The organism is Rhodococcus sp. WS3 (assembly GCF_003797085.1).
GTDB lineage: Bacteria > Actinomycetota > Actinomycetes > Mycobacteriales > Mycobacteriaceae > Rhodococcus_F > Rhodococcus_F globerula.
This window is the reverse complement of the sequence record NZ_RKMA01000001.1, coordinates 2,356,028-2,412,309: the sequence shown is the minus strand read 5'-3', so window position 1 is coordinate 2,412,309 and position 56,282 is coordinate 2,356,028. Positions and strand designations below refer to the sequence as shown.

Sequence of the window (56,282 nt, the reverse complement as noted above, 5' to 3'; positions counted from 1 at the left end):
CGTTCCAGCTGCCGATGGCCAGCGATCCCATGCCGACGCTGTCCGTGGGTGCAGCGTGCACCATCATGGCGGCGGCGACATCGTCGAACGCGCCGGCATTGAGCATGTCGATCTTGCCGCCGCCGTACTCTTCGGCCGGGGTGCCGAGCAGTTTGACCTGGATACCGAGGTCGTCGGCGAATGGTGCGAGGGCCAGGGCGGCCGTGACGGCCGAGGCGCCGTTGACGTTGTGTCCGCAGGCGTGCCCGATTCCGGGTAGGGCGTCGTATTCTGCGGTGATCGCGACGACGAGGTCACCATGTCCGACGGTGGCGCAGAACGCTGTCGGCAGCCCGTACGCTTCGCGGGTCACGTCGAATCCGGCGCTCTCGACGAGGTCGGCGATCTTGCGTGCGGAGCGGTACTCCTCGTAGGCGAGTTCTGGTTCGGCGTGCAGGCTGTGGCTAAGCCCGATGAGATCGTCCTGTCGTGCGGTGACGACTGCGCGTGCGGCTTCCCGGACATCCAGGTGTGCGGTGTGCATGTGTTTCCTTCGAGATCGGTTGCGGAGCTGCTCAGGACTTGGCGTGAATCGAGTTGCGGCGTAACAACATCCCGATTCCTGCGCCGGCGAGTGATACCACCGCGGCGGTAGTCCAGATCGCTCCATACGCGGAGAACGTCGGGAGTGGGGATCCGGCGATGGTCGCCGCGGCGGTGAACGACAGCGCGCAGGCGGCCCCGAGCGATCCACCGATGTTGATGAAGAGCTCGTTGATGCCCGAACCGACGGCAGCCTGGTCGTGCGGCACCGATTCGACGGCCAGTGAGCGTGTGGACTGTTGGAGCAGACCGGCACCGACGGCCGCGACGATACTGACGAGCAGGAACATGGGGAGGGAGTTGTGGAACGCCAGGTTGCCGAGGTAGCCAACTGCCATGATCAGCGAGCCGAGGACCAAGGTCGCTCGGTCACCGATCCGCTCGGCGAGCGCGGGTGCGAATAATGCGGTGAGCGCGACGGTTGCCATGCCAGGGAGCATCGCGAACGCGATGGTCAGGGGAGCGAGTCCGAGGCCGTACCCGAACTGCTCGCGCGGTGTTCCGAGGAATATGGCGTTGGTGACTTGGAGGCCGAGCTGGCAGAACGAGAAGGTGATCGCGACGAGTGAGACGACGGTGACGTTGCGGTGGCGAAACAACCGCACGTCGATCATCGGTGCGGCGGAACGTAACTCGACCCATATCCACAGGGCGATGACGAGCATGCCGCCCGCCAGGCAACCGATCGTCCGCGTCGACGTCCATTCCCAGCCGGGCATGCCGCCCTGTCCGAGGCCGAGCAGGATGGCGACCAGACCGACCGAGAGCAGCAGGCCGCCGCGCAGGTCGAGGTGACCGCCGGGCCGATGGTCGGATTCGGGTAGGAGCGGCCAGGTGATGATCAGGGCGAGGCTGACGGCGACCGCGGGCACCCACAGTGCTGCGGTCGGGGCGGCCACATAGTGGGCAACAAGACCGCTGGCCACCATGCCCACTCCGACGCCGCCGATCAGGGCCGCGACCATGATTCCGATGCCGCGCCGGCTCTCGGCGGCGCCGCTCCGGTTGCGGAGGATCCCGACAAGGAGGGGGAAGAAGCCGGCGAATGCGCCCTGTAGCACCTGGCCGGCGAGGAGAACGCCGAACGACTGGGCCGTCCCGACGAGAAGCGATCCGGCAAGGACGATCGCGAGGTTCCACCGGAGGATCCGCCGGTGCCCGTACAGGTCGCCCATGCGTGAGAGCACCGGCGTGAATGCCACGCTCGCAAGGAGGTTGGCGATGCTGATCCAGTTCAGGTCGGCGGCGGTCACGTTCAGCGCCTCGGTGAGGCTGCGTAAGACCGGGGAAAGGAAGCCCTGCGTGATCCCGCTGGAGAGTTCCACCAGGACGACGGAGACGAGAATCGCCACACCTGGTGTCGCCCGAACGGGAGAGTCGACCGCCGGAGCGGTGGACGCGTGTGGCTCAGTCATACATGTGCACCTTTGCTATACGGGAATCCGCGGCGGATTCCGCGTATGAATTTCCTCCAGCGGCGATAATCAGGCAACATCTGCACGAGAAGTAGGCTGCATCTGGCAACATCACGGTCTCTGTGGTGGATTCCGGCTCGAGGAGGATCGCAATGGCGGAAACCGACGGGTCGTCGACGGTGTTCGACGCACTGGATCGCGCGATCGTGCAAGTTCTCGCACGTGATCTCCGGGCGTCGTTCGCCGACGTGGGTGCCCGCCTCGGGTGCCACGAGCGCACGGTCGCGCGGCGTCTGGAACGAATGACCGAGACCGGTGCGGTGCGTTTCACTGCCGGCCTGGTGCCTGAGTACCTCGGCGAGGGGTTGTCGGTCGATCTCGCTGTCCGGTGCGCGCCGGGCCGGCTCGACGATGTGGCGGTGGCCCTCGCGGCACTGCCCGAGACACACGCAGTCGAAGTGACGACCGGTAGCCTGCAGATTCATGCGGAGGCCACGGTCGCCGACAACGATGCGCTGCTGGCCCTCATCGACGGCTCCATCGGCAGGATCGGGGGCGTCCTCGACGTGCATTGCGCCGCAATCCTGCAGTTGCTGCTCACTGCCGCGGACTGGGCGCCGTTCGACAGTGAGCCCACATCGATCCGCCGGTCCGTCGCCGAGGGGACGTCGCTTCCGGGGCCGATCGAGGTCGACGATCTGGACCGAGTTCTTGCTGGCCTTCTGCGGCATGACCCTCGGATGCCGATGAGCAGGCTCGCCAAGGAACTCAATATCGGTGAGTCGACCGCCCGCCGGAGGCTGGCGCGTCTGAAAGGCTTGCGCGTCCTGCACTTACGTCTGTTCGTCGACCCGGCGCAATTCGGATTCACCGTCGAGGCGCGCCTCGAGCTCGAGGTCGAGCACCGCCATCTCGACGCCGCGGTTCGTAGGCTCGCAGCGGAGCCGTCCGTCCGACACCTGGTGACGACAACCGGGCGTAGCAATGTTCTCGGTTACTCGCGGCATACCGACGCGCAGGACCTGTATGCCTTCACGGGCCGCGTGTTCGGCGCACTGGACGGTGTCCGGCAGGTGCAGACTGCGCTCGTAGTTCGCGCCTACAAGTCCGCAGGCGTGCTGATGTGAATATCTGAATCGGGGGGCGCACACGCCTGGTCGAGCATTTCGTCCGATGCAGTCAGGCAAGGTTTGCGTGTGGGAACTACTTCTCCTGAGCCGGAATCGCACGCGAGATCAGCTCTGATATTTTTGTCGCCGGCAGCTCACCATCAGGTGCCTGCGTGATGTTTGTCAGAACAACGATGATCGTGCCGTCTGATTCCCGACGCGTCGTTTGGGTTTGGTAGCCGCTGATATGGCCCTGGTGTCCGGTGAGTCCGTTGAGCTTCGCGATGCCCAGTCCGTAGGGCATCGCTCCGCCGGTGACGAAGTCGAGTCGTTCTTCTTGCATTTCGGGATCCAAGAGATCCCCGGCAACGAGAGCGCGGCCCCAGATCGCCATATCGTCGGCAGTGCAAATGGCTTCGCCCGCACCGAATCCCCACGAGGGATTGGAGTTCGTCACATCGATCAAATCCGGTTTCGGTGCCGGCGGGCTCGGGTTGTCCCACTCAGTGCCGTATTGATAGCTGCGGCTATACGGGGCGGGAAGCGTCGAATCCGCCTGGGCGGGCATCGAACAGCCGGTCATCTGCAAAGGGCTGAAGATGCGATCCTGCACGAGGGCGCCAAGTGAGGCACGGCCATGCTGTTCGGCGATAAGACCGAGCATCACGTAGTTGGTGTTCGAATAATCCCAGCCCGCCCCTGGCGCAAACTCGGCCGGTTGACCGACCGTGGTAGCGAGGAGTTCCTCCGGACTCCACGCTCGTGCAGGATTGTTCGCAAGATCATTCAAGAATTGGTCGGGTGTATAGGTGGGGATGCCCGACGTCATGTTGAGTGCTTGCCTGATGGTGGCACCGTTGGTATCAAGCGTCGGAAAGTAGGGTGCCAGTGCATCATCGAGTCCGAGCTTGCCCTCTTGGGCGAGCTGTAGGACCACCGTCGCGGTCAGTGTCTTACTGATACTCCCGATCCGAAAGTGGTTCTCCACCTTCATAGGTTCGTTCGTGTCGATATTTGCAACGCCTGCCGCAACCTTGTAGGTGCCTCGATCGGGACTGGCGACAATGGCAACCAATCCAGGTATCCCCATTTCCTCCATCTGCTCGTTGATGACGGGTAGTACCGCGGACTCGAGCGAGGTTTGTGCAGAATCGAATTCCGTTGATGTCGAATCGGTTTGGCTGGCTTCTCCGCTCGCGCAGGCTGTCAGCGTCACCATCACAATCGCGAGTGTCGTGGCTGTGAGTTTCATGGCATCTCCCTGAAGTTGACGACGTCGTCGTTGAGCGGAAGTTGGTTGGTTCGTTCACCGGCATTCGGCCCGTCACGAAAGCGTCTGTTGCAGTGCATACTCGGAGCATCAGGCAGCGGGCGGAAAGTCGACGATGGTGGAATACAGAGGGAGCTGATTCTTGCGCTCTCCGGCATCGGGACCCTCCGAGACATTGACGAAAATGCCTTCGCCGGTAGAAGAAGCCTCCACGCCTACAGCTCCGACGAACGTGAACCGGTCGATCTCGTATGCGACGTTGTCACCCGACAGCGGTAGCGGCGCTCGGGACACGTGAAAGTGGAGGTGCGGCGCAGTCGTGTTCCCTGAGTTGCCGAGTTTGCCGATTACCTGCCCTCGGGTGACCGTGTCACCGACCTTTACCGACGCGCTGCCCGGGATCATGTGCGCGTAGAAGGCGAAGTTCCCGTCACCGATGTCGATAATGACGTAGTTTCCGGCCAACTGATCAACGGCCACGCCCTCCGGAAGGATCTTGGGCGGAACATCCGGCATGTCCGACACCACGGTCACGACCTTGCCGTCGGTAACTGCCAACAACTCGGCGCCGTATCCGGAGTAATCCTCGTTTCGGGTTCCGTCGCCGACGGCGACTGCGTTGGCCTGATTGGTTTGCATCCAGTCGATGGCATAGCGCTCGGCGCCGTTCATCCTGCCGCCCAACGCCATCACTACACCTCGGTGCGCATTCATTACGCAACAGCTGTTGTCGGCAATCCAACCATCACCGGCAACCGGCGGCCCGATGACGACGGGCGAGGCCCTACTTGTACGAACCGTCCCGCCGATCTGGGTAGTGCTGTCCGGGTACAACGCGCCGTGTGCTTCCGATCCAGGCGTCGCCGCGCCGAGCGTGGCGCTGATGCGGTGTGTCACTTCGGCCGGAACATCGTCGCGGCTGTCGTAGACGTCATCGAGAAGGAGCACTACCGTGCGACCCGCGGCTATGTCGCCGGACGCCGGCGGGAACTGGAGAGTCCGTGCTGCCACCTCCGTTTGCCCTACGGTGGTGACGACCTTGCCGTCAGGCCCGTCTGCGAGGGTCTCGACCCGCGTGATCGTCACCGGACGCGGTGTGACGTTGAGCAGCTGGATCTCGTAGGCCACATGAACTTTCCCGTCGGTGCCGGCGACCGGAATCGGATCCGGTCCGAGAGTGGTGATCACCAACGGCGTCGCCACATCTCGGTCGAGCGAGTATCCCGGCGGAACCCCGCCGCGAGGATCGACGGTCGGTGTCGAAGCTGCCGTCGAGTCGGTGGAGCCGACAGATGAACACGCCGCCAACAGGGCTGCACATGCAACGAGAACTATTGGGGCCCTTCGCATTGTGGTGTCCTTACCTGGGGAAGTTGATGACGTCCGAATTGAGCGGGAGCTGATCGGTTCGCTCTCCCGCATCCGGTCCTTTCACGAGGGAATCTGTGGCCGTCGAGCCCACGAATGTGAAGCGGTCGATCTCGTAGGGCACGTTGTCGCTGGACAAGGGCGCCGGGGCCCGAGAGACATGGAAGTGCAAGTGAACCTCCGTTGTATTGCCCGAGTTGCCCAAGTCTCCGATTACCTGCCCGCGGGACACCTTGTCTCCAACCTTCACCGACGCCGATCCCGGGATCATGTGCGCATAGAAGGCGTAATTGCCGCCGCCAATGTCGATGATCAAGTAGTTGCCAGCGAGTTGATCGAACGTCAGACTTTGGTTGACTTGATGCGGCGGCTCGTCCTTCTTGTCAGACACAACTGACACAACGGTGCCGTCGGCCACCGCCAACAGCGTTGCGTTGTAAGCGAAGTAGTCGTCGTTCTTCGAGCCGTCACCATCGCTGGAACTGAGAACCGGGTTGTTCATATCGATACGCATCCAGTCGACGGCATAACGTTCGGTCCCGTTGATCCGTCCGCCCACCGCCATCATCGCTCCACGGTGCGATGTGATCACGCAACAGCCGTTGGCCGCCACCCAACCGTCACCGGCGAGGGGTGGCCCGATGATCACTGGCGAACGTGCACTTGTCTTGACCGCTCCACCGATCTGAGTCACGGTGTCCGGATATCTCGCATTGAGGCCGGAATCCTGTGTGATGAAGGGGCCATACGAGGTGACCAGCCGATGGGTCACCTCAGTCGGTACGTCCGCGCGAGTGTCGTAGACCCCATCGAGTACCAACACAACAGTGCGCCCGACGGGGATGTCGGTAACCGGCGCCGCTTCGAAATTTGCCAACGGGAAGGTACGGGCCAGCACCTCGTCTTTCGTCAGGCTCGCTACTACCTCGCCGTCCGGTCCACCGGCCAGTGTTTCGATCTCAGTGATGGTCGCGGGCCGCGGCGACAAGTTGAGTACCGAAATTTCATAGGCCACATGAACTTTGCCGTCTGTACCGGTAACCGGAATCGGATCCGGCCCGAGTGCCGTAACGACAAGTGGTGCCATCACATCGCCGTCGAGCGGGTAGCCGGGTGGGATGCCACCGCGGGAATCGACGGTCGATGTCGCCGACGATTCGGTGGAATCGGCAGCTGACGAGCAGGCCGCAAGTAGCGCGGCACATGCAACGAGGACTAGTGAAGCTCTACGCATGGATGGTGTCCTTTTATGAATAGGCAATTCCTCGCCGCCGTAAATCAGTCAGTTTCAGATCCATTCGTCGTCATGAACCCGAGAGCGGAATCAGATATGCCGGGTCGACGTATTGTTCGAGCATATGCACGAATTGCCAGTTTCATCAATGAATTTCGAATCTCGAAATTGCACGGCTGGAGAGCCGCACATGTAGTCGAGGCCACCCAAGCTCGCTCGCACACACGTGACCAGGTAATCAACGTCGTTGCATGGCCTTTCACAAAGAAATGCGTGTTTCCGGACTGGAATATTTCACCCTCCGCTTCACCCTACGTTTCACCCTCGGCTTCAGTGGGGTAGTACGAGAAATTGGCGATCCAGAGAGCAGCAGCTGCTTTCAGCTTCTCCAGCGACACCTAGGCTTGAAGAATTACACTGAGCAAGTTCGTCATTCGCACACAATCGCCTTCCGTTTCCCTCAGAGCTGGACGTTCTATCGCAGCGGGGCTGCCCGACGCCGACCCCGGCGAAATGCGCTGTCAAACAGGCGCTGTCAAGTTGTTTGGGATGCAGCAGTTTTCGGGAATAGCAGGCCATCACCCGGAGCGATCGGTCAAGCAGCGACGTTCAGTTCGGTAGCCTGATTCCATATTTGGAATCGAGCGGCTATCTCGGTGCGGTGGTCGGTGGCGGTCATACGGTGACGGGGCGAGCTGTTCCCAGGGTTGGATTTCGTCAGTCGGCTAGGAACTTCAGGACTTCGGGGACGAAGGTCTCGTGGTACTGGAAGATGCCGCCGTGCCCTGAGTTGGGGTAGATCGTGATTTTGGAGTTGGGCAGGCGCCTGGCCAGGTTCTCTGAGTGCTCGCTGGCGACCATGAGGTCGTTGTCGCCGTTGGCGACGAAGACCGGCGCGGTGATCTTCGAGAGGTCGTCCGGTGCGTGGAGTCCGCCGGTGGTGATGGCTCGGAGCTGCGCGATTCGGGCCTGGTTCGAGATCGGCTTGTCGCGGTCGGTGGTTCGCTCGGCGAGACGGTCGAAGTAGGCGTTGGCGGCCTTCCTGCCCTCAGCGGTGCGGGGAAAGAAGAGGAAGTGGCGGGCGTCCTTGCGGGCCAGCGCCGCCTTGGCGTAAGCGCCGCCGACAATGAACGGCATCTTCCAGATTCCGCCGCCGCCGCGTGGTCCCGTTCCGGCAACGACCATGCGGCGTACGAGGTCTGGTGCCTGCAGGGCGATCATCTGAGCCACGGCTCCGCCCACGGAGAAGCCGAAGAGGTCGACTTTCTCGTGACCGAGCGCCCGGATGAAGGCGATAGCGTCGGCGCCCATCTGCTCGAGGTCGGCTGGCACTTTGGAGTTGGTGCCGCCGACGCCCCTGTTGTCGAAGGCGATGACGCGGTGTTGGGTGGCGATGCCGTCGATGACGCGGGGATCCCAGTCGTCGAGGACTGCGGTGAAATGGTGCAGGAAGACCACTGGTACTTCGGAGTCGGCGCCGAGTTCGCGGTAGACGTAACGTACTCCGTCCACGTTGATGTTGCTGGTCGGCACGTCTTTCCAGGTGGTCATGAGATCTTCTTCCGTGATGTGGTTGTGGTGGAGCTCTGCTGGTGGGGTCCGCGCTGGTCAAGGCGAGCCAGGACGCCGAGCACCGACGAGATCAGGACGACCTGCCCGTGGTGGGCCGGTACCTGTCTTGGCGCCGTTCCTGCGTTCAGTGTGAGAGGAACTCGACGGCGGAGGGGGCGAACTTGTCGTGGAATTGGAATATGCCGCCGTGCCCGGAATCGGGGTAGATGATCAGTTCGCTTCCGGGGATTCGGCGGTGCAGGTCTTCGGAGAGGATTGAGGGCACCATGCGGTCGTGATCCCCGTTGGCGATCAAGGTGGGCGCGCTGATCGCAGTCAGATCTACCGGTGTGGAGCGTCCCCATCGTTTGATGGCTTTGAGTTGGGTTCGGAATGCTTTGACCGAGACGGATGTATCGCGGTCTTCGGTCCGTTCTTCGAGTCGTTTGACGAATGCAGCAGCGGCGCGTTTGCCGGTGGTGTTGCGGTTGAAGAACAGGAATTCCTTCGGGTCGGACCGCGTCAGAGTAGCTCGCAGCAGGTCGTAATAGGTTGTGCCGGCGACTTTGTCGATGTCTTTACCGCCTGCGGGTCCGGTGCCGGTGAGGACGAGTCTGCGCACGAGTTCGGGGTGCTCGAGTACGAGGGCCTGGGCGATCATGCCGCCGAGGGAGAACGCGAAAATATCGATCCTGTCGAATCCGAGGGCCTTGATGAAGGTGACGGCGTCATCGGCCATGGCCTCGATACTGTCGGGAACTTTCCCGGTGGAGGCACCGACGCCACGATTGTCGAAGGCGATGACGTGGTGGTCCTTCGCGATGGCATCAGCGATGCGCGGATCCCAGTTGTCGAGGTTCGCGGCGAGGTGTACGAAGAAGACGACGGGGATTCCGCCCTTCGGTCCGAGTTCGCGATAGGCGTAGGTGACGTCGCCGGCGGTGACGGTTCGGGTGCGCGCCTTCGCGTAGGACGTGATGACGGGGCCGTTGTCGGTACTCATCGCGAGGTTCCGGTTTCGGTGGTGGTTTCGTTGCGTCGGGTGTTACTGATGACAGCTTTGCCTCGGATCCCGCCCTTGCTCAGTGCCTGGAGCGCCTGCGGGGTCTGGTGGAACGGGAAGACCTGTCCGACGACAGGGCGGAGCACTCCGTCGTCGACGAGCCCTGTGATGTGGCGGAGTTGGTCACCGCTGGCGTGCATGAAGAGAAACTCGTAGCTCACACCGAGCTTGCGGGCCCGACGGCGGACGCCAAAGCTGAGGCCGGTGATCGCCAGGCGCAGTAGCGGATTGAGGCCGCTCTCGCGGGCGAAAGCCGGGTCCGGGGGGCCGGAGATCCCGATCGCCTTGCCGCCGCGACGCAGCACGCGCAGCGACTTTTCGAGGTTCTCCCCGCCGAGGCTCTCGAGCACGAGGTCGTAGTCGTGCAAGACCTGCTCGAAGTCCTGACTGCGATAGTCGATGACGACGTCAGCGCCGAGGCCGCGGACGAAGTCCGCGTTGGCGGCGCTTGCTGTGGTCGCCACAGTTGCGCCGAGATGTTTGGCGACTTGGATTGCGATGGATCCGACACCACCGGCGCCGGCGTGGATGAGAACTTTCTGTCCTGGCTGGACGTTGCCGCGCTCGACCAGCGCCTGCCATGCGGTTAACGCGACCAGAGGCAATGAAGCTGCTTCCTCGATGCTGATTGATGCCGGTTTGAGGGCAAGATCGGCCTCTGCGACTGCGATGCGCTCCGCGAACGTCCCGATGCGATCCTTGTCGGGGCGGGCGTAGACCTCGTCGCCGGGTTTGAAGGACCGCACTTTCGCGCCGACCTCAATGACAACACCGGCGAGATCGTTGCCGAGGATCAACGGAAGCGTATATGGGAGTATCTGTTTGAATTCGCCGGCACGAATCTTCTCGTCGAGTTGGTTCAGCCCGGCCGCGTCCACTCGCACGAGTACGTCATGCTGACCGACTACCGGCTCTGGGACGTCGGATTCTTGCAGTGGCCCTTTGTATTTGGTGACGACAAACGCTTTCATGGCGTTGATCCTTCTGCTGTGGGGACAGGTAGCCAGCGAGGCGTCGCGGTCATCTCTGTTCCGCGACGCCTCCGCTGGCTGTTCAGGCGTCGGTGGCCTTGAGCTGGGGGTAGAGCGCTTCGATGGGTGCGCTGAGTCCCGACTTGACCTGAGCGGAGGCTTCGTCGGCAAGGACTTCGTACTCGCCGGCCTCGACTGCGTCGAACACAGTGCGCACAAGATCCGCGGGCTGTGTCTTGGGATCAGTGGAGTTCGCAGCCATGGGGGTGTCGACGTAGCCGACGTGTACCCCGACGACGTGCACACCCGCAGGTGCGAGTTCGAGTCGCAGGGAATTGGTCGCCGACCACAAAGCTGCCTTGGTGGCGCTGTAAATGCCGGCGACGGCGTACCAGCTCAGTAGCGAGTGGATATCGATGATGACCGACTCGTCCTTGGCAGCAAGGACCGGGGCAAAAGCGCGGGCAAGGAAGAGGGGGCCGAGGAAGTTGGTCTCGACGTTGGTGCGGATCTCCTCATCGGTGTGGGTGAGGATGCCTGGGCTGGACGGCGAGGCGCCGGCGTTGTTGATCAGAACGGTCACGTCCGGTGCGGCGGCGACGGCGGCCTGGATGGACGAGGGATCGGTGACGTCGAGGGTGAGGGGGACGATCCGCTCGTCATCCCACGTACGAGGTGTGCGCGCGGTGGCGTAAACCTTCGACGCGCCGCGGGCAAGAGCTTCGCGGACGAAGTGAGTGCCGATGCCGCCGTTCGCTCCGGTGACGAGGACGACGGATCCGTTGAGTGAAGGCATGTCAGGCTCTTTCTGTTGCGAGGATGGTGGTCAGACGCGCGCGAGTGTCGGGTAGTCGGTGTACCCCGTTTCGCCACCGCCGTAGAGCGTGGTCGGGTCCACATCGTTGAGCGGGGCATCGTTGCGCAGGCGTTCGACGACGTCGGGGTTTGCCAGCGCGAACTTTCCCAGTGGCGCGATATCAGCCAGGTCGGCGTCGATGTCGTCGGCGATCTGCTCCCGCGTGCGTCCGTAGCGCACCACGAGTACCGCAGTCGGCCACACATCGCGGAAAGAGCGGAGCAATTCGTCGTCACCGACATGGTGGACGTGAAGATAGGCCAGGTTCAGTGTCGCGAGTTCTCCGACCAAGTGCCGGTATTGGGCGCGGACGCTTTCGACATCGCCTTCGTCGATGCCGCCGAGGGGCATCGACGGCGACAGTCGGATTCCCACCCGGTCGGCTCCGATCTCCTCGGCCACCGCGGCGGCGACCTCGATCACGAAGCGCGACCGGTTTTCCACCGATCCGCCGTACTGATCAGCGCGGTGGTTCGAGTTCGGCGAGAGGAATTGGTGCAGCAAGTAGCCGTTGGCGCCGTGAATTTCCACGCCGTCGGCGCCGGCCGCGATGGCGGAGGCGGCGGCGTGGCGGAAATCGGCGATCGTGGTCTCGATGTCCGAGATACTCAGCTCTCGCGGCACCGGAGTTTTCTGCGGACCTGTTGCGGTGAACATGTCCTGATCGGCAGAGATGGCCGACGGCGCTACCGGCTGGCGGTGGTGTGTTGTGTTGTCGGGGTGCGACATCCGGCCAGCGTGCATCAGCTGGATGAACAACGCCCCGCCTTCGGCATGGACCGCGTCAGCGACATTCGACCAGCCCACGATATGTGCCGGGGTGTAAATCCCCGGCGTGTTCGGGTAACCCTGGCCGTCGTCGGAGGGCTGTGTGCCCTCGGTGATGACCAGTCCGAGCGAGCCGCGCTGGCCGTAGTAGGTCGCTACGAGCGGGCCAGGGGTGCCGTCCGGATTTGCCCGGTTGCGGGTCATCGGCGCCAAGGCGAGTCTGTGCGGAAGTTCGACGCGCCCGAGAGTGAACGGCTGCCAGAGTGAAGGTGAGGTCATGAGTTGGGTGTTCCTTAGGTTGATCGGCCGGTCAGGTAGGTCACCGGCGCGAAGCAGATGTGACTTCTCGTGGGACGATCGAGATGAACACCTGAACCGCATCAATAGTGACTCTACTCAGAACTGAATGTACTCATAATTTATTCCGAAGGATATCCGTCATGTCATCCGTTCCCCAGCCAGCCGGACGGCGCGAGCGAAACAAGCAGCAGAAACTCGACCGCATCACAGCCGCTGCCAGTGAACTCTTCGCCGAGTACGGCGTCGACGAGGTCACCACCCAACAGATCGCCGAGAAAGCCGACGTCGGGACAGGGACGGTGTTCCTGTATGCCAAGACGAAGGGCGAATTGCTCCTACTTGTGCAGAACGCGAACTACAGCGGCGCACTCGAGCGGGGTCGTACAGATGCCGAAAACATCCCCGACGTACTCGAGGCGGTGATGGCGATCGTCCGACCGATCGTGCGATGCAACCGCACCCAGATCGACAACGGGCGCACCTACTTGCGAGAGATGGTCTTCGGTAACCCCGACGAACCGCACCACGCGGAAGCGCTCAACATCGTCGGCCAGACCGAGGAAGCCATCGCAGGCGTGCTGCGCCGAGGCGGACGGGTCGGTGAAGCCGATGCTGTGACGCTGGCGCACGTCGTCTCGGCGATCATGTTTCTTGCGATGGCGGCAACGATCAATATGGCTCGTGGTGTCGATGAGATCGAGGAGGACATCAGGGGCCAGGTGGCCGCTCTCCTGCCGCATTGATCGCAAAGCCGACCCCGCGGAGTCTGTCTTGCTGTCGGTGACGACGCCGTCGGAGGTGTCCGTTGGTCTGGTCGACCTTGTGGCCCAAGGGCGGTGGGACTTGTCAGGGATCGGCCAAGTGTTGTATTGGCGCAGGATCAGACTGCGCCTTCTCGACATTCACTCGATAAGTGGTACTTCCAGTGCGACGAGGACCAATTGCGCGCGGGTCAGTTCGAGAAACGCCGAACTGCTCGGAGTCGGACCGGCGACGTAGAGATCAGCCGCGTCTTTCAGTTCCTCCAGCGATAGCTCGACTTGCTGAATTGCGCTGAGTAAGTTTGTTATTCGCACGACATCGTCTTCCATTGCTTCCTCCTGGATGCGCAGTGGCTCTCGCCCGTCGACCTAGTGGGGGAGAGTGAACGAGTTTCCAGGGGGCGGCTACGTGCCGCCCCCCACGAAACATCGTGTCAATCAAGACTTGTCACGGAACCAGTACAGCTGTGGGCTGTGAATTTCCTTCGGACTTCGCGTCGGGGTGCTCGTCGAGTGCGCGGCCCTCGATATCGAGGTCGGGGATGATCTTGTCGAGCCAGCGCGGGAGCCACCATGCGCTCTTGCCCAGCAGCGCAAGCATCGCGGGCATCAAGATCATACGCACGATGAATGCGTCCGCGAGGACTCCGACGACAAGCCCGAATGCGATCGACGCCGCGACTGCCATGGTGCTGGTGGCAAAACCGGCGAACACGAACACCATGATCGCAGCTGCCGCAATGAGAACCGGTCCGGATGTCTTGAAGCCGGATATCACCGCGTCCTTGGGTGACATCCCGCGGCTGTGCATTTCCTGGATGCGGGAGACCAGGAACACCTGGTAGTCCATGGCCAGCCCGAACAGCACCCCCACGAGGATGATCGGCAGGACGCTGAGCATCGGATCACCTTGCGGTGCAGGGATGATCGCATCCAACCAGCCCCACTGGAACACTGCGACGCTGCCGCCGAAGGCGGCGCCGACCGAGAGCAAGTATCCGAGTGTGGCGATCAACGGTACGAGTAGGGATCGGAACATGATGGTCAGGAGTACGAAGGACAGAAGGACGATCACCACGACGTATTTGATCAACGCTTGGTGCAGTGCGGCGTCCATGTCGATGCCGATTGCGGTCTCACCGGTCACTTCGAGGTGAACACCAGGCGCCATGTCTGCCCGGTCCCGAATGTTGTCGACCAGGTTCTCGGTGCTCTCGTCGATAGGGCCACCCGTCGGCACGAGGCGGAACAAAGCCGCGGTTCCGTCTTCACTGAGCACGCCCGGATCAACACTCTGTACACCGTCGAGGTTGGTGAGTTGCTCTTGCACCGCAGCGGTATTCGTTGCGTTGTCGCCTTCGGCGATCACCATCAGCGGACTTTGGATGCCGCCGAATTCTTCGACGATCAGATCGTAGGCGTGACGCTGCGTAGACGAAGGATCAAGGCCACCGGGAACGTTCTGCGCGGTTTTCATCCCGAGCAGCGGAATGGCCACGATCAGTAGGACACCGATGCCGGCGACGATCGAGAACACCGGACGCCGCACCAGGAATCCGACCCATGCTGCGAAAAATGCGTTACTACTGCGCTTTTCGTCAGCAGCATGTGACGCGACGGCAGGCACAGCTGCGACAACGTGGCGTTCCTTGCGCGGCAGCGCCCGCAGGCCGAGCGTGCGCATCAGCACCGGCAATAAGGTCAGCGACATCAGTACTGCGACAAGAACTCCGAATGCACCACCCATGCCCATGTCGGTGATGAAGCTGATCCCGACCACGCGCAGGCCGGCCAATGCGATGATGACGGTCAGGCCGGCAAACACGACTGCGGTTCCGGCCGTGCCGACTGCCTTGCCGACGGACTTCTCGACGCTGTGACCATCGCGTAGTTCGGCGCGGAATCTTGTGAGGATGAACAGGCTGTAGTCGATGCCTACTGCCAAGCCGAGCATGGTGCCCAAGGTGATGGTGGTCGGTTCGATCGGGCTGATGGTGCCGTAGGCCAGGACCCCGAGGGTGCCGACGGCGACGCCGCTGAGCGCAACGAGCATGTTCGCGCCCGCGGCAAGAAGGGAACCGAAGGTGAGAAACAGAACGACGAATGCCACAAGGACGCCGGCAATTTCGCCGATGCCGCCTACCGAGGTCGCGGGTTCGAAGAGTTGCCCACCGACCTCTGCCACCAGGGTGTTCGGAGCGGTGTCCGCGACTGCCAAAATGGCGTCATATGCGGCATGTTGCTGATCTTCGTCCATCGCAGCGAAAATGACAGTCGAGACGGCGGTCGTCATGTCCGCTGAAACGAATGGGTTCGACGAGTCGAACGGGTCGCTGACTGTGACGACATCCGCGACAGTCGATGCAGAGTCGAGTAGACCGTCGATCTGAGTGCGCACATCGGTATCCGTCACGCTCGCGCCGCCGGTTGTCTGCATCACCAACTGCACAGTGCCCGGAGCTCTTTCGGGCTGGCCGGTGGACGGGAACTTCTGGTTCATCACCTCCATGGCCTGTGAAGCCCGGGTATCGGGAATCGACGCCGACGCGCTCTCCTCCGACGACCCACCCGAGACCAATACGCCCGCCAGCGCAAAAAGCGCGAGTAGCCACGCGAGGACGACAAGAAGTCGGTGGCGGGCGCTGAATCGCCCTATCCACGCTAATACGAGGGGCATGATTCTCCTGACAAGAAAGTGAAAACAGTTCGCACACAACAACTCATGCGAAGAGGACTGTTTCAGTTTCCCTGGGAAGTGGCCCAACGTCGTCGTCCATCGAGACCGAAAAAACTACTGCAAATGAAGTACACCGGCCGGGGCAGGCAGCCCAAACACGCGATCAGGCGATCAACCCAGCCTGATAGGCAAATACAATCAACTGGGCACGATCCCGGGCGCCTACCTTGATCATCGCGCGGCCCGCATGAGTCTTCACGGTGAACGGAGACAGGAACATGTCGGACGCAATCTCGGTGTTGCTCTTGCCTGCAGCTGCGGCGATTACCACCTCGCGCTCACGAGGAGTCAGTGCAGAGAACCGAGCAGCCAGCGCCGCGTCCACTGTGCGCACTGGTTGTTCGGAGACTCGGCTGATTACCGATGCTGCAGCCGAACCCGACAGTGCGCCACCACCACTGGCTACTGCTTCGATACCAGTGGCTAGTTCGGTGGGACTGACGGCTTTGCTCAGGAACCCGTTAGCACCGGCCTGCAGTGCTGTCAGTACGGTCGCATCGTGATCGAAGGTTGTCAGGACGATAATTTTCACGGTCTCTGCCGGCGCGAACTCACGTATGCGTCGTATCGTTTCCACCCCGTCGATGCCAGGCATGCGAATATCCATCAATATGATGTCGATCTGGTCGGTCTTCGCCACCTCGACGGCGCGGTACCCGTCGGCAACGTCCGCGACGACCTCGATGCGGTCGTTCCCGGCGAGGATGGCACGCAGGCCTTGGCGAATCATTTCCTGGTCGTCGACAATCATTATCCGTATCACCGGATCGACCTGCCTTGGGTGGGTATGGTCGCTTTCACTGTGAACATCGTTTCGTCGCCTCCGATATCGAGCACACCACCGGCAGATGTCGCACGCTCACGCATCCCCACCAAACCGTAGCCTTCTCCCAGTCGATTTCTCGATCCGGCACTGCCTCGCCGGTTGGTTACCTCGATGACGATGAAACCGCCTGCAGATCTGATCGTCAGGTCGGCGTCACTGTCTCCATGCCGATGCGCGTTGGTCAGTGCTTCCTGCACGATCCGATAGGTCGCTGCGTCGACGGTTGGATCCAACTTATCTGCAACTGTGTCGATTTCGGCACTGACGTTCAACCCGATCCGGCGATAGGAATCGATCAGTCCGGAAATCTGATCGACGCCCGGAACGGGTTGGGTCTGATCCTCGATGGCGCTCGAATCACCGCGCAGTATATTCAGAATACTTTGAGTCTCGTTCAGAACCGCTGCAACGCCGACGCGGGCCGCGTCGAGGGCTTGCCGAGATCGCTGCGACCCCGGAGGCAGATTCACCTCCGCCACACCAAGATTCATACTCACTACGGCAACTTCATGTCCGACCATGTCGTGGAGATCACGCGCGATTCGCAAACGTTCTTCTGCGACACGCCGATTCGTTTCACTCTCACGCGTGGCAATCGCATCCAGTGCCCGTTCCTCGAGTGCCTTCCAGTAGCGCTCTCGGTTGCGGAGAGCGTTTCCTGCGGCGGCTGCTGCTATCGCGGAAGCGAATCCCGCAACAGCGGCCGAGTCGAGAAGTCCGGCGGAATCGGCGTACACGGAAGCTGCGTAGGCCACGAAGCCTGCGGCCAGGCCGGTGCCCAGCCCGGAGGTCCCACGCAGAGTCAGCGAAAAGACAGTGAAGACCGCAACAGTCCATGGCACCAAGGGATCCCAGAAGATTGCATCGATCACGGACCCTGCCAGTACAACAGTCAGACCAGCCCACGTATAGCGCCGCGATATGGCGACGCCGAGTGCAGTGACTGCGATGGCAACGTACCCACCGAGTGGTGCAGATTCGGCCACCATCCGAAATGCCTCGGTGCATACGGCGAGTATTGAGACCACCAGAGCTATCCGGTCCAGCGCCTCGACCTGCCGGAACCATGGGCGCCGGATGAGGTTTTCGAATTCGAGCAAGGACATAGTCGCTATTCTCCTCCCCGCCCGGAGGGAGGCGTCGCGGAACGCGGCATCGTCGCTCGTCTGTGCTGGGGATTCGCAACGATCCGCCGCCGTGTGTCAGCGGTTGGTACGTCCTAGGTCCACGGGCAGTTGGGTACCGGTGACGTGGCGGGCTTCGTTGGATGCGATCCAGGCAACAGCTGCCGCGATGTCTTCGGACTGGCTCACCTGGTCAGGGAGACTTCCCATGAACAGCAATCCGAGGTCCTGGCGCGTCTCCATCTTTTGATGCAGTTCGGGGACGGTGAGACCTGTGGCGACACCGTGGGGATGGACGGTGTTGACGCGAATTCGATACTTTGCCAGTTCGTTCGCCATCGTCTTCGCGAGACCTGTCACCCCGTGCTTGGCAGCTGCGTAGTCCGCAAGAAACGGAAGGCCCTTCAGTCCGGCGACCGAGCTGGTGAAGACGATCGCGCCGCCGGTCGCCTGTTCGATCAAGATCGGTACCGTCGCTTTGGCGGTGTAGAAGGCGCCGTGCAAGTTGTTGTCGATGGTGGCGTGCCAGTGATCTAGATCGATTTCCCAGGACAGGGATGCGGTGGTCATGCCTGCGTTGGCAACGACTACGTCGAGCCTGCCCAGTTCGCCGACTCCGTGTTCGACTGCGGCTGTGAGGGCATCGAAGTCGGTGATGTCGGTAATGCTTGTGACGATGCGCCGGCCGTGTTGTTCGACCAGCCGCACTGTTTCCGCGAGGTCTTCTGGTGTGGCACCGGCATATTCGGTAGTAGGTAAGTCTGCACAGATGTCGAGGGCGATGATGTCTGCGCCTTCAGCGGCGAAGCGGACTGCTTCGGCGCGGCCTTGGCCGCGGGCGGCTCCGGTGATGAAGACGACTTTGCCTTCGTAGCGCCGGGCATTGGGTGCGTCGGGGATCGGCGCTTCGGGTATCTCGGCGGTCATGGGGCACTCCTCGGGTGGGGTTGTCTGCACGCTGTACCGATGATGCCGCGGTTTTCCGAGGCGCGAATCGTCCAGATGGATCAACTTCGACTACTGCATTTGGAGTAGACGTGAACCCGTTGCGACGCTCCCAGCGAGGTCGGCGATCGAGTTGCCGTACCTCCCTCTTTCGCAACGCTCGTGAGAATGGTGTGCTGGATGAGTCACCTCCCGGTTTTTTGGACCGGAGCGGATCATCCAAGTGTTCAAGGAAGGCGCCATGACCACGATCCATCTTCACCAGACGACCACCGCGACGCCCGAGCAGGTCCTTGCCGGGCTGACCGACTTCGGCCCGGGGCGCGAGGAAATCTTCGGCCGCAGCGCAGACAACTACCTCAAAGTGCACCACGAAGGCCCCCACGATGCCGATGTCACGGAGGGCTCGGGCGGTATCTGGGAACGACTGCACTACGACTGGACTGACCCGCATCGCGTCGTGATGACGACCACCGACTCGAACTTGTGGGGTGGCGCGTCCGGCCACACCTACACTCTGACGCAGCAACCCACGGGTATCACCGATGTAGATGCAGTTGTGGTCCGCGACGGGAAGAACCTCAAGGGAAAGCTCCTGGCATCAGTACTCGGACTCTTCGGCTCTCAAGTGTTGGGTAAGTCGTTCAAGAAGTCCGTCGAGGCTATCGAAGCTCGGGGCGGCGGCGCGAACGGAGACGGTAAGTAGAGGCGCTAGAAGTGTGATCCTAAGGGCCGTATGAAGATTCGCAAGTTCGACGATTACTGCGAAGGTAGTGTTCGCGGCGTAAAACTCAAATCTGTTTCGGGCCACTACACGGATCGGCGATCATTGACGGCATGGAGAACTCGAGCGCCGGCCGGCGCGAAATCGTCCGAGAGTCGTATTCGGCTAGATCCCAGGAGTACACCGATCTCTTCGGCTCGATGGAGTCGACGCACCCATCCGATCGGGCCCTGGTGACCAGCTGGGCCGCCAGCCTGACAGGTCCCGTGCTCGACGCTGGGTGCGGGCCTGGGCAGTGGACGGACTTCTTGGCCCAGTGCGGACTGGCTGTGAGCGGGATTGATCTGGTTCCTCAGTTCGTTGAACGCGCGCGTGCGCAGTTCCCAGATCTTTCCTTCGATATCGGGGGCTTCGAGGCAATGGACGCCGAGGCAGATTCTCTGGGAGGAGTGCTGTCCTGGTACTCACTCATCCACCACAATCCGCAAGATATCGAGGCACCGCTCGCCGAGTTCGCGCGTGTGATTCGGCCGGGTGGTGGGTTGCTGGTTGGTTTCTTCGAAGGCGCAGCCGTAGAGCCTTTCGATCACGCAGCGACGACTGGCTATCGATGGCCGGTGGCCGAACTCAGCCGGGTTCTGGCAACAGCGGGCTTCGAAGTGGTCGAGACCCATACCCGAACGGGGAGCGGTTACCGACCCCACGGCGCAATTTCTGCCAGGCGGCGGAGCGGCGAGAACACGTAGACGCGCGAAATTTGAAGCAAGGGTCCATGATGCCGCGAACGGCATCAGAAGACTGCCCGATCCAGTGGACGCGGAAGAGGATCGAGCGCCCCCGCGCCGCGGAGGCGCTCGTATGCTCTGACGACTGCATCGACATCACCGGCCGCCGCGATCTGTAACAGCACAGCCCCATCCGGTAATGCGGCAATTTCTGCTCTCAGGCCATCGGGGATCGCGCCGGCGCGGGCGGCGGAAAGGTAGCCGACTCGGCCGATCACGGGATCGCCGACGCGAAATCCGGCTTCGTCTTCGAGAGCGTCGAGGATGTTGTCGTCGGTGACGTCTCCGAAATCAGGTTCCCATACAGCGGCGAGCATCCGAAGTAGTTCCGTCTCAGGAACTTCGGCGGTGTCCGGTGTACTGACCGCAAGAACCATCGACTGAAGAATTATTTCCGGTTCGCCACCGGCTAATCCAGATAACTCGAGTCCCCAATCAGGACCGCTACTGGATACGAGCCTCAATCCGATTCCCAGACGATCCGACCAGTCTTCGGCGGCCTGCGCGTTCTCGAGTACCTGTGCCAACTGGTCGACGGTTACGGCGGTGGTAGGTCCGGACGAGTGGATCTGTTGCCACGACCCGTCGACCGACTCGGGCAACAGGAACTCGACTTGCTCCAACGTCTGACGCCACCGGGAGGCCACGGCTTGCACCGATTCCGGACGTCGTCCCCAGAAAACGCGAATAGCCCGTCGTGTCATCGATGCCTCCGGTAAGGATCGTCCATGGGCAGCCATATTCCGTCTTCGTGGATTCCGAGATCAGCGACGTCCCGGGTGAGAGCGTCGACGGCCGCGAGAACTGCAGGACGCGTTTCGTTCTCGCGATAAAGGAGCGACCACGTCCAGACTGCCGTGGGGGCAACCATCGGACGCGCAGTGAGATCGCTTGGCAGCGTGACGGTCTGGCCCTTGGGTGAGTTGACCACGGGGCGGCCAATGGCACGGACGTGATCGAAGAATGCCGGGCCGGTGATACCACCGTCGTTGATGCGCAGGATCTGTGCGCCGGTATCGCGAGCGAATTCTTCGGCGTAGACGTTCCACGAATACCAGGAGGTGGTGTCGTCGTCGATGAGTACGACCACGTCGCGTGCCCGCACCGGTGTGGTGTCCTCTCCGGTGGAGACGGCGTACAGCCGATCCGCACCGAGCAGTCTTGCGCTCAGAGCATGTTGGGCGACATCGGTTTTCCGCACCCAGGCGATCGCCAGGTCGAGGCTGCCATCCGCCACCCGCGTGGCCTGCGCGTGCGATGGCACCACCCAGGCGTCGACGTGTAGTTGCGCGACCCCTGAAGTGCGCGCGATCAGATCCGTGGGGAGCCAATTGACGTAGCCGATCCGGACAGGCTCTGCTCCGGACAGACGCTCCGCGCGGCGTCGCAGATTCTCGGCTCTCTCGAGTAGCGCGCGGACGTCGGGGAGCAGCGCCGAGCCGGCCGGCGTCAGAGCGACGGAACGGCGGTCGCGGACGAATAGCTTGACGCCGAGGTCGCGTTCGAGTGCCATGATCTGCTGCGACAATGACGGCCCGGCTATCAGTAGCCGCGCCGCGGCTCGGCCGAAGTGCAGTTCCTCGGCGACGACCTCGAAATATCTCAGCTGACGCAGTTCCACGGTCCTTGATGCTACGTGCGGTGGGAGGTTGTGCCTATCAGTCAGGAGCAAAGCGGTCGTGGCGGTCCGGCGCGGCCGGGGCACACGATAAGACCATGACCACAGTCCACAACGGTGTCTCCCCGCGAGCGCACGCCGTCCAAGCTGCCGCTGCGCTGGCCGCGAGCATGGGAATCGGTCGATTCGTCTACACACCGATTCTGCCGTTGATGCACACGCAGGCCGGTCTGTCCGCCTCGCTCGGCGCCACCTTGGCCACGGCCAACTACGTCGGGTACCTGATCGGCGCGCTCGCGGGAATCCTCATTCCCGGCGTGGTGCGCTCGGCAGCGGTGATGCGTACGTCGTTGGTGGTCCTCATCGCGACTTTGGCGCTCATGCCCACTACCCACGACGGATCGATCTGGTTCGGCCTGAGGCTCGTCGCAGGCATTGCCAGTGCGCTCGTATTCATGATCGCCGTCAGCGCTTTGCACGCGCACCTTCGGGGGCAGTCCCAATTCCTGGCCGGATGGGGATTCGGCGGAGTTGGGTTGGGTATCGCCCTGTCCGGGGTCCTCGTGTTCGTCGTCCGCTTCGTCGGCACCTGGAGCGCTGCCTGGCTGGCATCTGCTGCCCTCGCAGTGGTGTGTGCGGCCGTAGCCTGGGGGCTGACACCGGAACCGCGTCCGATCATCACACCGGACGCGCCGGGAACTCCCAGTCCCCAATCCTGGTTCACCGCCCTGTTCATCAGTTATTTCCTGGAAGGCATCGGGTACATCATCGCGGGCACGTTCCTTGTTGCCGCAATCGATCTCGCCGCACCTGAATGGGTGGGCAGCGGCGCTTGGATAGTCGTCGGGTTGGCCGCATTTCCCTCGTGCGCCCTGTGGGCCTGGCTCAGCCTGCGTTGGTCGCGGCCGACCCTCCTACTCGCTGCCCTGTTGATTCAGGCGGTCGGCATAGCGCTGCCTGCTCTGATCGGCGGCGTCGGCCCCGCGCTGATCTCCGCTTTTCTGTTCGGCGTGACCTTCCTCGGTATCGGGTCGATCGTGTTGGCCATCGGCGCGCACCTGCAGTTCCCACGCGCCGTGGCGTTGCTGACCGCTGGATACAGCGTCGGTCAGATTCTCGGTCCACTCGTCGTCACTCCGTTGCTGCGAGACGGGTATCGCGACGCTCTGCTACTCGGTGCTGCCATCGTCCTGGCCGCTGCCTGTGCCGCCGCAGCATTGCGGTTCCGATTCCCCCATGATGTCGACGCGGCTCCCCGGAAAGTAACCCCGAATGAGGAGGCAGTTTTTGATGTCAGATGATGAAACGGTCGGAGCGCTATCCGTCGTAGGAGTGGAGATGTTCGAATGAGTGCACTCACAACCGATCTCGATCTCGAGATCCCCGTCATCGCGGCACCTATGGCCGGCGGTGCTTCCACACCGGCGCTCGTAGCTGCTGCTTCTCGGGCAGGCGGGCTCGGCTTCCTCGCCGCCGGGTACAAGACGCCTCAGGCTCTGTCCGACCAGATCGACGCGGTGCGCGCCGAGGGAGTGTCGTTCGGTGTCAACGTCTTTGCGCCCAACCCGGTGCCTGTCGACGTCGATGCCTACCGTGCCTATGCCAGGGCGATCCAGGTCGAGGCGGATCGCTATGACATCACATTGGCTGACGGTGAGCCGGTCGAAGACGACGACTACTTCTCGGACAAGATCGATCTGCTCCTGGCCAGCCCGGTTCCGGTGGTCAGCTTCACCTTCGGCTTTCCCGCACCCGGCGTCATCAAGGCGCTGCGCATTGCCGGTTCACTTGTCGTCCTCACTGTGACTTCGGAGGCAGAGGCACTTCTTGCCGTCGACGCCGGTGTCGATCTGCTTGTCGTGCAATCTTCGGCTGCGGGCGGCCACTCCGGAACGCTCACTCCCCTGCAGGTTCCGGCCGAAACGCCGATCGCCGAACTGATCGCACAAATCCGTCATCGCACCTCTGTTCCGCTATTGGCGGCAGGTGGACTGGCGACCTCAGCGGATGTCGCTGCGGCATTGCACGCCGGAGCAACGGCGGCAGTAGTCGGTACCGTCCTGCTGCGTACCGAGGAGAGCGGTGCTTCAGCTCCCCACAAGGCGGCCCTAGCCGACCCCGCCCGCGGAAACACCGTTTTCACAAGAGTTTTCACGGGTCGCCCCGCCCGGGCGCTTCGGAACGAATTCATCGATCGCTACGACGCGCAAGCGCCCATCGGGTATCCGGCCATCCATCACCTGACCAACCCGATGCGCAAAGCCGCTGTTGCGCAGAGCGATCCCGAGCGCATGCACCTGTGGGCGGGTACTGGTTATCGCCACGCGACGGAGGAATCAGCCGGGGTAGTGCTTTCGCGATTGGCTAACCTGTGACGGCGCGGACACCGGACATCACATTGCCCGAGGTGGTGACATACGACGGGCTGCCCAGTGGTGCACACTCGCTTCGAGTCAAGCGTTCTGATGATGCATTTCAGCGGCTGCAGACATTCCTGGAAGCTTGCACCGAACCAGTGTCGTTGCCGTCGTGGACGTTCGAGATCTACAAGGGTGGGCCATCCGAGCCGACCGCGCAGTTGTCATCGTTCGCTACCGAGCTCTTCGGTGGGCCCCGCTACAAAGCGCAAACCCATACCGAGTGGAACGTTCCACCCGGATCCGTCAACGAAGCGCTCGATGCCCTCGTTGGTTGCGATGCGGTCACAACCCACGGACGTTCTTTGGCGGCGCTGACCTACAGCACCCCCGTGTGCTTGATCGACCCGGACACCCGCGCTCCATACGCCGATATCACTCCGGACGCGTTCGGCCGCTTTGCCGTCGACGGATACGGCCGGCGTCTGGGGGAGTCGGGCATACGCGCAACCCTCGGTAACGCGGCATCCTCACTGTCTCTGTGGCTCAACCTGCCTGCAGACGAACGGTTGTCGTCCGGTGCTCGTCACCTACAAGACCATCTCCCGTTCCGGCTGTCCGCGAAACACTGGCGACTGTGGCGACCCACCCGTAGCGGAGACTCGTACCGTTCCAACAAGATTCCTTCGCCCATCCACCTGCACAATTCGTGACTCTCGCACTTCAAGTCGGTGAAGGCCGAACCGCCGGATACCTCGGGTCCGTGCAGTAGGAGACCCTGCCGGCCAGAGCTTGTCGTCGTTCACCGCCGGATTTTCGAATGTCGATGGCCGCCCATCCCGGAGTGGGATGAGCGGCCGCGATTCGTATTGCGTTGGTATCCAACAGGTTAGGACGCCGAGGTCAGGACCCGAAATTCTCGAGTGATCCGAGAAGTCCGGTCGCAGGTGGCGGAGTCTGGGTGACCTCGATCGTCATATCGGCGAGGACGGCCGGTGTACCGAAGCCGTTGGACGCGGTCACCGAGAAAGTGAACGATCCTGCCGTGGTGGGGGTTCCGGACAGGACGCCGGCCGCGCTGAGTTCGAGTCCGTCGGGCAATGTGCCGTCGGTGACGGTCACCGTGGGGGCGGGTTGTCCGGTCACGGTGAAGGTGTGGGTGTATGGCGTGTTGACGGCGCCCGTGGGAGGTGTCCCGTCGAGGGTGGGTGCTTTGTCGATCGCGATTACGGAGACCAATTGCCGGCTGCTGTCGACGACGTAGGCATGCCCGCCGTCGGGGGTGATCGCAATCCCACGAAGATACGCGCCGACCGGGATCTCTTCGATGACTGCCTTGGTGGCGAGGTCGATCACCGACACCTTGCCGGGGCTGGTGTCGTGGGTGACGTAGGCGCGGCTGCCGTCGGGGGTGATTGCCACGCTGCGAAGCCGCACGCCGACCGTGAACTCTTCGACGACGGTGTTGCTGGCGGTGTCGATCACCGATATATAGCCTGAATTGGTTTCGTGACTGACGTAGGCGCGGCTGCCGTCGGGGGTGATTGCCACCCCGCTGGGCCAACCGTCGATACGTATGGGACCGCCGATGACAGTGCTGGTGGCGGTATCGACCACCCAGACCCCGGCAGGTTCGACGGCGGTTATGTAGGCGCGGGTTCCGTCGGGGGTGAACGCCACCCCGTTGGAATAGGTGGGGATAGCGACTTCGCCGACCTTTGCATTGGTGGCGGTATCGATCACGGATACGTTGCCGGGAATGGTGTCGTGAGTGACGTAAGCGCGGGTTCCGTCGGGGGTGAACGCCATGCCTACCGACCGCGAGCCGACCTCGATGGGGTTGCCGATGACTGCATTGGTGGCGGTGTCGATCACCAACAAAGCGCCGGGATAGGTTTCGTGCGCTACGTAGGCGCGGCTGCCGTCGGGGGAGATCGCCACCCCGCGAGCCTGTGCGGCGACCGGGATGGTGGTGTCGAGGACGGTGTCCGCGGCGGCGATACCGCCGGCATTGCCGAGCGTCATGGCTAGCGCCAGAACCGCAGCGCCGAATGCCGCGGTGGTCCGAGATTGCCTCTGAGATAATGCTTTTCGATTGAGAATATCCATAAAGAGGCAAACCCTTCCAGTTGTCAGCGCCCCGTACCGGGATGCGCAGCGGCCACGGGAAGGTAACCACCACATCGGAAGATATAGAACATTTCGCTTGTATGTAAGAGTTTCAAGTGGCCATTAGAGGACACATGCACCTAGTGGCCATGATCGCCCATGGACTCCGCGACCCCTATCGTCGAGATGAGTGCTGAGATGAGTGCCAATCTCCAGGGTGGCATGACCGAAGCGGACCGAAAACGGTACGCCCGATTGCAAAGTCGCGACGAGCACCGGGTTTGGGCCACGCAGCAGTCATCCTTTGACCTCGTCGGAGACAGGCGTGTAATAGATCCATGAGTCAACGCAAGTCCACATTTTGAAGTTCGGCGGGTGCGACCCTCGAATCTCTCTTGTCGTGAGCGCCGACGAAATTGAGGAGACAGACAATGATGCAAGATGAGGTGCCGCTGTCGGTCTACCGAATTACGAGCGACGATCTGGTAGACGAGTACCAATCCCTGTACAACAGGTTTGATCGCCTCACCCCGAACCAAAAAGCACGGTTCTATTTTGTGAACGAAGAAATGAAGGCCCGCGGGCTTGGACACGGCATGCCGACCCCCACCACGCACGATCGCAACGATGCCTGGGACGGGGAAATCTGAGATCGCTTTGGTTCCTCGGTACCCAGCAGCCGAATTCGATGACCAATACACGGTGTCGAAGACAGTCGCCGACTTTTCTTCTGTTGAACTATAGGCAGGTAGGGCGCAGTTTTACAGATGAAGAGCGAAGAGGCAGAACGTTTGATCGCTCATGCGGTGACGCGGTTGTCCGCGAAGTATCCGTCGGTGTCCGCCGACGTTGTCGCACAAGTGGTGGCATCGGTGCACGCTCATTTCGACGGCCACCGATGCCTGGGACACCCCTCACGATCCGACGGTCGAATCTGCGCGGCTGTGCCAGCTCGAGGCCGATTTCGCGTATGGCATGAATGAAGGCCGCAGTTATGCCCGTTTCCAGTACACAGTGACCGACGGCGGGCGTATCTGGTTCTTCGTTGAGCCGGCCCCGAAGGACGCGAAGTCGAAGCACGCGGGGGGTGGGGGCTGTTGGGGCGGTGTGTGACTCGGCATCCGAAGGAACCGAGTAGAACTGTTCGAGGAGAAGCGGAGCCGCTTCTCATTGCTGTCCGACCGGCGCGAAGAGAAAAGCACTCGTACATTCTTTCGCCCACAGGTCCGGATTTCATCATTGCTTTGCCTTGGCCCCGTGGAGGAGTGTGAGAGAGGGGGATTGACCCGTCGGTGCCGTCGAGGCGCCGACCGAGAAGAAAGGTGTCGATCGTGTATGCACGCTCAACAACCATTGATGCGCAGCCGTCGTTCATCGACGTCGGGATCAAGCACATGCGCGATACCGTGATGCCCGCGCTCGCCGGCATCGACGGCTGCGCCGGACTGTCCCTGCTGGTCGACCACAGCTCCGGTCGATGCATCGCCACCAGCTCCTGGACGGACGAGGATTCCCTTCGTTCGAGCGAAGGACCGGTCCTGCAGCTCCGCGCCGGCATGGCTGAGGTCTTCCATGGCGCCACTACCGTCGCGCGGTGGGACATTGCCGTCCTGCATCGTGACCACCGCTCACACCGTGGCGCTTGCGTGCGGGTCACATGGCTCGAGGTCGAGCCGGGCCACCTCGAGCGCGCAGTCGACGTGTACAAGATGGCCTCCCTGCCCATGATGCAAGACCTCGAGGGGTTCTGCAGTGCCAGCTTGCTGGTCGATCCTGCCGCCGGTCGCGCCGTGTCGTCGGTGACCTTCGACAGCGCTGCGGCGATGAATGGCAACAGGGAGGAGTCCGAGACCATCAGAACTTCGGGAATCCGTGAGTCCGGTGCGCGGCTTCTCGAGGTAGGTGAGTTCGAGCTGGCGATCGCTCATCTGCACGTACCCGAGATGGCCTGACAACGATCGTCGATGAGGCGTTAGTGGGCCTCGTCGCCCTGGTGTGTGCCTTCGTGCCCTTGGTAGGGGACTTCGTCGCTGTTCCTGCCGGTCTGATCACCGCGACGCCGTACTCGGCGGCGAAACGCTACAAAGCAGACCTCTGGCACAGTGTTCCGATTTCCGCGATAACGCGATCAGCGCTGCGAGCCACCCACACGGCCTTGTCGCCTCGCAGCGACGGCATCAACATTCTTTGTCCCTCAATAGGCCACTGCACAAATCCGCCGGCCAGCTCATCCTGGACTTCTCCGGCGATCAGCACTGTCAGCTCGAGCATCGACTGTTCGATGTGTGGCCCGCCGAACCCGAGGCCCCTCAGCGGACTGGTTCCTGCACTCTTGTGCTTCGGCCGCGGGCCAGGCTTGAGTGCGAGGTGGCAGTGACCGTCATCGAGCAACGAGATAGTCCACAGGCAGTTCTCGATGTACGTATCTGGGCCATGCCATCGGCATTGCAGATCCCTGCCGACGGCCTGGCACGCAGTGACGACGTTGGTGGGGGCGCCGTCTGGTGCATCCGGCCCCGTGATCGGAAAGGTCCAGACCCCCACGTAGTCGATGTCGGGCACATACATGCCTTCACTGTGGCACGTTGTCAGAACGCGTCTTCCTCGAGCTCCATGATCTCGTTGTCGAGGGACCCCAGGATTTCCTTTGTCGAGGACAGGATGGGCAGGATGTTCTTCGCGAAGTACGACGCGATGACAACCTTGCCCCGGTAGAACGACCGGTCCTTTGCAGGCGCGTCCCGGTCCAAGGCTGCCAACGCAACTTCGGCCTGCACCAGCAGGCGCCATCCGATGAGCAGGTCACCTACCGCGTACAGAAAGCGCACCGATCCGAGGCCTATCTTGTACAACTCGGACGGCTGGTCTTGAGAAGCCATCAGATAGCCAGTGAGCGTCCCGGCCATCTCTTGTACGTCGGTCAGCGCAGTCTCGAGCAGTGCCCGCTCTGCCTTGAGGCGACCGTTTCCGGCGTCGCGGTCGATGAACTTTCGTATCTCACCGGTCACATGCGCGAGCGCAACGCCACGGTCGCGGGCGATCTTACGAAAGAAGAAGTCCTGCGCCTGGATTGCCGTGGTGCCCTCGTACAGGGTGTCGATCTTGGCGTCGCGGATGTACTGCTCGATCGGGTAGTCCTGCAGATACCCGGAGCCGCCCAGGGTTTGCAGGCTTTCGGTGAGCAGTTCGTAGGCTTTTTCGGAGCCGACACCCTTGACGATCGGTAGCAGTAGATCGTTGACCCGCGCCGCCAATTCGGCGTCTGCACCCGAAACCAATTCGGCAACATCGGCATTCTGATGCGCCGCGGTGTACAGATAGACCGCTCTGAGCCCCTCGGCGTAGGCCTTCTGCATTGCCAGGCTGCGTCGCACGTCGGGGTGATGAGTGATGGTCACGCGAGGTGCGGTTTTGTTTGTCAGTTCAGTGAGGTCCGCCCCTTGAACGCGCTCCTTGGCGTAGGCGAGGGCGTTGAGATATCCGGTAGACAGTGTCCCGGCAGCCTTGGTGCCCACCATCATTCGAGCATTCTCGATCACCTGGAACATTTGGGCGATGCCGTTGTGTACGTCGCCGACGAGCCAGCCGACGGCGGGTACGTCGGTGGCCCCGAACGTGAGCTCGCAGGTCGGGGACGACTTGAGGCCCATCTTGTGCTCGACACCGGTGACGTACACGCCGTTGCGCTCTCCCAGTTCGAGTGTCTCCGAGTCGAAGTGGAGCTTCGGGACGTAGAACAGGCTCAGCCCCTTCGTTCCAGGGCCGGCTCCCTCGGGACGAGCGAGTACCAGGTGGAAGAGATTTTCGGCAGTGTCGCCGACGTCGCCGCCGGAGATGAACCGTTTGACGCCCTCGATGTGCCACGTGCCGTCGTCCTGCGCGATTGCCTTCGTACGGCCTGCGCCCACGTCGGATCCTGCGTCGGGTTCGGTGAGCACCATGGTGGCGGCCCAACCGCGCTCGAAACCTTCTTTTGCCCAATGCTTTTGCTGGTCGGTGCCGACGCCGTAGAGCACGCTCGCCATCAGTGGACCCATGTTGAAAAAGCTCGCCGATCCGTTTGCCGCGACCAGCATCTCGCCGATCGCCCAAACCAACGGTGCGGGAGCGGGTACACCACCAATGCCTTCTGGTAGACCGAGCCGCGACCAGCCGGCCTCGTTCACAGCCTCGACGGTCTTGCGTAGAGGTTCCGGGACCACGACGGCGTGGTTGGGTGCGTCGAACTCGACGGGGTGCCGATCCGCGTCGGCGAAAGAGGCGGCGACGGGACCCTCGGCGAGCCGCGCGACCTCGGTGAGGATGTTGCGCACAGTGTCGGTATCGAGGTCGCCGTAGGCGTCGCCGTCCAGTAGCTCACCGATCCCGAGTATTTCGAACAGATTGAACTCGATGTCGCGCACATTGCTCTTGTAGTGACTCATGATTCTCCGACCTCGGCTCGTCATCAGTACACAAGAAAGCCTGCCCCACAAAGAATTCAGTACGCAACCGTAGGTAGAACATGTGACGAAGCGACGGCGGCCGGAAGTGCCGTTGCTGCAAAATAGCGCGTCGTGGTCAGTTTGAATTCGGCGCAATCGCAAGATTTTTCTTGATGTACCGAGTGGTGTCGTCGGCGAGGATCTCGAGCAAATCTTTTTCGATACCGTCCAAGGCCTGCGCGGCGACATCGGCTGGGTCGATCTTCTGCTCGGCGGGTACATCCGCCGCCATGTCAGTGTCCATGTATGCGACGTGCAGTGCCGAGACGGTGATTCCGCGCGGCGCCAGTTCCTCTCGAGCAGCGTCCGTCATTGCCCACGCCGCCGCCTTGGCTGCGGCATAGGATCCGAGCGCGGCGGGGTGAAACCAGGACAGTACGGAAAGTACGTTGAGTATTGTTCCCCCGCTGTTACTTTCGATGACGGGAGCGAAGGCTCGGGTCACGGCGAGCGGGCCGTAGAAGTTCACGTCTATCTCGCGGCGCACGTCATCGATGTTGCCGCTAATCAGCGGCGCGGAGGTGGAGATTCCTGCGTTGTTCACGAGCAGAGTTGCATCCGACGCGGTGCGGGCGGCAGCCTTGATCGACTCCTCGTCGGTTATGTCCAGCTGCAAGGGAATGACGCCGGGCAGATCGACTGTTTCCGGATTTCGGGCGGCTGCGTACACCTTTGCTCCCCGCTTGACGAGCCCCGCGGCCAGATGGCGTCCGAGTCCTCGATTGGCGCCGGTGACGACGGCAACTGCATTGTTCAGATCCATGATGTCTCCCAGGGGTGAGGTACTGACGGAAATTTAGATTACGAATGCAATCTAAATTCACGCTAAGATAGATGTCAAATGAAATCCAAACGGGAGTGTGGTTGATGGGCCGTGTATCGCAACAGCAAGCGGAAGAGAACCGTCGACGTGTCGTGAAAACCGCCGCCCGCCTGTTCCGAGAGCAGGGCACCCAGCTCAGCGTCGCCGACCTGATGAAAGCGGCCGGGTTGACCCATGGTGGCTTCTACAAGCAGTTTGCCTCGAAGGAAGCGCTCATCGACGAGGCCACCGCCTATGCATTTGCTGAACTGTCGAAGACCTACAAGTCCGAATTCGGCCAGCATGGGGACCAGCGCGTTGTTGCTCAGCAGTCCCTGATCGACACCTATCTCTCCGTCGAGCATCGCGACAACCCGGCAGACGGATGCCCCGCCGCGGCACTTGCCGTCGACATGGCGCGCGAACCCGAAGATGCCGAGGCTCGTCGGGTTTACACCCAGGGTGTCGGTGCTTTTGCCGAAGGACTCGCCGATGGCGATCAGGATGGCATTGCCCGATTGTGCACCATGGTCGGCGCGATTCTCCTCTCGCGAGCCACCAAGGGATCGACCGTCTCGGAGGAGATTCTCACCGCAGCACGCGCTGCGCTGAAACCAACCGACGGGTGATTCGCGGCAAGACGATGGCGTGTCACCCGCGTGCCCGAAAACTTTTTCTCGAGAACTCCCATCCGGGTGCGAAACGGCTACGAATGCCACGCAGACGGTGTGTACCGTCTCCGTGCTCAACTGTGTCGAGACGGTGTTGACAGGAAGGGCAGAGTGTCATGCATGCACTGGTAGAAGCCGATTTTCCGTCAACTCACAGTCCGTTCGTTGAGCTCTCGTGAAGTTCTGGCCGACAATCACAGGAATGTGACCGACATGTCTATTTCTTCTTCTGGTACTCACGGAGGCGAGAATCCGCGCCCAAGCAATCCGGGTGTCGGCTTTCTCCAAATGTTCCTGGATGCGAGCCGTCAGCCCAGGTCGCCACACGAAATGGCGGAAGAATCACCGCAGGAACCGCGCGCTTCCGACGACGAAAGACTGTGATGGATGCGCCCACGCCTTCGCCTGCTGCCGAGACGGCCAGGCGAACATCCACCGGAAACGGATTCGCCGGAAACGCAGGTCGATGGATCGCTCTCGTATGGGGGCTCGTCGCGTGCGCATTGATCGCCCAGATCATCTATCCCTTGGTGAGCGGGGACTCACGTGACGGTGTCACTGTTGCGGTAGTCGCCCTATTAGCTGCTGCATCGATTGTTCATGCGGTGATTGCGCGTGGGCCGGCGTGGACCTTGGTACTGTTCGCGGCCACCGCGGGGTTGGGTCTTGTCGCCGAAATGATCGGCACGGCAACAGGTTTTCCCTTCGGCAGTTACTTCTACGCCACTGATCGGTTGGGGCCTGACATTCTGGGTGTCCCGGCGGTGGTTCCACTTGCGTGGACTGCCGGGTTCTATCCCATTTGGTGCGCTGTGGGTTATGTACTCGAGCGAACCCGCGCGTCACCGAAGTGGCAGTCTCGACAGCGAATCGTGATAACGGCTGCCGGGATGGTCGGGTGGGATCTCTATCTGGACACTCAGATGGTGACGGACGGCCAGTGGACGTGGACGTCCGGAAATCCGGGTCTTCCCGGCATACCGTCGATTCCGTTCACGAACTATCTGGGCTGGTTTGCCACCGCCCTGATAATGGCAGTTGTGATCGAGTATGTCGGAAAGCGCTTCGATACCCGCAGGAAGTACGGGCCGCGGGTTTCGGATGCCGCGCCCGTGGTGTTGTTCATGTGGACGTGGCTCGGCTCGGCACTTGCCCACGCTGCGCTGCTCGACGGGGACGAATTGAAGTCTTCGGCGATCTACGGCTTCTGTGCGATGGGTGTTGTGGGGATACCCCTGGCCTGGATGTGGACCTGGAAGCCCCGAGAGGACTCGGTGACGGCATGACCGCCGCGAGTCCACGAATCCTGCATCGCCTGACAGCGGCGGGTGCGGCGCTGGCCGGATTGTCTGCGGCGATGTCTATCGGGAATGCGCTGTTCATGCCACGCCTGCGGCGAATGGACATCAGTAAGCCACACGATCGCGTCGTTGTGTGCATTCCCGCCCGCGACGAGGAATCCACCGTGCCCCTGCTGATCGCGGATCTGCGGGCGCAAACATATGCGGGCGAACTTCGGGTAATAGTCCTCGATGACGGCTCCGGCGACGGCACACTGGCTGCCGCTCGCCGCGCCGCCGACGGTGATCCGCGGATCACCGTCGTATCCACGTGTGATCCGCCAAGCCCTGGTTGGACGGGAAAGGCCGCAGCGTGTCGGACCCTTGCCGATATCGGTCTCGAAGACCAGCCGGACGTTATCGTTTTTGTCGATGCCGACGTCAGGCTGTCGCCTGGTGCGGTCGCGGCGTCGGTTGCTGCGCTCCGCGGCCGAGGGGCAGCATTGTTGTGCCCGTGGCCCGAACAGAAGTCGGGCAGCGTTGCTGAGCATCTTGTTCAGCCGTTGCTGGCCTTTTCGTGGATGTCGACCCTCTTGGTACCTTTGGCGAACAGGTCGCTGAGACAATCACTTTCGGTGGCGTGTGGTCAATTCCTGATGTTCGATGCCGGCGCCTACCGTGAAATCGGTGGACACGAGTCGGTGGCCTCCAGTGCCACCGAAGATCTGGACATAGCTAGAGCTCTTCGCAGCCACGGCAAACGTACGGTTCTGGTCTCGGGTGCGGGTTTTGTCAGTTGTCGGATGTATCGCGACTGGCCTCAACTTCGGGAGGGCTACACCCGGTGGTTGTGGTCCTCATTCGGTGGACGAGTGGGCACCGCCGCTGCTCTTGCGGGCGTGAGCATCGTATATCTCCTTCCGCCCGCTGCCGCTGTTCTGGGAACGGGAAGCACACGACGCTTGGGGACTGCCGGCTACCTTGCCGCAGTCACGGCTCGGCTGTGCTCTGCGCAGTCGGAATCTGCCGGCAGAGCCAACCTCGCAGATCTGGCGCGGGCCTGCGCCCACCCCATTTCGGCAGCACTTTTTGCGACTCTTGTGCTCGATTCGCGTCGACGCTTCGCCCGAAACGAACTGTCATGGAAGAGTCGGCCGTTGAACGCCCCGACCACCGACGTGGCCACCCTCGCTAGCACGATGAAGAAATGAGAATCCTGATGTCGGCCTCGAACCCAGCGCTTGTGACAGGTGATCGATCATGAGATCAGTGAGCGGGCAAGTCGATTCGGTTGTTGTGGTCGGTGCCGGCCTCGCCGGCCTCTCCGCTGCGCTCCACCTCACCGGGGCGGGCAAGCGTGTCACAGTCCTCGAGCGTGAGGCCGCGATCGGTGGGCGTGTCGGTACCTATCCGGTGGTCGATGACGCGGGTCGTTTCCTGTACGACATCGACAACGGTGCCAGTGTTCTCACCATGCCGAATTTGATCGCCGACGCATTGGCCGCAGTGGGTGAGTCTTTTGATTCCGTCACTCCTGCACTCACTTTGACGAAGCTTTCACCCAGCTATCACACGCGTTACGCAGACGGCAGTTCCATCGACGTGTACTCGGATCCGCTTGCGATGTCGGCAGAGGTCGAAAGGACATGCGGTCCAGGCGAGTCCGACGGATACCGCAAGCTTCGACGGTGGCTGGCGTCGATCTTCGACACCGAGTTCGGTCGGTACATCGACTCGAATTTCGATTCACCACTCGATCTGGTGTCGACGCCATCGGCAGTGCGCGACACCGCCACTCTGGCTCGGCTGGGTGGTTTCGGTCGACTCGGGCCGCGGGTCGGATCCTTCGTGAAAGACGAACGGCTGCGACGAATCTTTACCTTCCAGGCACTGTACGCGGGAATGGCCCCCGCCAAGGCGTTGGGCGTATACGGCGCCATCGCGCACATGGACACCTCACTCGGGGTCTACTTTCCGGTGGGCGGCATGGCCAAAATTGCGGAGGTGATGGCCGACGCGTTCACACGACACGGGGGAGTGCTTCACACCGACGCCGAAGTGTCCGAGGTAAACATCGAGAACAAGCGCGTCACAGAGGTTTTGACGTCGGATGGTCGGAGTTATTCGTGTGATGCCCTCGTGTTGACTCCGGACTTACCTGTAGTCGATCGGTTGCTCGACCAGGCAGGTGCGCCGTCTACGGGTCGGCGACGCGGATATTCCGTCGTATCGCCGTCAGCCGTCGTTTTTCACGGCACGGTTCCGGTGGATGTGACGCGGTCGTGGCCGTCAAGGTCTCACCACACCATCGACTTCGGCGAACAGTGGTCTGAGACCTTTGCTCGGATTACCGCGCGTCGTGGCCGCGGGCAGTTGATGGATGATCCATCTCTCTTGATCACCCGACCGGCTGTGACAGACCCATCGCTGAATCTCGTTCGTGACGGCGTCAGAAGTGAACCCATCTCGATCTTGGCTCCTTGCCCGAATCTTGCCAGCGCGCCCCTCGATTGGGATCGTCTGGGGGTTCCGTACATGCGTGAAATTCAAGGAGTGTTGGAACAACGCGGATATCGCAACCTGACCTCGTCGATGTCCGTCGACCACCTAGACACCCCACGAACTTGGCTGGACAAAGGAATGCTCGACGGTAGTCCCTTCTCGTCGGCCCATGTATTCCGTCAGACCGGGCCATTTCGCCGCAAGAATCTGGTTCCTGGTCTCGGCAACGTCGTCCTCGCCGGTTCAGGGACCACTCCGGGTGTCGGCGTGCCGACGGTTCTCGTTTCGGGAAGGCTTGCCGCAGAGCGGATAACAGGATCGAACAACGCGCAATCGTCGGCTGCTCTCGGTGTCGAAGTCGGTGTCGGTCATGCGTGAACTCGACAAGATCGACCCGAGCCTCCACGACGCGTATCGACTGTGCCGCGACCTGAACGAGCAGCATGGCAAAACTTACTTCCTCGCGACCCGGTTACTGCCGGCTGACAAGCGCGCCGGCGTGCACGCGCTCTACGGGTTTGCGCGGATGGTCGACGACATCGTCGACGTGGATTCCGGCGACAGCGAATCAGGTTATGTGCCAGCGCTTTCCTCTGTCACAGTCGATTCGACGGGTACTTCGCCCACCGAAGCCGATCGTAGGGCAAGCGCAAAGCTTGACCTGTTCGAGGCTCGCATCCGAGATGCGCTCGACGGACAGCCGCTGGGGGAGAGTAGATCCGACCTGGTGCTCAGAGCGCTCGTGGATACCACTGCGAGATACAGCATTTCGCACGACTACTACTACGCCTTCCTGCACTCGATGCGAATGGACATACCAGGAACCAAGATGTTCCGCTCGCGGTATCGAACGATGGACGAACTGTCCGAGTACATGTACGGATCCGCCGCTGTCATCGGCCTGCAAATGCTTCCGATCCTGGGCACGGCAACAGATCGCGACAGTGCCGCCGGACCAGCGGTCGCACTGGGTGAAGCTTTTCAGCTGACCAACTTCATCCGGGATATGGGAGAGGATCTCGATCGTGATCGGATCTATCTGCCGACCGAGGAACTGAATGCTTTCGGTGTCGACGAAGGCCTGTTGCGAAACTGTCGTGTCACCGGCCGCAGCGACGTCCGACTCGAGCGCGCTCTCGCGCATCTGATCGCACACACCCGTGCGGTGTACCGCACTGCCGAACCGGGGATCGATATGCTCGACCCGGTGGTACGCCCCGCGATGCGCACGGCGTTTGTCCTGTACGGCGACATTTTGCGCGCGGTGGAAGACGGCGGATATCGCGTACTTCACAAGCGGGCACACGTTTCCCAGCGGCGCCGAATGTCGATCGCGGCACCGCGACTGGCTGAAACCGGATGGATCAGCCTCCGCACGCTGCTGACGCCGGCACCCTGATCGAACGAAGAGAACGGGACTTCACATGGAATACGTCGTGCTGCTCGACGACGCAGGTCGATCCATCGGGATCGAACCGAAAGCGAGCGTCCACACCACTACAACGCCACTGCACCTTGCTTTCTCGGCGTACGTCTTCGATCGGAGCGGCAACCTCCTGATTACGAGGCGTGCACTGGACAAGGCAACGTGGCCAGGTGTCTGGACCAACAGTTGCTGCGGACATCCCGCTCCGGGCGAATCGCTTGAAGAAGCCGTCCGACGTCGGCTGAACCAAGAACTTGGGATAGGTGTCGATGATGTCAGCCTTGCGCTCCCTTTCTTCCGATACCGCGCGGTGATGGACACCGGCATCGTCGAAAACGAGATCTGCCCTGTCTTTCGGGTGATCTACGACGGCCCACAACCGGTTCCCGATCCGACGGAAGTGGAAAGCGTGGAATGGGTTGACTGGCACAAGTTTTCGGACGCTGTTCTCGGTGGCGGTCGTGACGTCTCGCCATGGTGTCGTGAACAGGTGCAACAGCTTCGACAGCTTGATCCGGATCCGGAGCAGTGGCCCACAGCGCCCGCATCGGCATTGCCGCCCGCCGCACGGGAAAATCAGGACCGGCGCCTACTGTACTAGTCAAATATCGAAGAATACTGTCTCAGCTCCACCGTCCGGGGTGTCTTGTAGTCGTATGTCGAAGGTGTAGACGGTCTTTCCGTTCTCGCTGCGTCGATTGGCTATCAGAGTGCTTCGGCGGTTGTGGAGCTCGATCCCCGAGAGGATGGGGTCTGCTGCGTTGAGTTCGATTTCGTCGTCGAAGTACAGGCGGGTGTGCAGTCCGATGTTGATGCCTCTGGCGAAGATGACGAAGCAGATGTGTGGGGCTTGGACACGGTCGCCATTGTGCTCGACCCGGCCGGGTTTGATCGTCTGGAACTCGAAGACTCCGGATTCGAAATCTGCGCCCGTGCGGCCCCATCCGGCAAAGCTCGGATCGACACTTTTGTCTTGTGGGTCGAGGTGATGCGCGTACTTGCCGGCCGCGTTAGCCTGCCAGATCTCGAGCAAGGCGTCGCGAACTGGGGATCCACTGCCGTCGATGACGCGTCCCTCGATCGTGATCCGTTCTCCGACTGTGTCATCGGAGACAAGATTGTTGTCGAAGTTCTTCTCGAAAATCTCGAATCCCGCCTGCTGTGGCGCAAGTCCGATGTGTACGTAGGGGCCGCCCGTCTGCGACGGGGTTTCGGGAAATCGTGTCGCAAGAGATTGTGCGGCAAACTGATGGGCGACGTTCATCGTGATGCTCCTGGAATCGTGTTCTCGAAGAAGGTGGCTCGTCGTCCGCGGAGGGTGACATCGAAGCGGTAGGTTCGAGCGTCGAAAGGCACGTCGTTTGACGGATCTTCATGCGCAATGAGGCTGCGTACCTGATCGATTGACGGAATGGTTGCGGCAATCGGGCAGCGCTCGATCAAGGGGTCGCCCTCGAAATAGAGTTGCGTGATCAGCCGCTGCGCCCAACCGTCTGCGCTGAGTGACATATGAATATGTGCAGGACGCCAGGCGTTGGCGCTGTTGGCCCACGGGTACGGTCCAGGCTTGATAGTGCGGAAGACGTAGTAGCCGTTGTGATCGGTGAGCATCCGACCGCAACCGCCGAAGTTCGGATCGATCGGCGCGAGATACTGGTCGTTCTTGTGTCGATAGCGTCCGCCCGCGTTGGCTTGCCACACTTCCACGAGTGCGCCGGAGACCGGGTTTCCGAATTCGTCACGTACATAGCCGTGCACGATCAGCCTTTCGCCGATCGGTAAGCCGGCTTTGGCGAAGTTGAGGATCAGGTCGTTGTCTTTCGCCCCCAGGTCTTTTCCGTTGAACACGGGCCCGGTGATTTCGGACAGCGTGTTGCGGGGAGATAGCAAAGCCTGACGAGGCGAGCGCAGGATGCTCGTCTTGTAACCCGGCGTCAGTGCGGGAGGGTGCAGTCTGACGTCGCGCTCAACAAATTCGCCGATTGTCACGGTGGTCTCCTGTCGAAGGGATGTTCGCCCACCATATTTTCGATACTCAGTCATGTAAATTGACGATTTCTCGCCCTTTTCATAACCTCTGCTGATGGAAATGTTTGGTGGTCTGGGCGCATGGCCGGCGTAGCGAGTAGCCGAATTCAGCTTCGGCACCTGACCTGCTTTGTCGCCGTCGCGCAGGAGCGCAATCTCGGTCGGGCGGCACAGCGACTCCACCTGACGCAGCCGGCGGTCACCAAGACGCTCAACGAACTCGAGCAGATGGCCGGGATGCGTCTCGTCGAGAGGGGCCGTCATGGTGCCCGTCTCACTCCGGCCGGCGAGTACTTTCTCGGCCACGCATCTGCGGCCGTCGACGCCATGACGTCGGCGGCACGGGCGTTGGTCGCCCCCGGCGTACCCAGTGTGCCGGTCCGCGTAGGTGCGCTTCCCACAGTCGCGAGTGTTTTACTACCGAAGGCGATTTCACAGTTGCACGAAACGTATCCGGAGTTGGGGGTACATGTTGTCACTGGAGTCAACGACGCACTTCTGGAAGGGATTCGCGCGGGTGACCTTGATTTGGTGGTGGGCAGAATGACGGATCCCGATGTCTTGCAGGGAATCGACTTCGAACTGCTCTACACCGAATCGCTGGCACTTGTCGTTCGCCCCGAACATCCTTTGACGGCGTTTGTGGAACCGGTGCCGATGCCGCGGGTACTCGAATTTCCATTGGTGGTGGCGACAACAGGGACGGTTCCGCGCCGACACACCGAAGTGTTTCTGCGCCGGCATGGGCTCACGTTGCCGAGCGGTTGTGTTGAAACACTTGATGTATCGGTTGCACGTACTCTCGCCCGCCGCAGTGACTCGGTGTGGTTCACACCCGAGCGCGTGCCGCAGACCGACCTCGACGACGGAACGCTTGTGCGCTTGCCGCAGTCGGCCCCTGGTACAGCCGAGCCCGTCGGACTGTTCCGGCGGACGAGTCAGGCTGCTGCGGGCGTCGAGACTTTGGCTGGGATTCTCAGGCGGTTGGCTACTGTGTGAAATCTTCCGAGCACAAATCCGATGGCTTCAGATCCAGTGCTCGGACGACGCCATGAGGCGATCCATCGTTGCTGCGGAGAAAGTGCTCGTGGGAACCGGTGGAGGTTTGCGGCCACGACGTGGAGCGACCAGTTCGGGGTACAGGGAGCGCGACACCTCACGAGCTGCGTCGAGCACCAATGGCGCTACCCGCTCGAGCTGAGCGGTCTGCGTATCGCTGCACAACGAGATGCTGCCGATCGGCCCTTCGTGCCCGCGAATAGCCGACGCGACGCACGCGACACCCGGTGTTGATTCGCCGCACTCGAAGGCCAAGCCTCGACGCTGCCGAATACGGCTCAGCTCTTGATGCAGAACTGCGATGTCCGCGATGGTGCTGTCGGTGCAGCGCGGGAGCGTCACACCGAACAGGGTGTCCACCTGTTCGGGAGCGATGCACGCCAGCATCGCTTTGCCGCCTGCCGTCGAATGTGCAAGGGCGCGACCGCCGACGCGCGACGGTAGCGTCGTAGCAAAGCGTCCACCTACCTTGTCGAGGTAGACATTTTCGCAGTCGTCGAGAACTGACAGATGCACGACCATTCCGGTTTTCAGGTGTAGTTCGTGTAGCAGCGGTGCTGCGGCTGCACGCAGCTGGCCGTGGTCGCCGATGCCGCCGTCAAGTCCGAGTGCGCGTCGGCCGAGGCGGTAACCAATCGGCGCGTGAGCGACCCAGTCGAGCTTGACGAGCTGCTCGAGAATGCGGTGGACGGTCGATCGCGGCAACCGGGCGCGTCGCGCGGTTTCTTCGAGACTGAGGTGGGTTGCCCGTCCATCGAAGGCATCGAGAATGAGTGTCATCCGCTCGACCATCGACGGCGGTAAGTCTGTGGTGGACCGACCGCCGGCCGGTGGGGCAGAGGACTTCTTGTCGTTCATGTCGACAACGGCCATGGACGCCTTCCTTTCCGGGGTTTCCCGAGTGTCGCTTCAGTTGCCGTTGGCATTTGGCGTGTCCGTCAGGTGGTGACCCCTGTCACTTGCACTGTATAGTCCGATTGTACATTGATCAAGCGATCAAACAACCTGCATATGGCCCTTAAAGCCGAAGGGGTCATTCATGCAGCGTGCCCGTCGTACGCTGCCGACCCACGGAGATGCCCCATGCCCTGTGATGAAAATTCCCCGGTAGCGGTACTCGATCGCGCCTCGATATTGCTCGAGGCTTTCGATGAGGACGAGCGACTGACTTTGTCGGACTTGTCGAGACGGACGGGGCTTCCCGCGTCGTCGACCCACCGCATGCTCGGACAACTCGTACGTCTGACATGGCTTCAACGTGAGGGTCACACGTACCGGTTGGGTCGTAAGATATTCGAACTCGGTTCGCTTGCGTTGCATCATGATCGGCTTCACAGCGTGGCGCAGCCCGTCCTCTATCAACTGCACGCGACTACGGGTCTCGTGGTTCACCTCGCAGTCCCCGTCGGCGCTGACGTTCTCTATCTCGACAAAGTCGGTGGCTCCTTCGCCGTTCGGCTGCCCACCCGCGCCGGCGGGCGCCTTCCCGCGGCGTCGACGGCAATAGGCAAAACCTTGATGGCAGAGCTTGATCCGACCGCGGCGCTGACGCCGCCGCGTTCCACGCCGAACACGATAGTGGACCCAGTTCGACTGCGAAGGGAGTATGCCGACATTCGTAACCGCGGAATTGCCCACGATCGGAACGAGACGGTGCTCGGAGTATCGTGTGTCGGTGCCGCTATCATTAAGGGCCGCAGTCCGATTGGCGCGATCTCGGTAACCGGCCCTACCGGTACGTTCGATCCGATGGCTGTCTCGGTCCCTGTCCGCCTCGCGGTAGCAACGATCCGAAATCGACTGTCCGGAAACTGATGTTGCCGCGCTCTGCTGGGGCAGGGCGCGGCAACTGTGAGCTCACGCGAATTTTACGTATCCGCGTCGACGCGTGCGAGATTTTCCTGCACCTCGGTGGACCAGTTCTCCAGAGCGCGAGTGGTGTCCACCTCGTACTCGTAGCGTGCGGTCATTTCGTCTGTGACGTCCTTGACGTCTACATAGAACTGCTGGTACCAGCGGCGAAGTTGGTAGACGGGCCCGTCCTCTTCGGTGAGGAGCGGATTTTCGATGCGGCTCTTGTGTTTCCAGATCTCGATATCCTGGAGGAACTGCGTCTCGAGACCCTCGGTGAACATCTGAGCGGTGGCTTCGGCCTGCTCGTCCGAGTTGCCCGGCGTGCGTTCGACACATGTGCCGTACTGCAGGACAAACGAATTGTCGGTGACAGGGTAGTGGCAGTTGATGACCTTTGCCTCCACCGTGGTGTCCCCGGAAATCGTCCACACCGTATCGAGCATGAAAGACGGACCGTAGTAGGCAGCTTCCGACACGGTCTCGGCATCTGGAAGGTCCATCTGTACACCGGTTTTGATGTCGTCCCGGCCTACCGAGCGCATGTGCTGTGCAGCGACCTGGCCTTCGAACACATTCTTGAAGTAGCCCGGCATCTGGAAATGAACGTAGAAGAAGTGAGCCATGTCGACAACGTTGTCGACGATCTCACGGCAGTGCGAGCCCTCCACGTGGAAGGTGCGCCACGACCACTCGCTCCACCGATCGGTGCCCCATCCCTCGATCTCCGGAATCGTCACATCCTCCGGCGGCGTGTTGCCCTCCGGGTCATGCCAGGTAAAGAGCATTCCGTTGCGTTCGAGCACATTCCACGATCGTGTGCGTGCTAGCGGAGGGACGCGCCGCGCGTAAGGAATGCCAGTGCAGCGCCCGTTCCCGCCCCACCGCCAATCGTGGAACGGGCAGGCGATGGAGTCGCCTTTGATCTGCCCCATCGCGAGGTTGCCGCCCATGTGTCGGCAGTATGCGTCAAGGATGTGCAACTCGTTCTCGGAGTCTGCGAACACCACCAAGTCGGTGCCGAAAGCCTTGATTTGGTGCGGCTTTCCGTCACGAAACGTCGCGGCCAGGCCGAGGCAGTGCCAGCCTCGCGCAAATCGAGTCGGGTTCTTGCCTGCCTCGATGACCCTGACCTCGGGTTCGGCGATGATGTCGGTCATGAATCCTCCAGTGTGTATTCAGCGATGATTTGATACGTGCGAAAGGCCCTCAGGGCGAGGAGATTCGCGAAGCTTGCCGTTCTCAATTGCAGCCTGGACAGCGTCGCTCAGCCCGCTGCACGATCGCACGAGTGATCCGGGTTGCAGGGTGTTGACCTGGACGTCGCGGTAAGGGCATCGCACGTTCTCTGCAGCCGGCCATTGGATACCGGTATGGATCGAGCTGTACTTCTCGACGAGGACTCGCTGGCCGCACGATGCGCAGTCGACAGGCGCCATGACACTTCCTTCCTATCGTTCTTCCTTGAACGTAGAAGGAATGATCGTCAGGCGACAGGCCAATTCAGTTGAACTGAAAAGTTACCGGACAAGGGCCTGGCCACCGTCCACGGGCAATGCATGGCCTGTGATGTAGTGCGAGGATGTAAGCGCCAGAATCGAGTAGCGGACCACTCGCCGAACACAGGTCGATACTGTAGGGGTTATTCGCTCGTTTCGGTGAGCGGTCGAATTCGACAGTCGAATACGCGAAACAGCATCAGGAGAACAGACGAAATGGAACCGCAGGAGCGACGACAGCAAATCCTCGATCGCGCCGGCGAGATATTCGCAATAAAAGGGATAGCCGCTACCACGATTCGGGAGATCGGCGACGCCGTGGGAGTGCGCTCGGGTGCGCTCTACCATTACTTCCCTTCCAAGGATGCGATAGTCGCAGAGATCATCAGGCTCTATCTCGAGGACCTGGTGGACAAGGTGCACGCAGTCACTGCCGTGGAGCCGACGAAACGCATCGAGGCGCTGTCCGAGATTGCTCTGCGCTGTTCGCATGAATACCTGCACGCAACGACCATGTGGCGTCGTGAGGGCGACTACATCCACGCAACAATTCTCGAGCAAGGCAACATTGGGGAGTTGTACGGCCAATTCGAGAGGGAGTGGTCGAACACTCTTGCAGCCGGCGTTGATCAGGGTATTTTTCGCGACGACGTTGATCTCGACGTCGTCGATCACATGCTTCGATATGCCATCTGGTCGTCGAGTGAGTGGCACACGCCGACCGAGGACAAATCTGTGGATTGGCTCGCCCACGAAGTGGTCAAGGTAATCCTCGGGGGTCTGCTACGCACCCCGAAGGTCTAGCTATGAGGGTCTATCGTGCCGCGATGCCCCGCTCTACGGCGTAGTTAGAGGCGTTGCGCTGAATGCGGATTCGGTGAGGTGATCCATGAGAATCACGATCAGCTGTCCAAGATCGTTGCGCGTCACATCAGTGAGGTCGAGTGAGTACTGGGCCGCGAGGCGGCGACCCCAGTCGTGGAAGAAGACTGGGTGGGCCGAGATTTTGCCGTCTCCTGCGCTGTCGACGGCTGCCAACCATTTTTCGATACTGGTGCTTTGCGATCTGGGCTCCCTCAGTGGTCTCTCGGAAGTCAATACTGTTGCCAACGTGCCTATTCCAGAGTTTGCGCATGCCGACTGGACTTCCGCGACGGACAGGGCTGGCACCAGTGGCATAGCTAGACGATGAGCGGTTCGTCTGGCAGCGGCTAGGTCTTCGCCACGGTCGACGTGCACACCGAGACGGGCGATCCACGGGAGGTGAGGATTGTTCTTGTCCTTGCAACGGATGTCGATGCAGAAGTATGCGTCGTCGGCCCCCGAGGGGTGCGGTAGATACGCAGTGATGGATGGCTGCCCGCCAGAGGTTGCACGTGTGTACATGTCGTACGGGGTGCGCAGGGCCAACTCCTCGGAAGCTGCTCGCAGCGCGACGGTTACGATCGCTGAATCCATTTGGCCGAAACGGCCGTTCAGTTGCGACTTCCATGTCGCGAAGACAGTTGATGCCTCGGCGGCGAGGCCGCGAACTGTTGAGTTCGTAGACGAAGACCAGTAACCGAACAGGTCGGCGAGTCCGATGCGGGTCCACCCTTGCGGCACTGTTGAACCGTCGGTCTCCAAGTCCAGCAGAAACTTACGGGCATTGTGTGTCTGTGCGAATTCCGCGTATCTGTCGAGCTGATCGCCGTGCTCGGTTGCCGAAACCTTCAATTCGAGAATCGCGATAGGACTTGCGGCGCCGTACAGCACTACATCCATGCGGCCTTTCCCGTGAGGAACTTCTACTCGGGCACTGACGACGTTTTCATCGAGTCCGAGCGCATTCTGTAATGGTGTCGCGTCGCGCTCCACCAAATATCCGATGAATGCCCCGACATTAACCTCGGAACGAAGGAGACGTTGAAGAAACATTGATGCGTGTGTAGTCATAGCCAGCCTATTCCTGTCAGTTTGCAACCGATACCGTGTCCGTCATGAGTGCAATGTGGGGGATCCACAACGACGAGCCCAGCGTTGATCTGATTGCCGGGAAATTTATCAGTATCGGTTGGGACAGGGTCGGGAATCTGAGGCAGATCGGCGACGATCGTGGCACCATCAAGACTCTGCTTTCGGAGCAATACCCAGCAGGGAAAGCTGGATCGTATCCAGTGCAGGCCGGGGTACTGGTGCGATTCGCTTTCGACATGGAAGTCGGCGACATCGTCATAGCGCCCCACAAGGACGATTCGACGATCAATATCGGCGTCATTGATGGTGACTACTATTTTGCTGTCGATGCGCCGACGCACCGCCACCGTCGGCCTGTGCGATGGCAGCGTATCGGGATTCCACGGTCGGAGTTCACTACGTCGGCGCTGTACGAGATCGGCTCAGCAGTAACGCTATTTCGGGTTAGGCGACACGATGCAGAATTTCGGACATATCTCGAGACCGGCAGCGCGGAGGCAGTTACTGCGGTCGCCGAAGCAGAGGCGAATGCTGACGATATGGATGTTGCCGTCGACAGCGCAACCGAAGAACCGAATCCATCACGGCTTATGGAGTCGACTGCTGACTTCATCATCAACATGTTGAAAATCGACGTCAGCCACCGCGGTTTCGAGCATTTTGTCGCTGATCTGCTGACGGCGATGGGTTACCGCACTCGTGTTCTCCCGTATTCACGAGACGGGGGAATCGATATTGTCGCGCACCGTGACCCCTTGGGGCTGGAGCCTCCTCTGATCAAGGTGCAGTGCAAGCACACCGATAGAACCATGGGTCGTCCCGAAGTGCAGCAACTCATCGGCACCTTGTCCGCAGGGGAGGTGGGTTTGTTCGTGTCTCTGGGTTCGTACAGCGCCGACGCGCAGGCACTGGATCGGACTCGTGGCGACCTGCGGTTGATCGGCCGCAGCGAGATCGTGGAATGGATTCTCGATCACTACGATCTCCTGCCCGCCCACTGGCGCAGCAGGCTGCCGCTTAGGAAAGTGTTTGTCGTAGACAGAGACAGCGGATTCGACTGAACAATCATGTCCACCCCAATCCCAGGAAGGGGGTTAGATGTCGAAGATGAAGACCTACAACGATTTTGAATGGATGATTGCGCCCGTGTCGTCGGCGGGGTCTCCGAAGAACTGATGCTGCCGCTGTCCGTTGGGCGTGAAGTGGTGACCCACGCTCGAGACATCGAAGCAGTCTCCTCGTTCAATGTCTGGCAAAACGGGGAGCGCTACTCGGCTACTTGGCCCAGCACAGCCGCTCCCATTCCGAGGGCGACTGCATCCTCGACGAGGGCTGCTCCCAGTGCCGGAACTCGCTTCGATGCCCACCCCCGGTACGCGTGGCCTGCATACGAGCCTGCCACCGCCGAGGCGGCGCCGATTGCGATGGCAGGGGCGACGGGTTCACTCTGGGCCCGAGCAATCGCGTAGGCGGCGGCGCCCCCGGCTGCAGCTCGTGCGGTCAAGGACGGAGGCGCGAGCCGAGATGGTGTCGTCGGGAGTTTATCCATGACGAACTCGCCACCGATTGCAACGACGGATCCACCGATCGACAGTCGTTCGTAGCGTGTGCCCCGGAACCTGAGCACCAGGAACGTGGTGATCCCGACTGCGCTGCGAAACCCGCTGGCCTTGCCGATTGCGGCGTATAGAACTGCAGATCGAATGTTCATGAAGTTTAGTATGTCCGTTTTTGCTCTTCGGTGGAGCCAACTTCGAACTTCGCACGATGATCGATGAACGGCCTATTCGTCAGCTGCATCGGTCGCGTCCAGTAGTGCGACGAGGGCTCGATGGAGTTCTGCGATTTCGCGGCCGCCCTCACCTCCGAGAGCATGTGTGTTCTCGTGGTCCAGCTGGCGAACGATCTCTTTGGCTTGCAACGCAGTTCGGTGGCCCTCTTTGGTGAGATCGAGACGAACAGCGCGCGCATCGCGGGTATCGCGTTCGCTCGACACGAAGCCGCTGCGCTCCAGCGCGCGTACCAGTTTGGAGATGTAAATCGGTTGCAGTCCAGTCTGTTCGGCGAGTTCGCGTTGGCTCGGTCTTTCGCCCGCACGCACAAGGCTGTGAAGGGGTGCGAGTACCGAGTATTGAGCGTGCGTGAGGCCGAGATGGGCGAGCGCACGGTCGACTCCCGCGCGCCAGCGCAGGCTCAGGTGCCAGACGAGTGCTCCGGTTGTCCATGATTCGCGGTCTTGCATGAAAATAGAGTACATGGCTACTATTTGAAAATAGAGTACATGGAAACTATTTTGAGGAGACGTCATGCCCATCACGCCTGTGCTCGACTCGAAAATGGCTCATCGGGAATCGGGTGACGGTCCGCCGTTCGTGCTGCTGCACGGTAATCCCACGTCGTCGTACCTGTGGCGGAATATTCTGCCGTCGGTTAGTGCCCTCGGCCGCGCTCTCGCTCCCGACCTCATCGGGATGGGAGAGTCCGGTAAACCCGCGATCGACTATGGCTTCGTAGACACCGCCCGCTACCTCGACGCCTGGTTCGACGCCTTGGAACTCGACGATGTTGTGCTCGTCGGACACGACTGGGGCGGGGCACTGGCATTCGACTGGGCTGCGCGGCATCCCGATCGCGTCCGCGGGGTCGCCTTCCTCGAGACGATCCTCCGTCCGATGACGTGGGCCGAACATTTTCCGGGTGACGCCAGGGCGCGAGTCGAGGCATTGCGCACTCCCGGAACAGGTGAGGCGAAGGTGCTCGAACAGAACTTCTTTCTCGAGGTTGCTCTCGACAAGACCGTGCTCAGCGGACTCTCGGACGGCGATGCGGCCTCGTATCGTGCTCCGTACCCCACATCCGAGAGTCGCCGGCCACTGCTTGCCTGGCCGCGGGCATTCCCCATCGAAGGGACCCCGGCGGACGTACACACGCGGGTGGCGTCGTACGGAAAGTGGCTCGCGGGAAGTAGCGATGTACCGAAACTCCTGATGACGTTCAACGGCCCGTCCGAACTACTCATGGTCGGCCGTGACGAGATCGAGTGGAGCAGGTCGAATATTGCCCACCTCGATGTCATGGAATGTGGACCCGCCGGCCACCTCGCACCCGAGGATCGGCCCGACGCGATTGCCTCCGCGATCGTGGAGTGGAGCGGGAGCCGCTGCCTCGCTCAGTGAGAGTGAATTAACTTCTGAGGAAAATCTTTCGGCCTAAAAGGTGAACTCTGTCCGTTTTCGTGAGACCTTTGGGGCAGGTTTCCCCTTGTCGGAATAGGGGAAACTGATCGCTACTTCGAGGTCGACGACAGCAGTGAAATTGGCTGCACGTTCCGCGTCGATATGCTGAGCCAAATGATTTCCCTTGACGGTTGGCCGAAATTTACTCTTGCGGGCACCTGGAGGCCGGGCGTATCGATCGACGCCTGGGCTGGGATGACACTTGACCCACTTCAAGTATTCATCGAAAGTGCTGTACTGCAAGGTATTTCGGTCACGCATCCGCCTTCGCGGACCTCTCGTTTGGACTAGATGCTCATGCCGACCTGTTGGGCGATGGCTGCGGTGGTTATGTCGGCCGGGCTTCTGGGCAGGGAACGGTGTACTCGTGATCGCTGTGGAATTACAAGGCGCTGATAACCTTGCAGCGATCTGCGAGCGTCCGTTGGGTCACACCGAGATCGAAGCTTATGAGGTCGTGGCCATGGATGACCCCAGGGAGGATATGCAACTCGCATGAGATGTGGACGCTGTATAACTGCTGTGCGTACGCGATGCACTCGTCCCGAAAGATGTCGAGGTCGCCGACTTCGACATACGCGGGTGGGAGTCCTGCAAAGTCCCTCAATCTAGCTGGGGCGGTGATCGGCGAGACGTCATCGCAGCCGAAGTCGTCTCCGAGAACTGCGGTCCAGCATGTCCAGTTGTTGTCGTGGGTCCAGCCGAACATGCCTTCCAGGACTGGATCAGGTTCGGTGTTGCGGTCATCGAGCATCGGGTAGATGAGGATCTGCTTTGCAAGGTTGATGTTTCTGTCTCGTGCGAGGATCGCGGTGCCTGCAGCGACACCGCCGCCGCCGCTGTCGCCCATGACGGCAATACGAGTAGGGTCCACCCCGAGTTCGTCAGCGTGGCTGATGAGCCATTGGAGGCCGGCGAATCCGTCTTCCGGAGCGGTCGTGCCTGTGTACTCCGGAGCTAAGCGGTAGTCGACCTGAAGTACGGGTACCTTCGTCTCCTGAACGTAGTAACGCACCAGTTTCTCGTAGTGTTCGATGCTGCCTGCGACCCTCCCGCCGCCGTGCAGGTACACCACTGCTGGTCGATCCGATCTCTTGTCATCATCACTTGAGTACCAACGTAATTCGATCTCTACGCCGTCAGGAGCTGTAGCGCGGTATGAGGTAGAAGAGACGTTTGACGCGTCCGGGTGTGGGAGGTGGGCCAAACCGCTGTCGATCATTGTTCGAAGGCCCAATACGTCACCCCTCTGTGGAACTTCTCGCTCGACGGCCGGATCGGAAGACTCGGCCATCGCCACGAACAGTGCGGAAATTTCGGGGTCGAACATGTTCGCTGGTGACACCTGGCGTCCTATCTACCTCGAGTGAGTGTGGGTCCTTATCGGGAAACTAATAGACGACTGTACGATAGTTGCAGTTAGGGGACAACTGTGCGATTAGGTTCGCAAACCTGTGGGGAGGAAATTCAGTGGGCTTGACCGGCACGCCACCTGCGGTGTTCATGCGCGAAGGCAATGTGAAGGACCCTCGATCCAAACGAACTCGACAGCAGCTGTTGGCAGCTTATGAGAGGCAACTCGAAAATGGTGAGACCACTCCCACGGTATCGTCCCTGGCTCAAGAAGCGGGAGTGAGCCGCAGCTCATTCTATAAGCACTTCGCCGGCGCCGAAGAGGTTGGGGTAGCGGCATTCCGGTCGGTACTCGACGACTTGGAACCTTCAGGGAACATCGAGCCGTATGCAGCTGCTTCACGTGTGGGATCGGCCGTCAGCTTCGAGGAGCTCTTCGAGCATCTCGGGCGCCATAGGCTCCTGTGCTCGGCGGTACTTTTCGCGGACGCTCAGATACCTGCCCTGGCTGAGTTGCACGCAACACTCGTTGCTCATCTCACGACTGCGATTAGTGCGGCGCACACCAAGCCTGATGATGTTGATGCGTCTCAGGCTGCGACGTTTCTGGTTGGTGGGATCCTCTCAGTCCTCGTTGAGTGGTTTCAAAGTGGTGCGCCACAGTCAGCTGCTGATCTGGCCGTGATCGTGAAACGGATGCTGCCGGAATGGCTTACGGAGGCCCAAACGCTCGAAGCCCCGATTCTCATCACTCATCCTGACGAACAGGACGAATGACGTATACAGGCAGAACCTGGCGATGCTGTCGGAGGATCGTGCTCATTACGACGGTTCATTTCGCGACTGCTCCACTACCCACGCTGCGATCTGTGCGCGGGATGTGAATCCGAGTTTGGTGAGCAGGTGCTCGACATGTCCTTGTGCGGTTCGCGGTGAGATCACGAGTCGGCTTGCGATCTCCTTGTTGGTCATGCCTTCGGCTATCAGTTCCGCGACTTCCTGTTCTCGTCTCGTCGGAGTCGTCGACGTATGACCGGGCGGGGCCTCCGGGAGTTCCTCACGCAGTGCATATGCGATGGCCGCGTCGAATCCCAGCGACCGGCCCTTCCGATGGGCGGCGTCGAATTCGCGTTGTCCCAGTGCCTGGTGGCATGCTCGATCGGATTCCTCATGGTGGACGAAGAGGGCGGGAAACATGATTGTGACACTGCCGACTTCTCGTACCAGTTCCTCGCCTGCGGCCATCAGAATTACGGCACGACGTGGGTCGTTCTCACTGGCTGCGATCCAGGCCAGCGCCTCGAAGCATGTCGGGGCCATGAGGCGGTCTTTCACCTGTCGGCACAGCTGCAGAGAGCTCTCGAGCAACTCTATAGTTCGTGAGCGGTTGCCCTGTCGCCACATCGCAACTGCCATGGACCACAGCACGTATGATCGGTATACACACTCTCCGCGTGCCTCGGTGACAGCGAGTACGCGTTCGTAGCATTCGATTGCCCGTCGTATGTCGCCCCCTTGTTCATACGCATTTCCGAGCATGTGCAGAATGCCGATTTGTGGTGCGTCGTATCCTGGGCCGAACAATTCGAGGGCCCGTTCCAGGCGTGCGCATGCCCGGGGGATGTCTCCGTTGAACACCGCCAAGATCCCGTCGGAGTGTGCGATGAAGGCATGAGTGCGTGGGTCGGTGATCCGCGCGGCGAGCCCGCGCCCTTCCTCGGCCAGGTCGGCGCCGGCATCCATGTCGCCCTGCACCTCGGCCAGCACGCTGCTGGAGTACAACGCGATGGCTCGTTCGACCGTCACCTGCCCTGGCTGGCGTGCCAGGAGTCGGTCGAGCCAGTGCCGCGCCTCACTGAATGGCCCACGTGAACTCCAAAACGGTAGTAGTGCGGCGGAGATGCGCAGTCCTGCGTCCGGGCTGTCGGAGATGCAGAATTCCAGTGCCTCACGGAAATTCGGCTGCTCTTGCTCGAGTCGCGCGATCCAGTCGAGCTGTCTCGCGCTGATCCACTCGGATTCGGCGTCAAGCGCGAGCTGCTGATACCAATCTCGATGCATGCGACGGAGTTCCAGAAATTCATTGCGCCGCTGCAGTTGTTCTCGGCCGTAGTCACGGAGGGTTTCGAGCAGTCGGAATCGAACCGTGCCGTTCGATTCCTCCCGTATGAGGATTGACTTGTCGACCAGAGAAGCCAATGTGTCGAGCAGGTCGGTGGGTGCCATCCCGGTGCTGCAGACCTCTTCCGCCGCGTCGAGTCCGACACTGCCGGCGAATACCGACAGCCGTGCCCACACCAACTGTTCTTGCGGCGTGCACAGGTCGTGGCTCCAGTCGATGCACAATCGAAGTGTTCGCTGCCTCGACGGCGCGCCCCGGTTGCCGCGGGTGAGCAGGGAGTACCGGTCGTCGAGTCGCTGCAGGATCTGCTCCGGCGACATCGTTCGTAGCCGCGCCGCGGCCAACTCGATCGGGAGGGGCAGTCCGTCCAATCGGTTGCAGATCTGTGTGATGACGCTGCGGTTGTCGTCGGTGAGCTCGAAGGTGGGGACAGCAGAGGCTGCGCGTTCGACGAACAACGTGACCGCGTCGTAGCGGGGAAGCCCGCGAAGCGACCCCTCACAGTTGAGATCAGGAACTGTGAGGGGTGGAACGCGCATGACCAATTCGGCGCCGATCCCGAACGCTTCTCGGCTCGTCGCGAGAATGCGCACGCCCGGGCAGGACCGCAGTAGCGTCTCCGACAGGGAGGCTGCGGCGTCGACGACTTGTTCACAGTTGTCGAGGAGTATCAGCACCTCGCGGTTGGCGAGGAAATCGAGGAGAACCTTGTGCGGAGGTATTGCTGACTGGTCTCGAAGTCCGAGTGCCGCCACGACTACGTCGACTAGTAGTGATTCGTCGGACAGTTCGCCGAGTTCTACGAGCCAGACGCCGTTTCCGAAGTTCGACTTCGCATTTGCCGCTGCCCGCAATGCGAGCCGCGTTTTCCCGACGCCGCCGATCCCGGTCAACGTCACCAGTCTCGATGAACTCAGCAAGGCTTTCAACTCTGCGAGTTCGCTGCGGCGCCCGACGAAGCTGGTCAATTCCAGCGGCAGAGCACCACCAGGGCTATTTGGGGTGGGCGGAAGGAATTTCCGGTGACGTTGCCGCGGTTCCGACGGTGCTCCCAATTGTGCGCGCACGGCTGTGTCGTCGGCCGGGATGTCGTGTCGCAGTTGGAGATCGCGTATCTCCTCGCCGAGCGTGGCTGCCGTTGGGTGTCTGTCGTCCGGATTTGTGGACGTGGCGCGTTCGATCACCGCAGGCAAGGCGTCGGCGATGTTCTGATCGCGTGGGTCTGGAATGGGCTGCGTGGTGATCTTGATGGACAAATGCTCACCTCTGCGGCGTTCGAACGCGGTGTGACCTGTCACGGCGCAGTACAAGGTGGCAGCGAGACCGTAGATGTCCGAGGCGGGGCTCGGTAATCCGCCCGCGAGGACCTCCGGTGCGGTGAATGTCGAGGCCCCAGCCAGGATTTCGGGCGTAGTTTCCAAACCGCTTGCGAGGTGTGCGATCCCGAAGTTGGTGAGCGCCGGCTCGCCGTATTCCGTGAATAGGATGTTCGCGGGTTTCACGTCGCGGTGCACGATTCCGAGTCGGTGCGCGGCTTCGAGTGCGCCGGCTAGTTTCACCCCTAACCTCAATGTGTCTTCCAGAGTCAGTGGGCCGTGTCGGCGGAGTTGAGCATCGAGGGAACCGCGCTCGTGGTCTTGCATCACAATAAATGGGCGTCCGCTGTCGGTGGCACCGGCCTGTAGGACGTCGAGAATGTGGGGGTGTCCGGCGAGTCGGCCCATTGCCTGTTGTCCGCGGAGGAAGTGATTCAGGTCGCCGTCATCAAGATCGGCGGGGAGAACTGTGACCACTACTGTGCGGTCGAGTGTGGTTTGTGTGCACCGATAGACCGCACTGTGATCGCCACGTTCGATCTCGCGGGCGTTGTCGAATCCCGCGGCACTCAATTCGATGCTGACGTCGGGGACCATGTCACCCTGCGTCTCGAACGGATTTCTGGTCGGCCATCGGCTTCTGCGCACTTCACCCTCTTCGCGTCATCGAAGCAGGAATGACGTATGCCACCTTGTCGACGATGTGTTCTCAGGATATCGCCGCCATTGCGCCTGTCGGTAGTTCAGCAATCAGATGGGCAAGACTACGAGTCAGCGGGGCAAAACTGTCGCGGTGCAAGGTATCGCGTGTGTGGCCCGGCATTGGTGCTCTCCGCTTTCGCAGTCGTCGCTTTAGGGGAGTGGGCAAAGCGGTCGACGAGCCTGAAAGGAAGGTGTCGTAGGCCGATATGGCATTCGCTCCAGTGGATGCTCCGGCGGTCGTTTTGCCTGATCGAGATAGATCCGACTGGTGGCGTGTGCTGTCGTTGCCACAGCGGTCGACGTCGGAGGGAAAGGCGGATGCCTATCTCGTAACAGCAACGGAGGCTCGGGGTTCCGTGCGCGTATGAACCCGAATCCTCCATATGGGTCGACTTACTGGAGCGCCCCGGTTGCGATCAAAGCTGCTGTAATCAAACAGCTGTCCATTAGTGGTGACAATCGTACAGTTGTCCGTTAGTGTCTCGTTGAGGGCGCTGATCCCAACCCAACACGAGCTTGATAGGACAACGATGTCAACGATCAACATGATGGATCCTGAACTGGCCGCAGCCTGCGCTGTTATCGCTTCCGAAGCCATGGCGAATGGCGGGATCACCATCCCCGAGCGCGGCGACGCGTTAGGGCTTCGGGCCGTCCTCGAAGCTGGGATGGCAGGCGTTCCTTCTCCGCCCTCGACTGGCGTCTCCGTAAGTTCGCACTTCGCCCCGACGCCTGACGGCTCAGAAATTGGATTGCATTTCTACAGCACCGATGCCGGGACAACGACCGACCGTCCAGCAGTCGTGTACTTGCACGGTGGAGGGATGATCTCCGGCAAACCCGACCACTACGACGGAATCGTTCGCTACTACGTGCAGGAGTCGAATGTTCCACTGCTGCTTGTCGATTACAGGCTCGCTCCCGAACAGACAGGCACCTCACTTGCGGAAGACGGATTCACCGGTCTTCAATGGCTTGTCGACCACGCCGATGAACTCGGAGTAGATCCAGCTCGCATTGCCGTCATGGGCGATAGCGGCGGCGGCGGTGTTGCTGCAGGAACTGTGATTCTTGCTCGAGACAGAGGCGTTCCGGTCGCGAAACAAATTCTCATCTACCCGATGCTGGATGACCGAAACACCGAACCGGACCCGATTCTCGAGGGTGCCGTCGCGTGGACGCATGACAACAACTGGACCTCCTGGAGAGCGGTGCTCGGAGCAGACTTCGGCAGCGACAGGGTCTCACCGATCGCCGCGCCCGCGCGTCTCGAGGACTTTTCGGGTCTTCCTCCCACCTATATCGAAGTGGGTGAACTCGACATCTTCAGGGATGAATCGATTTCCTATGCGCGCAGACTGTACGAGGTGGGCATCTCATGTGAATTGCAGGTTCTTCCTGGTGTAATTCACGGACATGACCGCATGAGTCTGGATATCGGGGTCACCCGTCGCACTCTGGCGGATCGTTGCCGGGTCATCGCGGACCTGTAACCGTATTCAGCATCCAACACAGTCATCTC

At 61.2% G+C, this 56,282-nt stretch carries 54 protein-coding genes and 1 pseudogene (1 of these 55 cut by a window edge); 24 read left to right on the top strand and 31 right to left on the bottom strand.

Annotated elements, in window-relative coordinates:
- On the bottom strand, positions 1-523 hold the start of the coding sequence (locus EEB13_RS10935) for a M20 family metallopeptidase (protein WP_141485242.1). It extends 662 nt beyond the left edge of the window; the window shows 523 of its 1,185 coding nt (coding positions 1-523); its start codon is at positions 521-523; its stop codon lies off the left edge, out of view.
- A 31-nt stretch (positions 524-554) separates the two neighbouring features.
- Complete coding sequence (locus EEB13_RS10930) at positions 555-1,997, bottom strand: MFS transporter (RefSeq protein WP_141485241.1); 1,443 nt, start codon at positions 1,995-1,997, stop codon at positions 555-557.
- A gap of 152 nt (positions 1,998-2,149) precedes the next feature.
- On the opposite strand from EEB13_RS10930, the gene EEB13_RS10925 reads away from it, so the two are divergent.
- A complete protein-coding gene (locus EEB13_RS10925; RefSeq protein ID WP_141485240.1) occupies positions 2,150-3,124 on the top strand; it encodes an Lrp/AsnC family transcriptional regulator in 975 nt (324 codons plus the stop codon).
- Positions 3,125-3,200: 76 nt separating this feature from the next.
- Here the strand turns inward: EEB13_RS10925 and EEB13_RS10920 are convergent, their stop codons facing one another.
- The 8 genes from EEB13_RS10920 to EEB13_RS10885 all read right to left on the bottom strand — a co-directional run bounded on the left by EEB13_RS10920 (position 3,201) and on the right by EEB13_RS10885 (position 12,466).
- Positions 3,201-4,358 carry a serine hydrolase domain-containing protein gene (locus tag EEB13_RS10920; protein ID WP_141485239.1) on the bottom strand — a complete coding sequence of 386 codons (1,158 nt, stop codon included), beginning with the start codon at positions 4,356-4,358 and terminating at the stop codon, positions 3,201-3,203.
- Between the two features lie 108 nt (positions 4,359-4,466).
- Positions 4,467-5,726, bottom strand: coding sequence for a M23 family metallopeptidase (locus EEB13_RS10915; protein WP_141485238.1), 1,260 nt, complete (start codon positions 5,724-5,726; stop codon positions 4,467-4,469).
- 10 nt (positions 5,727-5,736) lie between these two features.
- Entirely contained in the window at positions 5,737-6,978 is a 1,242-nt protein-coding gene (locus tag EEB13_RS10910) for a M23 family metallopeptidase (RefSeq protein WP_141485237.1), read from the bottom strand.
- Positions 6,979-7,695: 717 nt separating this feature from the next.
- Positions 7,696-8,529, bottom strand: a complete 834-nt coding sequence (locus EEB13_RS10905) for an alpha/beta fold hydrolase (protein WP_141485236.1) — start codon at positions 8,527-8,529, stop codon at positions 7,696-7,698.
- Between the two features lie 145 nt (positions 8,530-8,674).
- Entirely contained in the window at positions 8,675-9,532 is an 858-nt protein-coding gene (locus EEB13_RS10900) for an alpha/beta fold hydrolase (protein ID WP_141485235.1), read from the bottom strand.
- Positions 9,529-10,563, bottom strand: a complete 1,035-nt coding sequence (locus tag EEB13_RS10895; RefSeq protein ID WP_141485234.1) for an NADP-dependent oxidoreductase — start codon at positions 10,561-10,563, stop codon at positions 9,529-9,531. Before EEB13_RS10895 ends, EEB13_RS10900 begins: the two co-directional genes overlap by 4 nt.
- Positions 10,564-10,645: 82 nt before the next feature.
- Entirely contained in the window at positions 10,646-11,359 is a 714-nt protein-coding gene (locus EEB13_RS10890) for an SDR family oxidoreductase (protein ID WP_033233796.1), read from the bottom strand.
- A 30-nt stretch (positions 11,360-11,389) separates the two neighbouring features.
- A complete protein-coding gene (locus EEB13_RS10885) occupies positions 11,390-12,466 on the bottom strand; it encodes an alkene reductase (protein ID WP_141485233.1) in 1,077 nt (358 codons plus the stop codon).
- 161 nt (positions 12,467-12,627) lie between these two features.
- Between EEB13_RS10885 and EEB13_RS10880 the strand changes: the two genes are divergently transcribed.
- Positions 12,628-13,230, top strand: coding sequence for a TetR/AcrR family transcriptional regulator (locus EEB13_RS10880; RefSeq protein WP_141485232.1), 603 nt, complete (start codon positions 12,628-12,630; stop codon positions 13,228-13,230).
- A gap of 159 nt (positions 13,231-13,389) precedes the next feature.
- Here the strand turns inward: EEB13_RS10880 and EEB13_RS10875 are convergent, their stop codons facing one another.
- The 5 genes from EEB13_RS10875 to EEB13_RS10855 form a co-directional block, all read right to left on the bottom strand.
- Positions 13,390-13,578, bottom strand: a complete 189-nt coding sequence (locus tag EEB13_RS10875) for a hypothetical protein (protein ID WP_141485231.1) — start codon at positions 13,576-13,578, stop codon at positions 13,390-13,392.
- Between the two features lie 118 nt (positions 13,579-13,696).
- Positions 13,697-15,925 (bottom strand): MMPL family transporter, encoded by a 2,229-nt coding sequence (locus EEB13_RS10870; protein ID WP_141485230.1) that lies wholly within the window; start codon positions 15,923-15,925, stop codon positions 13,697-13,699.
- Between the two features lie 163 nt (positions 15,926-16,088).
- Entirely contained in the window at positions 16,089-16,736 is a 648-nt protein-coding gene (locus tag EEB13_RS10865; protein ID WP_222839793.1) for a response regulator transcription factor, read from the bottom strand.
- Between the two features lie 8 nt (positions 16,737-16,744).
- On the bottom strand, positions 16,745-17,917 hold the full coding sequence (locus EEB13_RS10860) for a sensor histidine kinase (protein ID WP_141485228.1): 1,173 nt from the start codon (positions 17,915-17,917) through the stop codon (positions 16,745-16,747).
- A gap of 96 nt (positions 17,918-18,013) precedes the next feature.
- Positions 18,014-18,862 carry a mycofactocin-coupled SDR family oxidoreductase gene (locus tag EEB13_RS10855; RefSeq protein ID WP_141485227.1) on the bottom strand — a complete coding sequence of 283 codons (849 nt, stop codon included), beginning with the start codon at positions 18,860-18,862 and terminating at the stop codon, positions 18,014-18,016.
- A 259-nt stretch (positions 18,863-19,121) separates the two neighbouring features.
- Between EEB13_RS10855 and EEB13_RS10850 the strand changes: the two genes are divergently transcribed.
- Both EEB13_RS10850 and EEB13_RS10845 read left to right on the top strand, forming a co-directional pair.
- Complete coding sequence (locus EEB13_RS10850) at positions 19,122-19,586, top strand: hypothetical protein (protein WP_033233906.1); 465 nt, start codon at positions 19,122-19,124, stop codon at positions 19,584-19,586.
- 131 nt (positions 19,587-19,717) lie between these two features.
- Positions 19,718-20,350: a class I SAM-dependent methyltransferase gene (locus tag EEB13_RS10845; protein ID WP_187328530.1), complete on the top strand. Its 633-nt coding sequence runs from the start codon at positions 19,718-19,720 to the stop codon at positions 20,348-20,350.
- Between the two features lie 44 nt (positions 20,351-20,394).
- Here EEB13_RS10845 and EEB13_RS10840 read toward each other — a convergent pair whose 3' ends face one another.
- Positions 20,395-21,093 carry a hypothetical protein gene (locus EEB13_RS10840; RefSeq protein ID WP_141485225.1) on the bottom strand — a complete coding sequence of 233 codons (699 nt, stop codon included), beginning with the start codon at positions 21,091-21,093 and terminating at the stop codon, positions 20,395-20,397.
- Positions 21,090-22,010: a LysR family transcriptional regulator gene (locus EEB13_RS10835; protein ID WP_141485224.1), complete on the bottom strand. Its 921-nt coding sequence runs from the start codon at positions 22,008-22,010 to the stop codon at positions 21,090-21,092. Before EEB13_RS10835 ends, EEB13_RS10840 begins: the two co-directional genes overlap by 4 nt.
- A 95-nt stretch (positions 22,011-22,105) precedes the next feature.
- Here EEB13_RS10835 and EEB13_RS10830 point away from each other — a divergent pair, with 95 nt between their 5' ends.
- From EEB13_RS10830 to EEB13_RS10820, 3 genes are read left to right on the top strand one after another with little or no spacing between them, the layout of a single operon-like run.
- The gene (locus EEB13_RS10830) at positions 22,106-23,308 is read left to right on the top strand and encodes a YbfB/YjiJ family MFS transporter (protein ID WP_141485223.1); all 1,203 of its coding nucleotides are present in this window, start codon (positions 22,106-22,108) and stop codon (positions 23,306-23,308) included.
- 45 nt (positions 23,309-23,353) lie between these two features.
- Positions 23,354-24,382, top strand: coding sequence for an NAD(P)H-dependent flavin oxidoreductase (locus tag EEB13_RS10825; protein WP_141485222.1), 1,029 nt, complete (start codon positions 23,354-23,356; stop codon positions 24,380-24,382).
- The gene (locus EEB13_RS10820) at positions 24,379-25,077 is read left to right on the top strand and encodes a hypothetical protein (RefSeq protein WP_141485221.1); all 699 of its coding nucleotides are present in this window, start codon (positions 24,379-24,381) and stop codon (positions 25,075-25,077) included. Before EEB13_RS10825 ends, EEB13_RS10820 begins: the two co-directional genes overlap by 4 nt.
- A gap of 190 nt (positions 25,078-25,267) precedes the next feature.
- On the opposite strand, the gene EEB13_RS10815 is transcribed toward EEB13_RS10820, so the two are convergent.
- Complete coding sequence (locus tag EEB13_RS10815) at positions 25,268-26,473, bottom strand: putative Ig domain-containing protein (RefSeq protein ID WP_187328529.1); 1,206 nt, start codon at positions 26,471-26,473, stop codon at positions 25,268-25,270.
- Positions 26,474-26,904: 431 nt separating this feature from the next.
- On the opposite strand from EEB13_RS10815, the gene EEB13_RS10810 reads away from it, so the two are divergent.
- The 3 genes from EEB13_RS10810 to EEB13_RS10800 all read left to right on the top strand — a co-directional run bounded on the left by EEB13_RS10810 (position 26,905) and on the right by EEB13_RS10800 (position 28,425).
- Entirely contained in the window at positions 26,905-27,123 is a 219-nt protein-coding gene (locus tag EEB13_RS10810) for a hypothetical protein (protein ID WP_092804864.1), read from the top strand.
- A 117-nt stretch (positions 27,124-27,240) separates the two neighbouring features.
- Complete coding sequence (locus EEB13_RS32450) at positions 27,241-27,456, top strand: three-helix bundle dimerization domain-containing protein (protein ID WP_141485219.1); 216 nt, start codon at positions 27,241-27,243, stop codon at positions 27,454-27,456.
- 339 nt (positions 27,457-27,795) lie between these two features.
- The gene (locus EEB13_RS10800) at positions 27,796-28,425 is read left to right on the top strand and encodes a hypothetical protein (RefSeq protein ID WP_141485218.1); all 630 of its coding nucleotides are present in this window, start codon (positions 27,796-27,798) and stop codon (positions 28,423-28,425) included.
- 127 nt (positions 28,426-28,552) lie between these two features.
- On the opposite strand, the gene EEB13_RS10795 is transcribed toward EEB13_RS10800, so the two are convergent.
- The 3 genes from EEB13_RS10795 to EEB13_RS10785 form a co-directional block, all read right to left on the bottom strand.
- Positions 28,553-29,041 (bottom strand): hypothetical protein, encoded by a 489-nt coding sequence (locus EEB13_RS10795; RefSeq protein ID WP_141485217.1) that lies wholly within the window; start codon positions 29,039-29,041, stop codon positions 28,553-28,555.
- Between the two features lie 20 nt (positions 29,042-29,061).
- Positions 29,062-30,897: an acyl-CoA dehydrogenase gene (locus tag EEB13_RS10790; RefSeq protein ID WP_045065788.1), complete on the bottom strand. Its 1,836-nt coding sequence runs from the start codon at positions 30,895-30,897 to the stop codon at positions 29,062-29,064.
- 136 nt (positions 30,898-31,033) lie between these two features.
- The gene (locus EEB13_RS10785) at positions 31,034-31,720 is read right to left on the bottom strand and encodes an SDR family oxidoreductase (RefSeq protein WP_141485216.1); all 687 of its coding nucleotides are present in this window, start codon (positions 31,718-31,720) and stop codon (positions 31,034-31,036) included.
- 71 nt (positions 31,721-31,791) lie between these two features.
- Between EEB13_RS10785 and EEB13_RS10780 the strand changes: the two genes are divergently transcribed.
- The 6 genes from EEB13_RS10780 to idi all read left to right on the top strand — a co-directional run bounded on the left by EEB13_RS10780 (position 31,792) and on the right by idi (position 38,239).
- A complete protein-coding gene (locus EEB13_RS10780; protein WP_222839792.1) occupies positions 31,792-32,388 on the top strand; it encodes a TetR/AcrR family transcriptional regulator in 597 nt (198 codons plus the stop codon).
- Positions 32,389-32,813: 425 nt separating this feature from the next.
- Positions 32,814-33,716, top strand: coding sequence for a carotenoid biosynthesis protein (locus tag EEB13_RS10775; RefSeq protein ID WP_141485215.1), 903 nt, complete (start codon positions 32,814-32,816; stop codon positions 33,714-33,716).
- The gene (locus EEB13_RS10770; protein WP_233365542.1) at positions 33,713-34,921 is read left to right on the top strand and encodes a glycosyltransferase; all 1,209 of its coding nucleotides are present in this window, start codon (positions 33,713-33,715) and stop codon (positions 34,919-34,921) included. Before EEB13_RS10775 ends, EEB13_RS10770 begins: the two co-directional genes overlap by 4 nt.
- Positions 34,922-34,970: 49 nt before the next feature.
- A complete protein-coding gene (gene crtI / locus EEB13_RS10765; RefSeq protein WP_141485214.1) occupies positions 34,971-36,590 on the top strand; it encodes a phytoene desaturase family protein in 1,620 nt (539 codons plus the stop codon).
- Positions 36,583-37,611 carry a phytoene/squalene synthase family protein gene (locus EEB13_RS10760; protein ID WP_045066797.1) on the top strand — a complete coding sequence of 343 codons (1,029 nt, stop codon included), beginning with the start codon at positions 36,583-36,585 and terminating at the stop codon, positions 37,609-37,611. The genes crtI and EEB13_RS10760 overlap by 8 nt, the downstream gene beginning before the upstream one ends.
- Before the next feature lie 25 nt (positions 37,612-37,636).
- A complete protein-coding gene (gene idi / locus EEB13_RS10755) occupies positions 37,637-38,239 on the top strand; it encodes an isopentenyl-diphosphate Delta-isomerase (RefSeq protein WP_141485213.1) in 603 nt (200 codons plus the stop codon).
- On the opposite strand, the gene pcaG is transcribed toward idi, so the two are convergent.
- On the bottom strand, positions 38,240-38,902 hold the full coding sequence (pcaG, locus tag EEB13_RS10750; RefSeq protein ID WP_141485212.1) for a protocatechuate 3,4-dioxygenase subunit alpha: 663 nt from the start codon (positions 38,900-38,902) through the stop codon (positions 38,240-38,242).
- Positions 38,899-39,627, bottom strand: a complete 729-nt coding sequence (gene pcaH, locus EEB13_RS10745) for a protocatechuate 3,4-dioxygenase subunit beta (RefSeq protein WP_033233775.1) — start codon at positions 39,625-39,627, stop codon at positions 38,899-38,901. The genes pcaG and pcaH overlap by 4 nt, the downstream gene beginning before the upstream one ends.
- A gap of 120 nt (positions 39,628-39,747) precedes the next feature.
- Between pcaH and EEB13_RS10740 the strand changes: the two genes are divergently transcribed.
- Entirely contained in the window at positions 39,748-40,665 is a 918-nt protein-coding gene (locus EEB13_RS10740) for a LysR substrate-binding domain-containing protein (protein WP_095887449.1), read from the top strand.
- A 27-nt stretch (positions 40,666-40,692) separates the two neighbouring features.
- On the opposite strand, the gene EEB13_RS10735 is transcribed toward EEB13_RS10740, so the two are convergent.
- A complete protein-coding gene (locus tag EEB13_RS10735; protein ID WP_141485211.1) occupies positions 40,693-41,598 on the bottom strand; it encodes an IclR family transcriptional regulator in 906 nt (301 codons plus the stop codon).
- Between the two features lie 210 nt (positions 41,599-41,808).
- Here EEB13_RS10735 and EEB13_RS10730 point away from each other — a divergent pair, with 210 nt between their 5' ends.
- A complete protein-coding gene (locus EEB13_RS10730) occupies positions 41,809-42,540 on the top strand; it encodes an IclR family transcriptional regulator (RefSeq protein WP_033233772.1) in 732 nt (243 codons plus the stop codon).
- 53 nt (positions 42,541-42,593) lie between these two features.
- Here the strand turns inward: EEB13_RS10730 and EEB13_RS10725 are convergent, their stop codons facing one another.
- Entirely contained in the window at positions 42,594-43,736 is a 1,143-nt protein-coding gene (locus tag EEB13_RS10725; protein ID WP_141485210.1) for a Rieske 2Fe-2S domain-containing protein, read from the bottom strand.
- Between the two features lie 18 nt (positions 43,737-43,754).
- On the bottom strand, positions 43,755-44,015 hold the full coding sequence (locus EEB13_RS10720) for a hypothetical protein (protein ID WP_141485209.1): 261 nt from the start codon (positions 44,013-44,015) through the stop codon (positions 43,755-43,757).
- 276 nt (positions 44,016-44,291) lie between these two features.
- Between EEB13_RS10720 and EEB13_RS10715 the strand changes: the two genes are divergently transcribed.
- Complete coding sequence (locus tag EEB13_RS10715) at positions 44,292-44,879, top strand: TetR/AcrR family transcriptional regulator (protein ID WP_033233769.1); 588 nt, start codon at positions 44,292-44,294, stop codon at positions 44,877-44,879.
- A gap of 33 nt (positions 44,880-44,912) precedes the next feature.
- Here EEB13_RS10715 and EEB13_RS10710 read toward each other — a convergent pair whose 3' ends face one another.
- The gene (locus tag EEB13_RS10710) at positions 44,913-45,992 is read right to left on the bottom strand and encodes a PD-(D/E)XK nuclease family protein (RefSeq protein ID WP_187328528.1); all 1,080 of its coding nucleotides are present in this window, start codon (positions 45,990-45,992) and stop codon (positions 44,913-44,915) included.
- Between the two features lie 62 nt (positions 45,993-46,054).
- On the opposite strand from EEB13_RS10710, the gene EEB13_RS10705 reads away from it, so the two are divergent.
- The gene (locus EEB13_RS10705) at positions 46,055-47,092 is read left to right on the top strand and encodes a restriction endonuclease (protein ID WP_033233767.1); all 1,038 of its coding nucleotides are present in this window, start codon (positions 46,055-46,057) and stop codon (positions 47,090-47,092) included.
- A 69-nt stretch (positions 47,093-47,161) separates the two neighbouring features.
- Positions 47,162-47,251, top strand: a pseudogene (locus EEB13_RS32445) (hypothetical protein); the annotation flags it as partial.
- Between the two features lie 47 nt (positions 47,252-47,298).
- Here EEB13_RS32445 and EEB13_RS10700 read toward each other — a convergent pair.
- Complete coding sequence (locus EEB13_RS10700; RefSeq protein WP_045065765.1) at positions 47,299-47,742, bottom strand: hypothetical protein; 444 nt, start codon at positions 47,740-47,742, stop codon at positions 47,299-47,301.
- 72 nt (positions 47,743-47,814) lie between these two features.
- Positions 47,815-48,273: a MarR family winged helix-turn-helix transcriptional regulator gene (locus EEB13_RS10695; RefSeq protein ID WP_051730433.1), complete on the bottom strand. Its 459-nt coding sequence runs from the start codon at positions 48,271-48,273 to the stop codon at positions 47,815-47,817.
- 64 nt (positions 48,274-48,337) lie between these two features.
- On the opposite strand from EEB13_RS10695, the gene EEB13_RS10690 reads away from it, so the two are divergent.
- Positions 48,338-49,207 carry a haloalkane dehalogenase gene (locus EEB13_RS10690; protein WP_141485207.1) on the top strand — a complete coding sequence of 290 codons (870 nt, stop codon included), beginning with the start codon at positions 48,338-48,340 and terminating at the stop codon, positions 49,205-49,207.
- Positions 49,208-49,649: 442 nt separating this feature from the next.
- Here the strand turns inward: EEB13_RS10690 and EEB13_RS10685 are convergent, their stop codons facing one another.
- Positions 49,650-50,561 carry an alpha/beta hydrolase gene (locus tag EEB13_RS10685; RefSeq protein WP_261984542.1) on the bottom strand — a complete coding sequence of 304 codons (912 nt, stop codon included), beginning with the start codon at positions 50,559-50,561 and terminating at the stop codon, positions 49,650-49,652.
- 176 nt (positions 50,562-50,737) lie between these two features.
- Between EEB13_RS10685 and EEB13_RS10680 the strand changes: the two genes are divergently transcribed.
- Complete coding sequence (locus EEB13_RS10680) at positions 50,738-51,397, top strand: TetR/AcrR family transcriptional regulator (protein ID WP_141485206.1); 660 nt, start codon at positions 50,738-50,740, stop codon at positions 51,395-51,397.
- A gap of 45 nt (positions 51,398-51,442) precedes the next feature.
- Here the strand turns inward: EEB13_RS10680 and EEB13_RS10675 are convergent, their stop codons facing one another.
- Positions 51,443-54,655, bottom strand: a complete 3,213-nt coding sequence (locus EEB13_RS10675; RefSeq protein WP_141485588.1) for a protein kinase domain-containing protein — start codon at positions 54,653-54,655, stop codon at positions 51,443-51,445.
- 635 nt (positions 54,656-55,290) lie between these two features.
- On the opposite strand from EEB13_RS10675, the gene EEB13_RS10670 reads away from it, so the two are divergent.
- Positions 55,291-56,253 carry an alpha/beta hydrolase gene (locus EEB13_RS10670; protein ID WP_261984495.1) on the top strand — a complete coding sequence of 321 codons (963 nt, stop codon included), beginning with the start codon at positions 55,291-55,293 and terminating at the stop codon, positions 56,251-56,253.
- Positions 56,254-56,282: the final 29 nt, after the last annotated feature.

Excerpts from the sequence above, each read along its gene's own strand:
- EEB13_RS10930 (WP_141485241.1), bottom strand. The coding sequence starts at position 1,997 with ATGACTGAGCCACACGCGTCCACCGCTCCGGCGGTCGACTCTCCCGTT.
- EEB13_RS10925 (WP_141485240.1), top strand. The coding sequence starts at position 2,150 with ATGGCGGAAACCGACGGGTCGTCGACGGTGTTCGACGCACTGGATCGC.
- EEB13_RS10920 (WP_141485239.1), bottom strand. The coding sequence starts at position 4,358 with ATGAAACTCACAGCCACGACACTCGCGATTGTGATGGTGACGCTGACA.
- EEB13_RS10915 (WP_141485238.1), bottom strand. The coding sequence starts at position 5,726 with ATGCGAAGGGCCCCAATAGTTCTCGTTGCATGTGCAGCCCTGTTGGCG.
- EEB13_RS10910 (WP_141485237.1), bottom strand. The coding sequence starts at position 6,978 with ATGCGTAGAGCTTCACTAGTCCTCGTTGCATGTGCCGCGCTACTTGCG.
- EEB13_RS10905 (WP_141485236.1), bottom strand. The coding sequence starts at position 8,529 with ATGACCACCTGGAAAGACGTGCCGACCAGCAACATCAACGTGGACGGA.
- EEB13_RS10900 (WP_141485235.1), bottom strand. The coding sequence starts at position 9,532 with ATGAGTACCGACAACGGCCCCGTCATCACGTCCTACGCGAAGGCGCGC.
- EEB13_RS10895 (WP_141485234.1), bottom strand. The coding sequence starts at position 10,563 with ATGAAAGCGTTTGTCGTCACCAAATACAAAGGGCCACTGCAAGAATCC.
- EEB13_RS10890 (WP_033233796.1), bottom strand. The coding sequence starts at position 11,359 with ATGCCTTCACTCAACGGATCCGTCGTCCTCGTCACCGGAGCGAACGGC.
- EEB13_RS10885 (WP_141485233.1), bottom strand. The coding sequence starts at position 12,466 with ATGACCTCACCTTCACTCTGGCAGCCGTTCACTCTCGGGCGCGTCGAA.
- EEB13_RS10880 (WP_141485232.1), top strand. The coding sequence starts at position 12,628 with ATGTCATCCGTTCCCCAGCCAGCCGGACGGCGCGAGCGAAACAAGCAG.
- EEB13_RS10875 (WP_141485231.1), bottom strand. The coding sequence starts at position 13,578 with ATGGAAGACGATGTCGTGCGAATAACAAACTTACTCAGCGCAATTCAG.
- EEB13_RS10870 (WP_141485230.1), bottom strand. The coding sequence starts at position 15,925 with ATGCCCCTCGTATTAGCGTGGATAGGGCGATTCAGCGCCCGCCACCGA.
- EEB13_RS10865 (WP_222839793.1), bottom strand. The coding sequence starts at position 16,736 with ATGATTGTCGACGACCAGGAAATGATTCGCCAAGGCCTGCGTGCCATC.
- EEB13_RS10860 (WP_141485228.1), bottom strand. The coding sequence starts at position 17,917 with ATGTCCTTGCTCGAATTCGAAAACCTCATCCGGCGCCCATGGTTCCGG.
- EEB13_RS10855 (WP_141485227.1), bottom strand. The coding sequence starts at position 18,862 with ATGACCGCCGAGATACCCGAAGCGCCGATCCCCGACGCACCCAATGCC.
- EEB13_RS10850 (WP_033233906.1), top strand. The coding sequence starts at position 19,122 with ATGACCACGATCCATCTTCACCAGACGACCACCGCGACGCCCGAGCAG.
- EEB13_RS10845 (WP_187328530.1), top strand. The coding sequence starts at position 19,718 with ATGGAGAACTCGAGCGCCGGCCGGCGCGAAATCGTCCGAGAGTCGTAT.
- EEB13_RS10840 (WP_141485225.1), bottom strand. The coding sequence starts at position 21,093 with ATGACACGACGGGCTATTCGCGTTTTCTGGGGACGACGTCCGGAATCG.
- EEB13_RS10830 (WP_141485223.1), top strand. The coding sequence starts at position 22,106 with ATGACCACAGTCCACAACGGTGTCTCCCCGCGAGCGCACGCCGTCCAA.
- EEB13_RS10825 (WP_141485222.1), top strand. The coding sequence starts at position 23,354 with ATGAGTGCACTCACAACCGATCTCGATCTCGAGATCCCCGTCATCGCG.
- EEB13_RS10815 (WP_187328529.1), bottom strand. The coding sequence starts at position 26,473 with ATGGATATTCTCAATCGAAAAGCATTATCTCAGAGGCAATCTCGGACC.
- EEB13_RS10810 (WP_092804864.1), top strand. The coding sequence starts at position 26,905 with ATGATGCAAGATGAGGTGCCGCTGTCGGTCTACCGAATTACGAGCGAC.
- EEB13_RS32450 (WP_141485219.1), top strand. The coding sequence starts at position 27,241 with ATGAAGAGCGAAGAGGCAGAACGTTTGATCGCTCATGCGGTGACGCGG.
- EEB13_RS10795 (WP_141485217.1), bottom strand. The coding sequence starts at position 29,041 with ATGTATGTGCCCGACATCGACTACGTGGGGGTCTGGACCTTTCCGATC.
- EEB13_RS10790 (WP_045065788.1), bottom strand. The coding sequence starts at position 30,897 with ATGAGTCACTACAAGAGCAATGTGCGCGACATCGAGTTCAATCTGTTC.
- EEB13_RS10785 (WP_141485216.1), bottom strand. The coding sequence starts at position 31,720 with ATGGATCTGAACAATGCAGTTGCCGTCGTCACCGGCGCCAATCGAGGA.
- EEB13_RS10780 (WP_222839792.1), top strand. The coding sequence starts at position 31,792 with ATGTCAAATGAAATCCAAACGGGAGTGTGGTTGATGGGCCGTGTATCG.
- EEB13_RS10775 (WP_141485215.1), top strand. The coding sequence starts at position 32,814 with ATGGATGCGCCCACGCCTTCGCCTGCTGCCGAGACGGCCAGGCGAACA.
- EEB13_RS10770 (WP_233365542.1), top strand. The coding sequence starts at position 33,713 with ATGACCGCCGCGAGTCCACGAATCCTGCATCGCCTGACAGCGGCGGGT.
- crtI (WP_141485214.1), top strand. The coding sequence starts at position 34,971 with ATGAGATCAGTGAGCGGGCAAGTCGATTCGGTTGTTGTGGTCGGTGCC.
- EEB13_RS10760 (WP_045066797.1), top strand. The coding sequence starts at position 36,583 with ATGCGTGAACTCGACAAGATCGACCCGAGCCTCCACGACGCGTATCGA.
- idi (WP_141485213.1), top strand. The coding sequence starts at position 37,637 with ATGGAATACGTCGTGCTGCTCGACGACGCAGGTCGATCCATCGGGATC.
- pcaG (WP_141485212.1), bottom strand. The coding sequence starts at position 38,902 with ATGAACGTCGCCCATCAGTTTGCCGCACAATCTCTTGCGACACGATTT.
- EEB13_RS10740 (WP_095887449.1), top strand. The coding sequence starts at position 39,748 with ATGGCCGGCGTAGCGAGTAGCCGAATTCAGCTTCGGCACCTGACCTGC.
- EEB13_RS10735 (WP_141485211.1), bottom strand. The coding sequence starts at position 41,598 with ATGGCCGTTGTCGACATGAACGACAAGAAGTCCTCTGCCCCACCGGCC.
- EEB13_RS10730 (WP_033233772.1), top strand. The coding sequence starts at position 41,809 with ATGCCCTGTGATGAAAATTCCCCGGTAGCGGTACTCGATCGCGCCTCG.
- EEB13_RS10725 (WP_141485210.1), bottom strand. The coding sequence starts at position 43,736 with ATGACCGACATCATCGCCGAACCCGAGGTCAGGGTCATCGAGGCAGGC.
- EEB13_RS10720 (WP_141485209.1), bottom strand. The coding sequence starts at position 44,015 with ATGGCGCCTGTCGACTGCGCATCGTGCGGCCAGCGAGTCCTCGTCGAG.
- EEB13_RS10715 (WP_033233769.1), top strand. The coding sequence starts at position 44,292 with ATGGAACCGCAGGAGCGACGACAGCAAATCCTCGATCGCGCCGGCGAG.
- EEB13_RS10710 (WP_187328528.1), bottom strand. The coding sequence starts at position 45,992 with ATGTTTCTTCAACGTCTCCTTCGTTCCGAGGTTAATGTCGGGGCATTC.
- EEB13_RS10705 (WP_033233767.1), top strand. The coding sequence starts at position 46,055 with ATGAGTGCAATGTGGGGGATCCACAACGACGAGCCCAGCGTTGATCTG.
- EEB13_RS10700 (WP_045065765.1), bottom strand. The coding sequence starts at position 47,742 with ATGAACATTCGATCTGCAGTTCTATACGCCGCAATCGGCAAGGCCAGC.
- EEB13_RS10695 (WP_051730433.1), bottom strand. The coding sequence starts at position 48,273 with ATGCAAGACCGCGAATCATGGACAACCGGAGCACTCGTCTGGCACCTG.
- EEB13_RS10690 (WP_141485207.1), top strand. The coding sequence starts at position 48,338 with ATGCCCATCACGCCTGTGCTCGACTCGAAAATGGCTCATCGGGAATCG.
- EEB13_RS10685 (WP_261984542.1), bottom strand. The coding sequence starts at position 50,561 with ATGGCCGAGTCTTCCGATCCGGCCGTCGAGCGAGAAGTTCCACAGAGG.
- EEB13_RS10675 (WP_141485588.1), bottom strand. The coding sequence starts at position 54,655 with ATGGTCCCCGACGTCAGCATCGAATTGAGTGCCGCGGGATTCGACAAC.
- EEB13_RS10670 (WP_261984495.1), top strand. The coding sequence starts at position 55,291 with ATGTCAACGATCAACATGATGGATCCTGAACTGGCCGCAGCCTGCGCT.